Genomic DNA, 41,039 nt, shown 5'->3' on the forward strand with positions numbered 1-41,039 from the left:
GGGGGACTTTGAGAGCTTTTTGCCCCCCCAATTTATCGGGGGGTTGGGGGGATCAAAAGGCTGTGGTGCAACTCTAGAAGACTTGTGTGTACACCGTAGCCCAACATGGGAGAAGGGGTTAGGGGATGAGAGCAATGACCTTCTAAGCCTCGAAGTTGCGCCTTTTATCCTCAATGTTGACTTTCTAAGGCTCAACAATGACCTTCTGAGCCTCGAAGTTGCACCTTTTATCCTCGAAGTTGCGCCTTTTATCCTCGAAGTTGACTTTCTAAGGCTCAACAATGACTTTCTGAGCCTCGAAGTTGCACCTTTTATCCTCGAAGTTGACTTTCTAAGGCTCAACAATGACTTTCTGAGCCTCGAAGTTGCGCTTTTTATCCTCGAAGTTGCACCTTTTATCCTCAACTAACAAATATATCTAACCATTCATGAATGTACAGGGGTGAGGGTGTAGTAAAATTTGCTCACCTCTGTAAAGTGGAACATGGCTTTAGACTTCTCCGGTCAAAATCTTCGAGGACGCAACTTCAAAGGTAGAAAAGACCTTGCGGGTGCAAACTTTAGCTATGCCGACATCCGAGGGGCAAACTTCGCCAACGCTAATTTAACCGATGCAAACTTCAGTCATGCCCAAGCTGGACTGCAACACCTGTGGGCAATTTTCCTAATCCTTGTCTCATGGCTGTTGTTGGTACTGTCAGGATGTTTATGGTCTGTCAATGGTTATTTAGTGTCACTAATATTTGATACTTCCAGCTTACAGAATCAGATTCGCGGCTGGACTGCTCTAATCGTATTAATTGCCTTTTTCTTTGTCACAATTTACCAAGGAGCCGTAGCAGGAGCTGGAGCCGTAGCAGGAGCTGGAGCCTTAGCCGTAGCTGTAGCCGTAGCTGGAGCCTTAGCCTTAGCCGGAAGCAGATTTGGAACTGGAGCTTTAGCCGGAGCCGGAGCCGGAGCTTTAGCTGTTGCTGTAGCCGGAGCCTTAGCCTTAGCCGGAGCCGGAGCCGGAACCGGAACTTTAGCTGTAGCCGGAGCTTTAGTCTTAATCGTAGTCTTAGCTATAGCCTTAGCCAAAATTGGAACTGTAGCCGGAGCTTTAGCCGTAGCTGGAACTTTATTTAGCATTTACATCAGCTGGCGAGCCATGAAAGGAGATCAAAAACACTCCTTAATTCGCAATATTGCGATCGCCTTTGCTGCAACAGGAGGTACAAGTTTTCGTGGCGCTGATTTAACCAATGCTGATTTCACCCAAGCCACACTCAAAAGTACAGATTTCCGAAACACTATTCTTATCTGTAGCCGTTGGCATCAAGCCAAAATGCTTGACCGTGTTCGTCCTGGCTCAACTTACCTGCAAAACTCACAAGTACGCCAACTGCTGGTTACAGGAGAGGGACAGGATACAAAATTTGACCGTGAAAAACTGCGGGGTATCAACTTACAAAAAGCTAACCTAGCAGATACCAGTTTTATCGGCGCTGATCTCAGTGAAGCCAACTTGGAAGATGCCGATTTGTCAAGAGCAAAGCTGAAGCAAACGCAACTAGACGGCACAGATTTAACAGGTGCAACTCTCACAGGCGCATACATTGAAGATTGGGGCATTACAAATACAACTAAATTGCATGGTGTGAGGTGTGAATATGTCTTCATGCGCTTACCCACAAAAGTAGACCCCGACCCTCTCCGCAAACCTGATAATAAACAAGAGGTATTTGCAGACGGCGATTTTGCCGACTTTATCAAGCCAATTTTTGACACCCTCGACCTTTATCATAATCAAGGCGTTGACCCCCGTGCTGTGGCGATCGCTTTCAAAAACCTTGCCGAAAACCATCCCGAAGCCGAATTAGAAATCGTGGCAATGGAGAAACGCGGCAATGATAAACTCTTGCTCAGAGCCAAAACCGCAGCAGATAGTGATAAGTCTCAACTGAGTGCAGAATATTTTGATGACTATAATCAACTCAAAGCTTTATCGCAGAGTCAGCAATTACTGCTGGTAGAAAAAGATAAGCGCATTATTAGTTTAGAAAATATGGTAGATACTGCTCTCAAGCAGCCGAAATTTTATACACAAGGAGATACAAATATGTCAGATATCAGCGGCATCAATATTCAAGGCAGCAGTAATGTTAGCGGTATCGCTGGCAATAATTCTATTGCTAATCTAGGAACTATTAGCGGTAACGTGAGTATTGCCCTCAATGAGTTACCTGATGCAACCGATGCCGAGAAACCAGGAATCAAAGAATTATTGTCGCAGTTGCAAGATGCGATCGTACAATCCACATATTTGTCTGAAGTTGACAAAGCCGAAGCGCTAGAACAGGTGAACACTTTGGCAGAAGCGGGTAAAAATCCTCAAGAATCCACTAAGCAAAAGACGGCAAAAACAGCTATCACGATGTTGAAAGGGATATTTACAAGCTTACCTGCTGTTGCTTCTCTGGTAGAAGCGGGTAATAAATTATTGCCTGCGATTTCTAAACTATTCGGTTTGGGATAATTAAGGGACTGACAAATAAAAAATACTCAATTACTTCTTGTGGGGTGGACATCTTGTCCGCCCATAGCAAAGGGCGGGCGAGACGCCCACCCCACAAGATTGGATAATTTATTTCTTTCCCTCTCCGACTCGGAGAGGGACGGTTTTATGTAGTAATCCCTAAGCCGTTAATATCTGCTGTGCTGTCAATACTAACTCAGGGAAAGTCGGAGAATATATTTGCTGGTTCTCTGTAAATACTGTTTGGTTATAATGTCCTTCATGCAACAAACAGACTGTCAGCTTTGCTTCTAGAGGATCAACAATCCAGTATTCAGGGATAGAAAAGGCTGCATACTCAAGTGGTTTCCTTTGATAATCTCGCTTCACAGACTCAGCACTAACCACTTCTATTGCCAACAGTGGAGGTAACTCAAGTACAGCCGATTTACCCTGAATAGATTGTCGCTGTTCTTCAGTCATCACAATTAAGTCAGGGAGACGGGATTTTTTGACGGAGGTACGAACGCCAGTACCGCTAGGGCGAACTTGCCAGTCTAACCCTAGTCGTTGGATTTCTAGATAGAAGCGGATCAACAAGAAAGTAACGATCGCTTCATGCAAATCTGAGGCTGGAGGCATTTCTAGCAGTACCCCACCCTCAAGTTCATAGCGCTTGTCAGTGCCATCGTCGTAGGTGAGATATTCCTTAAAAGTATACAGACGTTCTACAGGTTTTGTAGTGGACATACTCTTGTAATTCGTAATTCGTAATTCGTAATTCGTAATTAAGAGTTCTAATTACGATTTATCTGGGCATGATCATATCTACTTTCTTCATTCTCAGGTAGTTTTGGAATGTAGAGTTAAGTTTTTCCAAAATGTCTTTAACTGAAGAAATTCTTTCCCAATTACCCGGCGATGTTTTAGGAGGATTGCGCCAAAGCGATCGCATTCTCACATCTGGGCGCGAAAACTCCGCACCAGTACCAACGTTAGTTAAAGAAAGTCAACAGCCTTTAGGCGTCGTAGACTTCGATGTAATTATCTGCGGTGGCACTTTGGGCATTTTAATTGGTTGCGCCTTGGCGGTGAAGGGATTGCGGGTAGTGTTGCTGGAACGGGGAATTTTGCGGGGGAGGGAACAAGAGTGGAATATTTCTCGCAAAGAATTAGATGTATTTGTGGAATTGAACTTGCTGACTGAGGAAGAATTAGCAAGTGCGATCGCCACTCAATATAACCCAGCGCGAGTTAGTTTTGCTGGCGGTACAGAAGTTTGGGTAGAGGATGTCTTGAATATCGGCGTAGATCCAGTTTATCTATTAGCTACCTTGAAAACCCGATTTCTCGCCGCCGGGGGAAAGTTGTTAGAAAACACACCCTTTACCGAAGCAGTAGTTCATCCCGATGGGGTGATGGTAAATAACCAATTCAAAACCCGCTTATTAATCGACGCGATGGGACATTTTTCACCCATCACCCAACAAGCACGCCAAGGCAAAAAACCAGATGCGCTGTGCTTAGTTGTAGGAAGTTGCGCCCAAGGTTTTCCTGAAAATAACTCAGGCGATTTATTATTATCATTCACATCCTTGCAGAATCAATGCCAGTACTTCTGGGAAGCTTTCCCAGCTAGGGATGGCAGAACCACTTACTTGTTTACCTACATGGATGCAGAACCTCAACGTTTGAGTTTAGAAGCTCTATTTGAGGAATATCTGCGTCTTCTTCCAGAATATCAGGGAGTGGAATTGAGCAACCTGAAATTTCAACGAGCGCTATTTGGTTTCTTTCCCACCTATCGCCAAAGTCCCTTAAAAACTCCTTGGAATCGCATTCTACCAGCCGGAGATAGCAGTGGTAGTCAATCTCCCTTGAGTTTTGGTGGTTTTGGGGCGATGGTGCGTCATCTGAAGCGTTTAACTTATGGCATTTCCGAAGCGCTAGAAACAGAACAATTATCTGCAAAAGCCTTAGCAATGCTGCAACCCTATCAGCCGAGTTTGACTGTTACCTGGTTATTTCAAAAGGCGATGAGTGTTGGTGTAAATCAGAAAATTGCCCCAGATCAAATTAACCAATTACTCTCAGCGGTATTTCAGGAAATGCAACAGTTAGGTACACCAGTGTTAAAACCATTTTTACAAGATATCGTGCAGTTTTCGGCACTAACGCAAACACTGTTAAAAACTGGTTTATATCATCCTGGAATAGTTGTCAAGATAATTCCGCAAGTAGGTTTGGCAAGTTTGCTAGATTGGATGTTACATTACAGTAATTTAGGTGTATACACTGCCTTGTTTTCGCTAAGTCCAATGCTAGAAACATGGATTAAGAATCAACCAAAAGAACAACAATATTATTGGCATCGTTTGATTGATGCTTGGAAGTATGGTTCTGGCGGTGATTACTCAGATGAAACTTAGAATAATATCGGTGTGAGGATAACATAATGGAACGGAAATCATCAGGAATCAAATACTTTGCAGTGCTGATTGGATTCCTGCGCGATCGCCAAGGATTTCTAGAGGAAATTCGCCAAGGTACGAGATTACCAAATAAAATCATTTCGCTACTGGTTTGCAGTTCTTTATTTATCGCTGCTTATGGCGGAATCATTGGTGCATACCATAGCTGGATGCAAGCTTTATCTTCTGCCATTAAACTCCCAGCACTTTATTTAATTACACTTTTGATTTGTATCCCGACGTTGTTCTTTGCGAATATTATTTTTGGTTCCAAGCGGAGTTTTGCCCAGCATTTAGCATTAGTCTTAACTGCGGTTTCAGTCACCAGCGTACTTTTATTTAGCTTTGCTCCTATCACGTTGTTTTTCTTAATTACCACCAATAATTACCAATTTTTAATTCTTTTAAATGTCTTTATCTTTGCCATCACTGGATTTATTGGTATTTCGTCTTTATATCAAGCCACAAGTTTAGTTTTAGAACAAGATGATGAAAGTAGTAAAACTCGCCAGAAAATTTTACAATTTTGGCTATTTCTTTACGCTTTCGTAGGCAGTCAGTTAGGATGGACTCTCAGACCGTTTTTTGGCACACCTGGTTCTGTGTTTGAACTATTCCGCGAAAGAGAAGGTAATTTCTATTTAAGCGTCATTAAATCTCTTAGCTATCTCTTTGGATTCCGTTAATTAGTCATTAGTAACTCCACAAAATATACAAACTATAAAATCATGCTGAAAAAGCAAAATCGCGGAATTCAACAATTTGGTGTTTTGGTTAATTTACTGCGCGATCGCCAGTCATTCTTAGAAGAAATTCGTCAGGGAGTGCGATTACAAAATAAAATCAGTTCTCTGTTTGTAACTAGTTCTATATTTTTTGCCCTTTACGGAGCAATTATCGGTGCATCCCACAGTTGGGGACAGGCATTATCTGGTGCTATTAAACTTCCGGTATTCTATTTAATCACACTGATTATTTGTTTCCCGACGTTGTTCTTTTTTAATGTTTTGTTTGGTTCTCGGAGCAGTATTCTACAGCATTTTGTTGTATTACTCACATCTGTATCAGTGATTAGCGTACTTTTATTTAGCTTGGCACCAGTTACGCTATTTTTTCTAATCACTACACCCGATTCTTATCAATTTTTTAAACTGCTGAATGTATTTATTTTTGGCATTACAGGCATATTTGGCGTGAAGTTCCTGTATGAAGGAATGCAACTACTTTCTCAACAAGATGAAGTTGGTAAAAAAACCCGCACCACTATTTTAAGATCCTGGTTATTGCTTTATGCCTTTGTTGGTATGCAGTTAGGATGGTTTCTCAGACCGTTTTTTGGTGCGCCTGACTCTAAATTTGAGTTATTTCGGGCAGTGAAAGGCAACTTTTATTTGGATATTGTAACGGCGATTTCCGAAATTTTAGGTTTGCGTTAATCTCAGAAAAAGATAATTACTCTAGTTCCCAGTGACAACTAGTAGTTAATAAAACCTAGCTTGAACTCTCCTCGTTCCCAGGCGGCAGCCTGGGAATGCATTCATTGAGTCTCTGACTCAATAAACCTCTTGCACAAATGCAAATTTCAAAGTCCCTCTCCCAGACTTGGGAGAGGGATTTAGGGTGAGGGCTTTAGATTCATACAACAAGTCTAATCCCTAAAAGCTTCTTATAGACTGACTTTCAGCTTCAGCTTAAGGGTCAGTTTTCAGATATTCTTGTAATTGTTGAGTACGCAGTTTTGTGGTATCTTCCAAACAACCAGAATAAATGCTAGAAGCAATACTTCCGCCCTCATATCTGCTTCTCTCAAACTCACAATTGGTATCTCGAAACTTGATCCATACTTGTTGTGCAGCAATCAATTTCTGTTTTCTAGGTCTTTCTAATGTAGATATCAATTGTTGATAAACTTGATTCAGCTTTTTATCTGCATTCTGATAAGATAACTTCGTACATTCATTAATTGCTGCTTGAGTTTGAGCATTATTGCAGTTTAACTTTTGAACTAAGTGCATCCCAGATAAATCAGGCGCCGTACCTGCTATTGTCATCGCAGGAGTATTTAAACTACTGAGAGTTAGTATACTGGAAAAAACTAGTAATAATTGACGCATAGCAAAATCTTTGTTGTTAAGTATAGAAATTTGATATTTTTAGTAGCCTCGAACTCAGAATCAGAGTCGGAAGTGGTATGCTCCACAAAGAAGTCTCATGGTTCGTTTTGGCTATCAGTACACTCCAGCGATGGAGTTTTGCTTAAAAGAAGAAGACAGCAACTGCATGAAATCAAAATTGGATAAGCGATCGCTAGTATATATACTTATTGCATCATCCAGAAAAAGGGATGAAATTTTTATTTAAGCAAATAAAATATATATTTTTGTTTGAAGTATGATATCTGTGCCTAAAATATTTTTATTATACAGCCAAATTCCGATAAAACTCTTGCATTGATCGTTAAAATAACTGTATTCTTTATATTGTTGAAAATTGTTTTTCACAAAATCAATAACAAAGCACAATTTCAGCACATCGCAAAAAACATTGACTGGGCAAATCGATAAATATCGATATCAAACCAAAATCTATGTATGCCGTTGTCGCTGGCATGATGAGTAACAGGAGCAACTCCCGAAATGAAAAATCAAATATTTTGTTTATGTGTGTAGTGTAGCAAGGAATTCAAAATTTTTTCTATTCCCTATCTCTTACAGTCCATACCTAATTTGAATAGAGAAGAGTATTGGCTAAATTTTCAATCTTTTCATCTCTCTAATCGGGGCAAGAAATCTATTCTGTGCTGGCTGAGTTTGGGATTTCAAACCCATTTTATCAACGAATCAAGACCAGGAAAATTATGACCTCTTTAGATCCTAATTTTTTTGACATCCCGGACAAAAGCCTAATCATCATCGACCCAGCCGTTGATGACCATAAAAAGCTAAATGGCAACAACTTGGAAGTCATCTTTAAAGACGTAGTAGATACAGAAGTAAGAACGGTAACTTCAAAAGCAGAAAAACTGCTGAAAGCTCCACCAAAGGAATTGTTAGCGCCTCCTGGTGATTTCAATCCTACATTACTACTGTTTTTTGCATCTGTGACAGTACTGGTGTCATCTCATTGTGGTTACTGGCTTTGGCAATGGCCAGACTGGCTGTGTTTTAGTTTTAATATTATTGCTTTGCATTGTGCTGGAACAGTAATTCATGATGCTTGTCACCAATCTGCCCACCGCAATCGAGTCATTAATGCCATATTAGGGCATGGTAGCGCCCTGATGCTAGGGTTCGTTTTCCCAGTGTTTACACGAGTACATTTGCAGCATCATGCTCATGTCAACGATCCCAAAGATGACCCAGATCATTTTGTTTCTACAGGTGGCCCGCTGTGGATGATTGCATTTCGATTCTTGTCCCACGAGGTGTTTTTCTTTCGACGGCGACTGTGGCGCAAATATGAGCTATGGGAATGGTTAATTAGCCGCTCAATTGTTGTTGCAATTGTTTATATCTCAGTTCAGTATCATTTTTTAATGTACGTTCTCAATTTTTGGGTTGTACCTTCTGGTATTGTGGGATTAATACTGGGCTTGTTTTTTGATTATTTGCCCCATCGTCCCTTTGTTGAACGCGATCGCTGGAAAAATGCTCGTGTATATCCTAGCCCAATTCTTAACATCCTGATTTTAGGTCAGAACTACCATTTAATTCATCATTTATGGACTTGTATTCCCTGGTACAAGTATCAGTCTACATACTATTTGATGAAGCCTTTGTTAGATGAAAAAGGCTGTTATCAAACTTCAGGGTTACTACAAAAGAAAGACTTTTTAGAGTTTATTTACGATATCTTTGTAGGAATTCGCTTTTCTCATAAAAAAACTAAAAATCAAGATGAATCACAAAGTCGTAAATAAGCATTAACTCGTGAATTAGTCATTAGTTATTGGTCATTTGTAAATAACCAATATCTCGTTCCCATGCTCTGCATGGAAATGCTCTCGTTGAGGCTCTGCCTCCAGTCTGGAATTGAGTCTCTGACTCAATGAATGCATTCCCAGTCGGAAACTGGGAACGAGGAAAAACGAGGAAAGTCTTATTAAGCTATGTTTTTAAGACTTGTGTGCACACCGTAAGCCAAAGCATCGGGGAGGGGCACAATAATTTTAGGAATTATAACTATTTTATTTTTTGTAAATCAAAAAAACTGAACCAATCGGCCCAAGGTTTTCTACATAAGTTTTCTGGTTGTAATACAATCCTGGAGACATACCTCCATCAAATAAAATCCCTTCTTGAATCTTACCTAAACAGTTATTGCTAGCAATACCCTCTAAGACATTATCAAACATATCTGGTAGTAACTCTTGATTAAGTTGAGATAATTCAATCTCGGAATTAGCTTTCAAGTCATTAACTAATAAGATTACATAGCCTTGATTAGTGATAGCTGCCAGAGAGCGATTAGTTGCATTTTTACAAGCCATTTCTCCCAAATCTTGACAAATATCTTTAAACTTACCTTGACGATAGAATCTGCCATTACCGCCCACTAAGTTGTAATTGAGAATATCGTTTGTTCTTCTGCCAGCTTGGATAGTAGCCTGTCGCTGCTGAGGTGTACCTCCTGATATCCCAAAGGAAGAACGTTTATTTTTAAATGCTCCTGAATACTCTACACCACGAGAAATATTTAAGCCTTGGGGTTTATCATCAGTATCTATATAGTCCGCATTAATTGCGGCAATGGGTAGCTGTCCGTTTAACTTGGCATTATCATCAGCGATGAGTTCATGAAACTGTTTTGCTACATATTCTTTACGCAGTTTACCTCTACTATCTTTGGCGTAGAGTTTATGAGATAGACCAACATTAACTTTGAAATCTAATTCGGCTGATTTGGGATTAAAAATAATTACATTATTAATACCTTTAGGATTTTTTTTACCTTGATTATTGGTTTTAAAAAAATCAATACTGAACTTGGTATCTTTGCCAGGGCAACTTTTAGACGCTTTTGGGACTAAATTTGCTTCCATCTTTTGACAACCTGATAATAAGCTTGCACTGATTATCAAGATAAATAACAAAAATAATTTTTTTGTAGACATAATAATACAAAAAAAACCGCTACAGAATTACTATAGCGGGGAATAATTTAAAATTTCAGTCTGGAGTCAATCTCAGAGCCAAAACTTAAGAGAACCATTCTAAGACAGCTTCTTCTTTGGTGTTAGTATTCCGAGATGGTGTCTCACGATTAAATTTCATCTGAATTGAGCGGGTTTGCTCACCATCAGCAGCTACAGCCAAAATTGGGTAGTCAATTAAACCATCCTGGAAAGACATCTGGAAGCGGAATGTTCCATCTGGATTTAGCTGAATTGGACGGCCGCCAATGGTTACGGTAGCATCGGGTTCGGTTGCACCGTAGACTATCAACTCAGCATCGGCAATTAACCAGAACTTGCGCGGACGCACTGGTACGGCAGAAGCCGAGAAGCCAACACCTGACATTCCTGCACCGGAAGCGGTTAAGCCAGACACGGTAGGAGTTGCCCACAGACCTACACCCGATGGGAAAATGTAGGAGCTAATCGCTTGTTCAGGACGTACTGCACCTTGTTGGGAACCAAAGATAGAACCAGCAACCCGTAACGCTTCGGCAGATTCTGCTAAACCAAATATTTCGTCGTAGATGGGGTTGCCATTCACAGCATTACCAACATTACCGTTGGCGGTAGCTGCAATCTTCTTGGCAGGAGGAACTAGTTCGTACTGAGTTTTGCCACGTAAATCTTCTTCAAAATTTACAGTGATGAAGACATCCTCAATCCAGTCAGAAGGATAGACAGGAGGAATGTGTACTCTACTAGAACGAGCTAGTACTAACCAGCGACCATCAGCAGCACGATAGCCGATATCGATTGTATAATCGCGATCGCTAACTGGAACTGGTAGATACCATTCTCTAGCTAGTTCATCAGCGGGATATTCTTGAATGCTATGTGGGCTTTGGTATTCAATATCGATGTCGGTGACATCATAAATCCGTAGTGCTAGTTGTTGTCCGCCTTGCCGACGCAGTTCCTCTTTGTGTTCATTGGGAACATCCCAGTAAGTGTAAGCCCACTGAGGATCGCGCGGTAAGAGTACAATCCGGCTTTCACCATAGCCAGAGGGCAAATCTGCCAGTCCTTCATCAACATCAGCCAAAGATCCACCAGTACGATCTTCCTGACCTAATTCAAACTTTGCAGCTTCCACGGTTTCTTGTGCCTCCAATGAACGAGATGGACTGAGTAAAGTTCTGCTACGCTGGACTTCTTGTATTGATGCCAGTAGTTGTGATTTACGCATTCGGCTATAGCGAGAGATGCTATATTCGCTAGCAACTTTGCGTAGTTGGCGTAAGGTCATCTCCTCTAGTGGCGGGCGTTCTTTTGCCATTAATTTGGCCTCCAGTAGTTTAAGCGGTAAATGATTTCCCCTGGTTAAAGAATGCTATGTAAAATCTCATCCATTCCAGATGAATTTCTTATCCTGACTCCTGGTTTTGCCCAGTTTTTAAGTTTTTTAATCTGTTTTTAAATTGAGCCAACACCCTTTCAATTCCTTATTGTGCCAAAATTAGCATTTCTTTGGGATCGGAGGATTTTTATTTGTTAAGTCAATATTAACCACTAAGCATATCTAGGGATCAAGGGGTAATAAGTAGGTTTTTTAGCTGTTTCACGAATTTATCAGCCCTTCTGGGATCTAATTGTCATGTTTTCATAACATAATTAGTGATTTATACGTTAAGCAATAGCAAACATATCAAGCTTTCATGACATTGCTCTTTTGGTTAGCCAAAAATCACAATCTACAAAGAAAGGAGTAGGATTCAAAGGGATTGGGCATTGAACCCACCACTAAATCCCTAGTTGGCCAATAGCGATCGCAAACCAAAACGTGGGGCAAACTTAGTTAATCGTTACTTTAGCGATCGCCTTTCTTCCCACCGTTATGTGAAATTAAGTCCCCAGATAGTGTGTACCCGACTATCGAGGAACTTAAGCTTGGCGTATGAGTTTAGGGTTTAGGGAAATAATTATGAATAAGGAAACAGTTCCTAGTCAGGCTGAAAAGTCTAATCCAGAAGGTGATGCGCCACAATTAAGTCCAGAAGTACTGGACAAAATCAAACACCCTGCGAGAATAGACGATGTTATTCGAGAGCAATCACCAGAAGAACGTAAAAGTAACCCAGCTTTAGTACCAGAAATGATTGACGATCCAACTGATGATTAATTGGGTTTGCGAAAGAGGAATCGAAAAGCTCAGATTCCCGACCTTTTAGAGAAGTCGGGAATTTTGATATTTACAGGATGTTTGAAAAGTCCTTTTCTTAGTAGCAAAACGTTTTAGATCCCCCTAAATCCCCCTTAAAAAGGGGGACTTTGATTCCAGTTCCCCCCTTTTTAAGGGGGGTTAGGGGGGATCTAAATCCAGCTTCAAGAAGTGACTTTCTACTCTACATTACTTGCAAATCTAAGATTACTTAGCATCGTCATCTATACTAAGTTAGATTTTACAAAGATTAAATTTTATAACCAGAGTCGTATATACAGGTGCGATCGCAAAGTAATTTAATCATAAAATGTTACCTAATTTCTGAAAGATAATATCCACACCAATTCTGTTTAAGACGCACATAAAATTCTAAATCATCTTCCTAATAGCAGCAAAGTTTCCAAATTTAAAACCCAACAAAACTAATGTCTGGTGATAAATTATTAATCGAAATCAATTCAGGAATTACGCAAAATTATGAAATAACATAGACGCACCGCAAATACGTCTTATTGGTGCAGTCTCGTCTAATAAATAGAAGTAATTTGCCACAAAGTTCTTGCGTAAGTCCTGATATTGTGAAACCATAAATTGTAACTTGCTGATACAACTAACTAATTTGTCTCTAGCCTCACTCCAGAAAAATTACTGGTAGTAGTAACAATCATGACGCGATCGCCAAATTCAGAAAACAATCAGGAACCATCTAATCGTCGTCTGTGGCTCCTGCTTTTAGGACGTACCAGTTTGGCTCTGGGTGGGGTTTTACTAGTTGGAATTATAGTTGGTGCTTGGTGGGCTAGAAACTATGTATACAAAGATTTAGCACCGTTAGTACAGCAAAATCTTGAGCAATTACTGGGGCGTCCCGTAAAAGTTGGGGAAGTTGAACGTTTTTCCCTCACTAGTCTGAGATTTAGCTCTCTGTCGATACCAGCAACTGCCAGCGATCGAGATCGGGTGATAGTAAAAGCTTTAGAGGTGCAGTTCTCGCCTTTGCAACTTCTCCTCACGCGAAAACTGGGATTAGAAGTCAACTTAGTTCAACCCAATGTCTACATTCAACAGGATAAAGATGGTCGTTGGGTAACAACCCAAGTTAAGTCCGGGGGAGAACCAGGCTTTGTTCAAATCGAGTTGCAGTCACTTCAAATTCAAGATGGCAATATAGAGTTGATGCCATTCGCTGCACCGACTAAACCCAAAGGCTCAGTAATATTAGATCGAGTTGGTGGTATTGCCCGATTTTCCGATCGCAATCAAAGGATCGGTTATGACTTCAATACTCAACTCACTAGGGGAGGCGCTGTTAAAATTGTTGGCGAAACCCAACTCAAAGCTCAACAAACTAACCTCCAGCTTTCAACACAAAATTTACAAGCATCTGATATTACTCGATTAATTCAGTTACCGATCGCTCTGCAAGCAGGATATTTAAATGCTGATTTAGGGGTTCAGATTCCACCCAAACTTTCAGACATCGCAATTACCGGAACAGCTACAGCTAATCAAGTCACCGCTAAAATTCAAAATCTTCCTCAGCCGATTTCTAATTTTAATGGGAAATTTCTATTTCAGGGTCAGACAGTTACTTTAGATAATCTGAGTACGAACTTTGGCAAAGTTCCTATTGTGGCGAATGGAACAATTAATACTCAAACAGGTTTTAATGTTTCTGCTCAGATCAAACCTGTTACTGCGAAAAATATCTTAGACACATTGAAAGTGAATTCGTCAGTCCCGGCTAGTGGCGAAATTCAAGCAAATATTAAAATACTAGGCGCACTTCAACAACCAATCGTCAATGGTACGGTAAGTAACACCAAACCGATCCAAGTCGATCGCCTTCAATTTAAAACCATCAACACTGATTTCCGCTTGAATGCATCTCAAACTGCGTCTCAACTTACTGTCTCCAATCTAAGAATAGTCCCCGCAGCTGGCGGTCAAATTATCGGCGGCGGTCAAGCTAATCTGGGAACCAAAGATGGGGTAATATTTAATGCTCAAGCTGATGGAATATCAGGGGATATACTAGCACGCAGCTATGGCGTTACTCTACCGATCGCAGTGGGGAACGTTTCAGCAAAAGCCCAAATTTCTGGCTCACTTCGCAAACAGCCTTTAAAACTTGATGTTTCTAATATTCAATTAACGCCGCCAGCCGGGGGACAAATCACAGCTAATGGTCAAATTCAACTGGCTCCCCAAGGTCAGGTAGGCGTAGATATTCAAGCTCAAGGTATCCCAGGAAATGCGATCGCTCAAGGTTACGGTATTTCAACTCCCATTAATGTTGGTGGTATATCTGCGAACGCGAAAATTTCTGGTTCTCTGGGTACACCGTTAAACGTCAATATTTCTCGCGTTCAAGCCAATCCAGAGGTGGGAGGGCAAGTCACAGCTAGCGGACGAGTTCAGCTTGCACCCCAAGGTAGGGTGGCGTTGAATGTGCAAGCAAAAAATATACCAGGGGATGCGATCGCCAAAGCCTATAATTCCTCACCATCTATTACCATTGGGAATGTCTCGGCAAATGCTGATATTTCCGGCACTCTGAGCAATCTGCAAACAGTAGCGCGGGTACAAGCGCCTAGTGCTACCTATCCCGCCACCGGGCGAGTTGTTGTTACCAAACAGGGAGAAAATATCGTCTTTCCCGATGCGGTTGTGAACGTGGCAGGTGGAACAATCAGAGCCACAGGTCAACTTGCACAAGAACGCTGGCAAGGATCTGTCAAAACTTCTCAAATTCAACTCAGCCGTTTCTCACCACAACTGCGAGGACGGCTGAATAGCAATATTCAGTTAGCTGGCACAACACAATCTTTCCAGCTTGCGGATATTCGCGCCGCCGGACAAATCAGCCTTCCCCAAGGAGTCGCGCAACTGGCAAAACCGTTGACTGCAAGATTTCAGTGGAATGGACAGCAGATTATAGTTGAAAACGCAAGTACCGCAGGATTTAGTGCTAATGGTGCGATCGCTATTCAGTCTCCCCCAACTGGCGCACCCCAAATTGCCGGATTTAATTTAAATGTACTGGCGCGAAATTTCAACTTACAAAATACTGGCTTTAAAGTTCCTGGGGACGTAGCAATAGCAGGGCGACTTGATTTTAATGGGAAAGTTACAGGAACTCCAGATGTACCCCAAGCGAATGGCAATATTCGGCTGCGGAATTTCAATGTAAGTAACTTGGCATTTGACCCACTTTTAACCGGAAATGTGAATTTTCAAGGGGGACAAGGAGGAAGTCTGCGATTAGCTGGGAAACAAGATCGGATTGCGCTTAACTTAGGTGCAGATTATCGTCCCACTTCATTTTTAGTTAAACGCGATGAGGCAGTTACTACGGGTAGAACTGAGGGAGATAACTTGATAATCAACGCCCAACAGTTTCCCATCGCTCTTGTTGGCGGCTTTTTACCTAACAATCAATTGAAACCACTGGGGGGGCAATTATCGGGTAATTTAGTTGTCAATCTGAATAATTATGCCATTGCGGGAGACGTTGCGATCGCAGGGCCTCGCGTTGCCAGAGTTGCAGCCGATGAATTTCGCGGCAACATCAATTATGCCGATGGTACAGCTAGCTTGGCTAATGGTCTATTGCGGATTGGCGATAGCAACATCGCTCTCAGTGGTAATGTGCAAGCAGGGAATGACCCGCAATTTCAATTCCAAGCTAATTTTGCCGAAGCCAAAATCCAGAGACTTTTACAAGCGTTTAATATCTTCGACTTTCAAGACCTCAGTACCGGGTTGCAGCCTCCGACCTTAGCAGGAGCAGAAGCACTTCCAACTGAATCTATCAGTTTGCCCGATGCAGATTTGAAAACACAGTTAGCATATTTCTCAAATATTACAGCAGCGATCGCTAAAGAACAGCAAGCTCAAACCAAACAAACCCCATCTTTACCCAGCCTTGCAGAATTAACAGGTGCTTTAAACGGAGCAATTACAGCCAATGGCTCGTTAAAATCTGGGTTGAATGTCGGCTTTAATTTTCAAGGTGCTAACTGGCAATGGGGTAATTATTCTATCAATCAAGTTGTTGCTCAAGGCACTTTCGCCGATGGTATCGTCACGCTTTCGCCCTTGAGTGTGGGGATTAATCAAGGACTAGTGGCGTTTTCGGGACAGTTAGGAACTGAGCAAGTATCTGGAAAGTTGAATGTAGCCAGTCTACCTCTATCACTTTTAGAGCCTTTTATCGAAAAATACCCCGTAGATATCACTGGTAATGTAAATGCCGATGCCACTTTAGCAGGTAGTTTGCAAGACCCCAGAGTTCAAGGGAAAGTGGCGCTAGCGAATGCGACTCTTAACAAACAACCCGTACAAACAGGACAGGTGAACTTTGATTACAACAAAGCTCGCTTGAATTTTGATAGTACCTTACTCGTGACAGGAACGCAGCCAGTTGCAATTACAGGTAGCGTGCCTGCTCCCTTACCTTTTGCCAAAGTGCAACCGGATAGCAATCAAATCAGCATTAACGCCAATGTGCAAAATGAAGGATTGGCACTGTTAAATCTGCTTACCAACAATCAAGTCGCTTGGGTAAACGGTCAAGGAAAAGTAGATTTAAATGTTCAAGGTACTTTAAACGAACCAATTATCAACGGCAACGCCACACTTAATAATGCTACCTTTCGCGCTGAAGCTTTATCTGAACCTTTAACGAATGTCACAGGAACAGCGCTATTTAATGGTACTACCGTAAGCGTTGAAAATATCCAAGGTAATTACAATCAAGGGCAAGTAACTGCATCAGGTATCTTGCCAATTTTTGATGCTCAACAAGCCGCAGCGAATCCCCTGACAATATCAATAGCAGACAAACTCAATTTTAAGCTTGCAGGATTGTATGAAGGTGGCGTAGGCGGTGATGTCGTGATTCGCGGCACAGCGTTAAAACCTGTAATTGGTGGAGAGATTAAACTGAGTGATGGTCAGGTAATTATTGGTAACTCGCCTGCTACTGCTAAAAAATCAGCAGCGACAGCAGAGGCTAATACTAAGGTCATAAATCTAGATAGACAAGAGGTTAATCCTAACGTCACACCGACAGCAGAGAATAACGCTAACCCTGTAACGACAGTAGATGGAAGCACTAACCCAGTAGCGACAGCAGACGCAAGCACTAGTGCCGCAACTCCACCCAATTTACCTGTAAAGTTTGCAGATTTAAAGTTGATTTTAGGCAAAGATATTCGGGTTGCAACTCAGTCCCTACTGAGCTTTGTACCAGGAGGAGCGGCATTAAGTCAGCCCCTATTGAGGTTTGACGCAACAGGCGACTTGACTATCAATGGTACATTAGCCAAACCGCTTCCTGAAGGAGTCATTCGTTTGACAGGAGGACGACTGAGTTTATTTTCCACTGAGTTTACCTTGGCGCGGGGCTATGAACAAACTGCGCGGTTTACTCCTAGTCAAGGACTTGACCCGACTTTGGATGTCCGACTGACGGCAATTGTACCGGAAGCATCGGCAAGAAACACTCAAACTTTGGAATCACCTTTGTCTTCTGAAGTCAGTGATGTTTCTGTAAACAACTTTGGGACTTTACGTAGCGTTACCGTTCAAGCTAGGGTGAACGGGCCAGCTAGTAAATTGGGCGACAATCTAGAACTGACGAGCGAACCTAGCCGTAGTAAGGGAGAAATAGTTGCTCTGTTGGGTGGCTCAATTCTGGGTTCTTTCGGTCAAGCAGATGCAGGCCAAGGGCTAACTAATTTTGCTAGTTCTACCATTTTAGGTAGTTTACAAGGAACTATCACTGCGATCGGACAGGCTGTTGGTTTCAGTGAATTTCGGATATTTCCGACTCCATCTATTGATAATGAAGAATCAAAAGCATCAAGAGCTTCAATTCTGAATTTATCGGCGGAAGGTGTGTTTGATATTAATAAAAATTTCTCTGCCTCTTTATCACGCGCTCTTTCTAGCGATGACTCTTTCCGTTACAATGTCCTCTATCGAGTCAATGACGAAATTCTGATGCGAGGCTCAACTGATTTGGGGGATGAAAATCAACTGCAAGTTGAGTATGAAACCCGATTTTAGATTACTGCATTGGCATTGTTAGTCGGCACAATCGCATTGCTGGCCAATAAACTAACTAATTACCGGGACAGGATATCATTCAATACTGTTTGGTTAAGGCAAGAGACGCTATGAATCGCCGTCTCTACAAAGGACTGATTATTGTAGAGACGGCGATTTATCGCGTCTTTGACGAGCAATAATTTTCATCAAAAAACCTTAACCGAACCGTATTGGGATATCACTGATGATTAAGTTGTTGGTTTGGATGTTCTTGATTTTTTACCACAGGTGATACTGCTGTCTCCACACTTTCTTCTTGGGATTGCATTTCTAGTAGTTGAGGAATTGTCACAAATTTATAGCCTTCAGCTTTTAAACCTGCGATCATTTCTGGTAAAGCCTTGACAGATTTGGAACGGTTGCCGCCCCCATCGTGCAGCAGTACAATTGCACCGGGTTTTGCATATTTCAGCACATTTTTGACCAGCCCTGGAACTTGAGGCGAACGACGTTCAGCATCTCCCGATTGTTCTGACCACATCATGACAGCGTATTTCTCGTTTTTGGCATATTCGGCTAGTCCATTATTCAGAAAGCCTCCAGGAGGACGAAACAAAGTAGTTTTTACTCCAGTAGTCTTGTAGATGATTTCTGCTGTACGATCGATTTCACTAGCCGCAGTAGCTAAATCCATGTGGCGATACCAATGATGCCATGTGTGATTACCAATTACGTGACCATCAGCAGCCACTTGCTTGGCAACTTCGGGAAAATATTTCACCATTTGCCCGATCATGAAGAATGTGGCTTTTATATCATTTTTCTTCAAGATTTCTAAAATCTGTGCCGTATTTTTGGGGCCGGGGCCATCATCAAAAGTTAGAGCGATAACTTTCTCATTCGGTTTTAGTTTCCCTTGATAAACGATTGTTCCCTGAAATGCCTTTGGCAGTTCATTCATCTGGTCTGTGACTGGACTTATATTCTCTGCATCTGCACTCATCAGTTTGTTATGACTCGCTTTAGCACTCTCGCTTTTTGGCTTAATAATTCCCAATAAATGCTCAAATCCACTTGTGGTTAAAAGCAAGCTGATACCTAAACTACTAGCACCAGTAACCAATGTAATAATTATTAGTTTTAGTAACAAAGATAATTTACGACTAGACACATTAAATCTCCTCAAATATTAGTTATTGGGGATTAGTTTCTCCCTGATGTTCCCATACCTTTACCCAGACTTGATATTACTCGTAGCCTGTTGTAATTAATATATCTATTGCTGAAAGAAAAAAGAAAACAATAAAATACCTTGAAACATTCCAGCTAAAGGATGTCTCAATTTAATCTGTACTAATTTGCTACCATTATTAAACTGAATAAAATAATACTCAGTAAATTTAGCTGACCAGTAGAGCCAGCAATGATAGCAGTATAACCGTAACTTCGAGAAATGCTAGGTAGTCGTTATTCGCTATTTGCTTGCGATCGCTTCCAGCGGGCGGTTACGCCATCGCAGTTTTTGCTTATCCTTGTAGAGAGGCAGAAGGTAACAACCTACTACCTCATGTCCTCTTCAATCTTCGTCAAGGGCTGGGAAAGCTTCTTCAAGCTGCCACAACCGATCTTTATTTTCAACAAACCAAATACGAGTTTCTGGAGTTAATTTACTCCAAATGTCTTCAACAGGGATGTGAGGAGATGCATACTGGTACTGCTGACCAAGTGATTTGAGATTGTCCGCTACATCACGGGGAATTCCAAATTGTTCCCAGTCAACTGTTATGTGTCTTCCCGAAACTCCGGCTGTGGGGTCGAAAACCAATTGTGCCGATCTGACTAAATCAGCAAAGTGTTTCGGTTTGAGTTTGGTGATTTCCTGAATTTGGAGTGATTCGTTATACTCTTGAGACATGATCGCCGCAGTGGTAAAGATTAGTGGTCTATTGAACTTACTGCCAGAGATTTCTATCCCAATATTTTTTAGTTTAGCGCAGACCCACTAACTCGATCGTGACTTAACCACACAAGGGGTTTGAGCAAATCGTTTAAGGTGAGCAAATCTACCACACATCTATCAAGCTAGTAATGAAAAGTTTGTAGTAAGCACTTTAGTGCTTAGAAAATAAGGACTAAAGTCTTTACTACGAACTGTTCCCAGTACCTATTTTAGTGACGAGTGTAGGAATGCTCAAAGTGAGTTTTGAGTGTATGAGCCATAACAGAGATGATAATTGCTGCTATGGAAACCGATATTGCTGCTATTTTGATTCTAGAATCATCTGCAAGTATTGCTACAGCAGCTAGAGCGATCGCTACCCCAATACAACCTTGTTTGACCCGATTTGTCACCTGATAAGCCCGATTGCAAGAACTACAAATAAGTGTGTGTCGTGAAAATCTGTCTAGCAAAATTGGCTTTGAATCCAACTCGTCATTCTCAACATTTTTAAATGTAGAATAGCCTTGATAAAAAGGCAAAGATGACCCAAATTTATCTAGCCACTTGCGGTACTCAATCACTAATGTGTCAGATGTCTTCAGGGGCAAATATAATTCTTTGAGACTTCTTCCTAAGCGCTCAATTTCTGCTTGTTGTCCCGCAATCAGAGGCAAATCCTGCTCTAATATTTTGTTCGTATTCAAGTGATCGAGCCAGCGCGGCCTCAGCTTAACTCCCCAAGTCATGAAATTACGATAACCTCTAGCTAGAAGACGGCATCGCCCTTTACCTAAAGGAATTGAATACAAAGCTAGTCCAAATGTCCAATCTTTTTTTTCAATATAAGCAGTGTTTAGCACAAGACTTGGAGCAACAAAATTAACATACTTCCAGGCTTCATTTGATTTGTTAGCTCCCCGCCACCTGCCTTGAACCCCCTGAACCGAATTCTCTAGCACTTCCATTTCTAGCGGTTGGGCATTTTTCCGATTACCACCCCCTCTAGTGCCGTTATGGCTAATAGCAACATGAGCCGGATCGATGACATTTTCGACTAGATATGTTTGGTCATAAGGCAGATCCAATATAAAGTCTGTACACACAAATTCTGACTTATCTAAATCTGGCAAAATTGGAATAATTTCATCAACAGCAGTTTCTTTTTCGCCAGCCCATACCCAAATCATCCCTTGGCGTTCCACAACTTTAAAGGATGGCACGCAAGCATTGACTGGAATTTTTGCATCTGTTGCTAATTGGGGAATGTGCAGACATTGACCATCACTGCCAAACTGCCAACCGTGATATAAGCACTCAATTTTGCCGTCAATAATTTGTCCTTCAGAAAGTTTCGCTGTACGGTGAGGACAACGATCTGCTAAACAGATAAATTGTCCATCTTTGTCTTTGAACAAAACCAAAGGTTCATCGTACAGGGAAAAGCTATGAGGGCAGTTGGCAGGTAAGTCTTTGACGAATGTGACGGGATACCAGCATTGCCTCCAGTTAAATTCTTGCTTTTCCTCTAGTTTCTCAAAGGTAGAAGTTGGTGGTGTCGCCTGTAGTGTTTCTATTTCTAATGACATATTTTTCTCCAGGTTTCTATTATTTTAGACTTTTGGATTAGCAAATTTTTAGTCCTATAGATAGAACATTTATAGAGTGAAACTTCAAAAATTAACCATGAGAAAGCATTCAAGCCTTTTGAGTAATAGGACTTACGCAAGAGCTTTCTGAAACTCTTATTTCTCCGTGTCCTCTGCGCCCTCTGTGGTTCGTTTTTTCATGATTTTGCTAAGTCCTGAGTAAGTCAAAGATCGTTTTGCTTGCGGAAAATACCCAAATTAGTAAGCAAACTGGGGTTTGAGTAAGTCAAAGGTCATTTTACTTGCGGAAAACACCAAAATGAGTAAGCAAACACAGCTTTTGAGTAAGTCAAACCTCATTTTGCTTGCGGAAAACACCAAAATGAGTAAGCAAACACAGCTTTTGAGTAAGTCAAACCTCATTTTACTTGCGGAAAACACCAAAATGAGAAAGCAAACACAGCTTTTGAGTAAGTCAAACGTCATTTTGAGAAAGCATTTAAGTATTTGGAGCAAGTAAACGGGTATTTTTATAAAGCAATGACGCTTTTTGATAAAGTAATCAGCAAATATACTTGACAATTAAAAATAGCGTCTGCACAAATAAAGTAGGCGCTCAAATCACTTAATAACTTTTCTATAACTTTCTGTTTCTAGAGGAATTGCCTCAGCTACTCATCTTCGATGAGAACTGTAACAGCAGCGATCGCAATCAACATTTCGTCATTTTTATCATTGAGTTCGGGAATTGCCCGCCCTTGAACTATCATCCCCCCAGATTCTACGGTGAGGGTTTTTCGCCCAAATGGTAATACAGCGAGAACTTCTTCTTCTCTAACTTGTTCGGGGTATGGCACTGCCACCTGAACCTCTATAATCATTTCATTGGGGTGACTTAAACCTGCAACTTCCCAAACACCAGGTAAGGCATTGTGAGCGATCGCATTCCGTACTGCCCTAGATGCTGCTACTGTTGGTTCTTGTCCGTGTTGATCGATTCCCATCCCCATCTCGATAATCAAGCGTTTACGCGCCATTGCTAACTCCGGTAAATCTTGCATCTTGACACTAAAAAAGGCAGAAGTTAGAGAAGCTACTTGGAAAAAGACCTTGCTACTTACTGCATTCTCCTGCCTCTTGCCCCCTGCCTCACACCATACGTTGCAAGCGACTCAGACGCTCTGAGTAACTTTTCATCACCTGTAGAGCAAACACGGGTGTTTCCTGAACGGCAAAGAGAAAGCCTTGCTCATCAAGGAAACCCAGCTTGGTATCCACCTTGGCAATAGCTGCGTAAGTTCTACTTTTTACTCCTACAAGTACCCCTGCACCAAAAATTTCGCCTGTTTCAATGGTTTCTACAACTTTGCCATTGACTAATATATCTACCTCTCCTTCGAGAATTCCATACATTTCATCACCAGACTGTCCTTCTTCAAAGATGACTTGTCCTGCTGAAAATGTTTTAGGGTCGGGTTGTTTTTGAAATATACTGACTGTGACTACAGGACTTAGCATTAGAGCAACCCCAAAATTATTGGTTTTTAGACGAAACTTTTTGATAGCTTTAGGCGAACCCAGAAAAGTATACTACTTTCTGTTGGTTAACTCTCAATCTCCGCAAAATTCCTGATTAGTTGCCTGATTGACCTTTATTAGGATCGGACAAGGGGAAATGAAAACACGCCACAGCACAGCACGGCGGAAATAAACATAGCATTTCAAATTGCGCAAGAGCTTAAAACACAATTCTTTTGATTTTTGACTTCTGCCTTGCGGTACTAGCCTTGTAAAGGTAAATAAAATAGCGAATTTTGGATTTCAGGCTATCTTCTATAATTAGTAAAACCTGCACACATAATTCTAGGCATGAGACTGTGACCGAACCAGGAAGTTACAAAGATACTGTAAACCTACCCAAGACTAATTTTGATATGCGGGCAAACGCCATCAAGCGCGAGCCTGAAATCCAAAAATTTTGGGAAGAAAATAAAATTTACGATCGCCTCTTTGAAAGTAACCCCGGCGAATTATTTATACTGCACGATGGGCCTCCCTACGCTAATGGCTCACTCCATATTGGTCATGCCTTAAATAAAATTCTCAAAGATATTATTAACCGCTACCAAATGTTACAAGGGCGTAAAGTTCGCTACGTTCCTGGTTGGGATTGTCACGGATTGCCAATTGAGTTAAAAGTTTTGCAGAACATGAAGTCAGCAGAACGGCAAAATTTAACGTCTTTACAACTGCGGCAAAAAGCGAAAGAATTTGGTCTAGCGACGGTAAACGACCAGCGCAATAATTTTAAACGCTACGGTATTTGGGGTGATTGGGAAAACCCTTATCTAACTCTAAAGCCGGAATATGAAGCGGCTCAAATTGGCGTGTTTGGTCAGATGTTCTTAAAAGGCTACATCTATCGCGGTTTAAAGCCAGTTCACTGGAGTCCCAGTTCTAAAACCGCTTTGGCTGAAGCTGAGTTGGAATATCCAGAAGGTCACGTTTCCCGCAGTATCTATGCAGCTTTTGCAATCACAAGTTTGGCTGAAACTGTAAAACCACTGTTGGCGGAATATCAGTCAGACTTGGGTGTGGCTATCTGGACGACTACACCTTGGACGATTCCAGGGAATTTGGCTGTGGCGGTAAATGCAGATTTGAATTATGTAGTGGTGGAAGTGGAACCCCACCCCCCAACCCCCTCCCCGCAAGCAGGGAGGGGGAGTGAAGAAGTAGCTTCCCCCTCTTTGTTAACGGAGACGGGGGTGAGGTTCCGCTATCTCATTGTTGCTGCTGATTTAGTGGAACGTTTATCTTCAACCTTGGGAGTTGAGTTAACCGTAAAAGCCACATTCAAAGGGAATGATTTAGAACATACTACTTACCGTCATCCTCTATATGACCGCGAAAGTCCGATTGTTGTCGGCGGTGATTACATCACTACTGAATCGGGTACTGGGTTAGTACATACTGCCCCCGGTCATGGTCAAGAAGACTACATTGTTGGTCAGCGTTACGGTTTGCCCATCCTTGCACCAGTAGATGACAACGGCAATTTTACCGAAGAAGCGGGACAATTTGCGGGGTTGAATGTGCTGGGTGATGGGAATCAAGCAGTAATTGATGCACTGGCTGCGGCTGGTTCTTTGTTGAAGGAAGAACCATATCCCCACAAATATCCTTATGATTGGCGGACGAAGAAGCCGACAATTTTCCGCGCCACTGAACAATGGTTTGCTTCGGTGGAAGGATTTAGAGAAGAAGCATTGAAGGCGATCGCCACGGTAAAATGGATTCCAGCCCAAGGTGAAAATCGCATCACGCCAATGGTAGCGGAACGTTCCGATTGGTGTATCTCTCGTCAACGTGCTTGGGGTGTACCCATTCCCGTTTTCTACGACGAAGCCACGGGAGAACCACTACTGAACGAAGAAATTATCAACCACGTCCAAGGAATTATTGCCGAAAAAGGTTCCGATGCTTGGTGGGAATTATCAGTTGAGGAGTTATTACCCGAATCCTATCGCCAGAATGGCAAGTCTTACCGCAAGGGTACAGACACAATGGATGTATGGTTTGATTCTGGCTCATCTTGGGCGGCTGTCGTTCAACAGCGTCCAGAGTTACGCTACCCTGCTGACATATATTTGGAAGGTTCCGACCAACATCGCGGTTGGTTTCAATCAAGTTTGCTCACCAGCGTAGCAGTAAATGACATTGCGCCTTATAAAACTGTACTAACTCACGGCTTCGCTTTAGACGAACAAGGCCGAAAGATGAGTAAGTCAGAAGGAAATGTGGTCGATCCAAATACAATCATTGAAGGTGGGAAAAATCAAAAAGTAGAACCGCCTTACGGTGCAGATGTATTGCGATTGTGGGTATCATCGGTTGACTACTCCGGCGATGTTCGCATTGGCAAAAACATCATCAAGCAAATGAATGATGTTAGAGGCAAAATTCGCAATACGGCGCGGTTTTTGTTGGGTAGCTTGGATGATTTTGACCCGGAAAAAGATGCAGTTCCCTTTGAGGAATTGCCAGAACTTGACCGTTATATGCTGCACCGGATCGCCGAAGTGTTTGAGGAAGTAACGGAAGCCTTTGAAAGTTTCCAATTCTTCCGCTTTTTCCAAACAGTACAGAATTTCTGCGTGGTGGATTTATCCAACTTTTATTTGGATGTTGCCAAAGATAGGCTGTACATCAGTGCAAAAAATGCTTTCCGCCGTCGCAGTTGTCAAACAGTGCTGAAAATAGCTTTAGATAATTTAGCACGAGCGATCGCACCAGTGTTATCTCACACTGCCGAAGATATCTGGCAATATCTCCCTTACAAAACACCTTACAAATCGGTGTTTGAAGCTGGTTGGGTACTAGTTGAGGAAAAATGGCGTAATCCAGATTTAGCGGAATTTTGGGAAACGCTGCGACAACTCCGTACCGATGTGAATAAGGTGTTGGAACAAGCCAGAATAGAAAAACTCATTGGTTCTTCCCTGGAGGCGAAAGCTTTGATTTATATCCCTCACAAACAATTAGGTGATGCTATCAAAGCCTTTAACCCGGTTAAGGGTAACGGTATCGACGAACTGCGGTATTTATTGCTGACTTCCCAGGTGGAATTATTAGATTCTGCCGAGGGGTTGCAAGGATTAGAATATACAGCGCAGACAGAAGACTGGACAATTGCTGTAGTAAAAGCAGATGGGCAAAAGTGCGATCGCTGTTGGAACTACTCTACTCATGTGGGAGAATCAGCAGAACATCCTCTAATTTGCGAACGGTGTGTTGCAGCCTTAGCTGGAGAGTTTTAAAAGCAAAAATCCCACGGTGCTAAGAAGATGTCTGAGAAGTATCAAATATTTCTTGATCCCCCCTAACCCCCCTTAAAAAGGGGGGAATAAGAGTCTTAAAGTCCCCCTTTTTAAGAAAGCAAAAATCCCACGGTGCTAAGAAGATGTCTGAGAAGTATCAAATATTTCTTGATCCCCCCTAACCCCCCTTAAAAAAGGGGGGAATAAGAGTCTTAAAGTCCCCCTTTTTAAGGGGGATTTAGGGGGATCTCCAAGGGTTAGATGTATACAAAAAAACTTTTCAGACATCCTCTAGCAGACTAGAAATCACTAACCTAAAAATGGCTAAATGCACTTAGGGATTTCCAATAAATAAATTATCCAATCTTGTGGGGCGGGCAAGATGCCCGCCTCTGGCTATAGGCGGTTAATTACGAATTACACTTCGGTTGGTTGATATTCTTGTTGTCTTTCTACAAACGACTGAACACGGGTGCGGTAGTTTCTCACAGTCTCATCTACCCATTCGCGATCGTTGCTATTTGCATACAAATGCACCAGTGGTTCGCTGGCATCTGGTAAAACTAACAGCCAACTGTCATCGTAGGGTTGACAAATTTTTACTCCATCAATTAATTCTAGATTTTGGGCTGGGTGAGTTTCTACCAAGTAACGCATCAAAGCACCCTTAGCTGTCCACGGGCAACGGACTGTATAAGTTTTGTGAATTACACGGGGCAATTCTGACCGCGCAGCAGCAAGCGATCGCTCTTGTATAGTCAACATCTCAATTATCTTCGCAATGCAGAACATGGAATCAAATCCCGGATGCAGTTGCGGGAAAATAAAACCAGTCTCTCCACTACCTCCTAGCACCACATTCGGGTTTTTCTGACAAGCTTCCATTAAAGCTGTCGGGTTGGCTTTAGTGCGAATCACTCTACCATCATGGCGACGGGCAACTTGTTCAATAGCACTGGAAGCATGAACTGGTACAACTACTGTCCCTCTGGGGTTAGCGGTTAATATCATGTCTACCATCAGTGCTGTTAACATTTCCCCACGAATTGGGTAGCCTGATTCATCAACTAAAATTAGCTGTTCTCCATTAGCGGATACTTGCACTCCAAAGTTAGCTTTCAATGCCTCCACTACATGACCTAACTGAGTCAGCAATCCTTCGCGATCGGTGATTGACATCGCACTTTTATTGACACTGGCATTCAGTACGACTGCATCAGCGCCAAATTTATCCAACATTTGGGGTAAAACTGCCCCTGATACCGCATAAACATAATCAATCACCACTTTGGCGCGACTGTTGCGGAGTGTATGAACGTGCAATAGTTTCTCAAAAGCAGTGCAGTAGCGCTCCATGACTTGGCTGGGATAAGACACATCGCCAATTTCATGAATTAGCGCCCGCCGCATATCCTCCTTAAAATAAGCCCCTTCGATTTTCTTTTCCAGGGCTTTGGAGATATTAATGCCTTTTGCATCCATGAATTCAATCAGAATGTAGTCAGGGCGATCGGGATGTACCCGGACGTGGATACCACCAGCTACCGACATTGTGGGTATAACTGTGCGGGCAATGGGGATAGCTGTGGCATCGAGATTTTGAATATCAATACCTACAGACATTAAACCAGCAATGAGCGATCGCGTCACCATCCGAGAAACATTACGCTGGTCGCGGGAAACCGTTACTTTAGAACCAGGTTTCAAAGTTGAACCATAAGCAGATCCCAATTTCACAGCGAATTCTGGGGTAATGTCGATATTCGCTAATCCTTGGACACCACGTTGCCCAAATAAATTCCGTTGGGCGGTGTTTCCCCAAATCAAGTTAATGTTTAAAACTGCCCCTGACTCAATCTTTTTACTGGGCCAAACACGTACACCAGGGCTAATTTGGGCTTCTTCTCCCACCGTGGAAAGCGAACCGACCACAGCAGCTTCTAATACATGGGCGCGGCGGTCTACACGAGTGCCACGAGAAATTACACAGGCAGAAAGATGTGCTTCATCCCCAATAAATGCCCCATTCCACACGATGGGACGTTTGAGACTAGCATCAGCACCAATAGTGACATTATCCCCAATTACGGTTCCTGCCTCAATTTGGACTCTTGCGCCGATGCGGCAATTGTCACCAATCACTGCTGGGGTTTCAATCACAGCCGTGCGATCGATGTAAGTATTTTGGCCTACCCATAACTCATGGGAAATTTCTTTGTAGGCAAAATCTAATTGCACTTTCCGATCTAAGGCGTCATACTGAGCCTCACGATAAGCATCTAAGTGACCGACATCACACCAGTAACCTTGAGCAATGTAACCATACATTGGCTCATCTTTTGCTAGTAGTAAAGGGAATAAGTCTTTGGAAAAGTCGCATTCAATGTTTGCTGGCAGATATTCCAAAACTTCTGGTTCGAGAATGTAAGTACCAGTGTTAACGGTATCAGAAAAAATTTCACTACTAGAGGGTTTTTCTAAAAATCGCCGAATCCGGGCTTCTTCATCGGTAATTACCACCCCAAATTCAATCGGGTTGGGAACCCTGGTTAAAATCAAAGTAGCTTTTGACTTATTTTGTTTGTGAAATGCGATCGCTGCCGTCAGGTCAAAATCTGTTATGCTATCGCCGCTAATGACTAAAAAAGTTTCATCAAGAAGTTCGGCAATGTTTTTCACACAGCCTGCTGTACCTAAAGGCTGATCTTCTTCGACAGCATAAGTCATCTGCACGCCAAAATCGCTGCCATCTTGAAAATAGTCTCGCAAGACATCAGGTAAATAATGCAATGTTGCAATAACTTCTGTAATTTGATGTCGTTTGAGGAGATTAATAATATGTTCGGCAATTGGTCGATTTAGAATCGGCACCATCGGTTTCGGCAGATCGCAAGTTAACGGGCGAAGCCGCGTTCCCGAACCCCCTGCCATCAGTACTGCACGCATAAATCCTCCTTAACTAGTTACAGCTTTTGCTGCTTGAAAACGTATCAGATAGATTTTGTTATTCTTTCTCTAGTCTCCTATGGATATTGATATTTGAGGAACTTCCACAAGATGCATATACATTGGGGATTGGGCATTGGGAATGGGCAAAGGGAAAGGGGTAAGGGGGAAAGATTAAATTTATCCCTTTACCCTTTACCCTTTACCCTTTACCCTTTACCCCTGCCCCTCACCTCCCCCAGTCCCCACCTTATTGGCAATGATAAAGTTCATATTCGTAGCCGTCTACGGGTGGCAAAGATTGAGTATCAGACGCAACACATGTTTTCACGGTTTCTGCTACGGGTGCGTGAAAGTTTACCAGCCACAAGTCAAAAGGTCGTGGTAATTGTTTTAAAGTATTTTCCAGAGCAATGGTGGAAGTATTCGGATCTCGATCTTGATGAGCTAGGAGAAACAGAGGATTTTGGAGTGAATTTGCAAGTTTAATCTCCCTCGCAACTCCCATCATTTCCCCAGTGTGTACATAAGTTTTGTGGGTGGTGGCAATCAGTACTGGTGTTGGGGATGTTTGTTGAATTAGTTGCACAAACAGGTCAGGACGATAATATTTTTGATAGCCGAGATTGCAGATTACTGTAACTGCGCTGAAAAATCCCATTAGCCAAATTAACATTACGGCTTTTTTCCCGTTTATTCCCCATTTACCTATACTTGTTATCCCATTTTTCCCTTGCTCTGTTTCCATCCATTCCTGCGGAGGATGCCAACAAACTGCGAGACTTGCGCCTAGTAAAACCACGATCGCGGGAAAGTAAACAAAGTTATATCTAGCACCTCTGGTGAGGTCAATACCCAAAAAGTACGTAAAGATAAAGAATATTGCGATCGCACTGATAACTACTCCAGCAACTACCTGAATCATCATCCGGTTTTCTGGGTGCTGTAGTTGAATTTTAATCCCACGCAGCAAAATTGGGACTGCCCAAATAAAGAAAGTCAGCATTACCACTCCAGAAGGAATCACAACCAAAGCTTGAGAAGATTCAACTGGCAATAGGGAAATCATTGCAATCAATGTTCCTAAAGCTTGAAAAATGGGGCTTAACCAATCTAGTCCAACGCGCGAACCTCGAATCCACTCGGTCAAAGCACCACGATTTTCATTCTCTAACAAGGTTGGTATCCAAATTAAACCCGCTACACAAGTACCTACAGCAACGGCATAGATGCGCCGCCAGGGAGGAGAGAAGAGGAGAGAAAATTTGCTGCTAGTAGTCTGCCAACCCAAAAATGCTGGATGAGGGCTGGGGAAAGGGGAAAGGGGAAAGGGTAAGGGATTTAAAACCTTTCCCCCTTCCCCCTTACCCTTTACCCTGCCAAGTTCACTTGGCGAACTACTAGTTTGCAATTGAAGCCAAGCCAGAAAAATCAAAACTACGACTTCTGTGCAAAGGGTAAGGGTGAAAAAATAATGAGTAGCAATACCTAAAGCATTAATTCCGATCCAGAAAAGTGCTACCCATATAGGTAAAGGTGTGCGGTTTTGAATATGACGTGTGGCAATTACTAAGCAGGTGAGGGAACCAATTACCCATAAGATTGCCAAAGTGTAATGACGCGCTTCTTGTGCTAAAAATACGCCATAAGGTGATACTGCCATCATGGCAGCAGTCAAGTTTCCCACTAATGACGAACGAAAAGCTACTCTACCTAATACGTAAACACACGGAATGGAGGCAGCGCCGATTATCGCTGGTAGCAATCGCGCACCAAACAGCGATACCAATCCTCCATCGCTAGGAAATAATTTCATCCACAGGTAAGCCAGCACAAAATACAGTGGTGGATGACTATCTTGTGTAGCTAAGTTATGAATGACATCACCAATAGTTGCAGCCGGGTTTAGTTGCAGTGGTTGTAATAGAATATCAGGTGCGATCGCTCGATCGAGGGGAACTGATAAAAAAGTATTCCCCAAGCTAAATACCAAGGTGGCAAACTCGTCAGTCCAAGGAGGCTTTGCAGTCAAGTTGGTGAGGCGCAAGCTGATGCCGACGATCAACCAGATTAAGATCGGCAAGAGATTAACCCAAAAAGGAGGAAGGCGATGCCAATTATGCCAATGCTTGCGTTGTGAGCCAGAGTTTTTATCGGCCAGAGGCAGAAAATGGGTAGCAGATGTAGATAGCAACGAGATAATTTGTTTGTAAAAATAAAATGCACCTTGAAAAAAAACTCTCATTGCCGGGCCTCACAGTCATGGATTTGTAGATTTGACGTTTGAGATTTAAGTTCGTTCTAAAATCTAAAAACAAAAATCTAAAGCTCAAATCCCTCGTTGTGATTATTTCACGTCTGTGACGCGCCAGCTAAGTTTCAAATTAACCCAGAAATTCCAGATGGTAGCAACTGCGATCGCAATAAAGTTGGCAATATAACGGTTAGGAATCAGAAAATTGAATATCAAATTTAATATCAGTACGTTCAATACCAGTCCAGCAAGGCAAATGGCGTTGAATTTCATAAACCGCTTCAGGCGTTGCTGCCATTCTTGCTGTCTGGCGCTGACATCAGCAAATGTCCAAGCGTCATTCCAGAAGAAATTATTTAAAATCGCAATTTCACCCGCAATAATTTTGCTGCGCGTCAGCGGCCAAGCCAATGTAGTCGGATCGCTGAGTAAGTAAAGTATTGCCATATCCACAAATACCCCACTAAAACCAACCAACCCAAACCGGAGGAATCGACCAACGGGGAAATTCACTTTTCTACTCAATCGTCCTACTTTCCCTGTGGAAAGCCGCAATCTCACTAAGTGATGGATGTAATCTATATATTGCTTCCATGTCACCTTACTCTCGCCCTCTTTGCGTTCGCAAAATACATACCCAACCTCGGCAACTTGGTCTACTTTTCCCCGGCCAATTACTTCTAGGAGAATTTTATATCCAACTGGATTGAGTGTTGTACCTGCGATCGCACTCCGGCGCACCATAAAATAACCACTCATCGGGTCAGAAACTCTGCCCAATACCCCCGGTAAGATCAGCAAGCCTAACAACTGGGCACCACGAGACAAGAAACGCCTAACAACACTCCAGCTACTAACACCGCCTCCTTCTACATGACGGCTAGCTACTGCCAAATCTGCTCCCTGCTCAATATTACACAACAGTTGTATTAGTACCTCTGGTGGATGCTGCAAATCTCCATCAATCACCCCCAGCACACTCCCCGTAGCTGCTTGCCACCCACGAATCACTGCTGAGGACAGCCCCCGTTCTTGTTGGCGTCGCATCACTCGCAACTGGGGATATTCTGTCGTCAAAGATTGCGCTATCTCCCAGGTTCGGTCTGGGCTATCATCATCTACTACTATTAGTTCATAGTTTCCTGCAATAGATTCATCTAGTAATTGACTCAATATACTGACTACATTCTTGATGTTGTCACGCTCTTTATAAGTAGGAATTACTAGAGAAAGATGAATAGAATTATCATCTGTACCCACGGGGTTGGGGGGCAACTCTGAAATCTTTAGCGGGCCAGTTGATACTGTTAACAACGAGTTAGATGAGTTTGTTTTCATATTCCAAATTGCAAAACGAGGGTGTGTAAAGTCTGTGGAAAATAGAATCAAACATCTGCTGACTTTATTGACTAAACCTAGTTGCTCAAAAGTTGAGGAATCCTTTTGTTACAGTTAGTTGCCCTGAAAGTTTAGTAATTCCCGTACTTCGATTCCCACTATTTTCCTAAATTTCATCTAAATTTTACATCTTACCCCTTGTTTTTATGATATTATACGAAAAATTACGTATTTTTTAGCAAAACATCCTGTACTTTTAAGTAAACTAAGTCAGCAAATATACAGTTTATTCAGCATATCTTTATAATTTTTTAATGATACACGGGGAATATTATTTTAATATGGAGTATCGGAAATTTTGGTAATATGCTTATACATTACTGTTTTTACAGCAAGGTAAGAAGAAAGTACAAATGCTGATTACATAAGCTTGTTACACCCATAAAAACTTATTTGTTGATGCAATAAGTATTGAATTAATTAAACACTACAAAACAAAGAACAATCGAAAGACTTGTTTGACAAACTGTTATAGATATTTATTAACCATAGAAACAGTTATAAATTTCTATTTTATTTTTGAAAAAACGAACTACTCCATAAGGTAAGGGGCAGTTAATGTTTCGTTCTTACCAGTTTTTAGGAGTAATTTGATGAACCAAATGAGAGTAGATATGTACAGTCTCGTTTTGGAAGATTTGTCAAGGTTTAGCAATATAAAAAATAAGCTTAACAAAAATTAATATGCTACTAAATAAGTATACTATTTAGTAGGCACTGGATTGAAAATATGTCAAAAGTAACACTATAAAATCCCCCAAGAGGGCATTGCAAAAAACAGAAAAGTTTTGTTTGTTATTAAATTAGATGGCGTAGTTTTATTGCTTGTTTTGAGTAAATGAACCACTAAGAATACAGGGTAGATCATGCATATTCCTGATGGATTTGTTTCTATTCCGGTGGCAGGGGCTACTGGTTTAGCGAGTGCGGCAGCGCTGTTTGTTGCCTTCGGGCGATCGCAAGAAGCTTTTGGTATTCGTCGTGCCCCGATATTGGGACTAACCACCGCCTTCATTTTTGCTGCCCAGATGATCAATTTTCCAGTAGCAGGAGGTACTAGTGGTCACTTGTTAGGGGGAACCTTAGCTGCGATCGTTTTAGGCAGTCCTTGGGCAGGAACATTGTGTCTCGCCACAGTTTTAATTATTCAAGCCGTGCTATTTGCTGATGGTGGCATTACAGCCTTGGGAGCAAATATTTTTAACATGGCAGTAGTTGGGGTTTGGGTTGGCTGGGTTTTAACCGAAACCTTACAACGGTTGTTTGGTGGGTCTAAAGGGCGCTTACCCTTGGCTGCTGGGATCGCAGCTAGTGTGAGTGTAGTGGTAGCTGCGATCGCTTGTGCCATTGAATTAGCCCTTTCTGGAACTGCACCAGTAGCGATAGTTTTACCAGCCATGACTGGCGTGCATATTTTGATTGGGATTGGCGAAGGAATGATTACCGGGGGTGTGCTGACTTATCTGGCCAGAGCCAGACCAGATTTGTTACCAGGCGAACAGCATGAGTTTCGCGGCTGGTCACTGCCTATTGTTACCATTTTCTTGATAGCGGGAGTGCTGTCACTCTTTGCCTCAGCTTGGCCCGATGGTTTGGAGAAAGTTGCTGAAAATACGGGCTTCATCCACTTAGCCAGTAAAGTACGGATAATTGTGCCGACTCCCTTAGCTGACTATGGAATTCAGGGTTTAGGGACAATTGGCACTAGTATCGCTGGACTGGTGGGAGCTGCGGTTTGCTTTGCTGTTGCCTTTGGAATTGCCAAGGTAGTGAAACCGAAGAATGCTTAAACTTTCCTTACCGCTACGCTTACAACTGTCTCTAGCGATCGTGGTGGGAGCAGCTTTATTAAAGCATCATGCCTGGTATGGACTAAGTGTATATGGCGCGATCGCACTTTTCTGGGCTTGCTTCTTGCGCGTACCAATTCGCCAATTGGGAGGATTACTCGGCACAGAATTGATTTTTTTGTCATTGCTAGCATTACCTTTGGGATGGGAACGAGCGAGTTTTTTGCTAGTTCGTTCGCTGGTTTGTCTGGTGACGATGAATAGTTTTTTGCTAACTTTACCCCCCCACAGTTTCGGCATTGCCCTGAAAACATTACCAGTACCAGCACCTTTAAAGGAAAACTTGTTGTTAGCTGGGCAATATATGGAAATTTTGCTCTCAGAAGTAACGCGGATGCGGCGCAGCGCCCAACTACGCGGTCTGAATGGAACTACGGGATGGTTGCGCTATGCCAGTGCTGCGATGATTGGAGCTTTATATCTCCGCAGTCTAGATCGAGCAGAGCGAGTCTATGCAGCAATGGTAGCTCGTGGTTACAACGGACAATTACCCATAGATTCTACCCTCAGACCAAAAGAACGTTTTGCCCTATTAATAGCTTGGGCGATCGCTTCTAGCGTAACCCTAACTTCTTACAAAATTTAACCCACTCCCCAGTAGAGACACGATTAATCGTGTCTCAATTCCCTTACATATTGAGTTTGTAAATTTTGAAATCATTAACTTCTAATCCCCAATTATCAACCAATAATCCCCATGCAGCTGTAGTCGAGGTTGAGAACCTGGTGTATGCATATTCCCACCAGAAGCCAGTATTACAGGAAATATCTTTTACCTTGAACAAAGGCGATCGCGTCGCATTGATGGGAGCAACTGGTTCTGGAAAAAGCACCTTATTGGAGAACTTAATCGGCTTAAAACAACCGCAAGCAGGGAAAATTACCATTAATGGCATCCCCGTAGAACTGCAAACTTTACCCCAAGTGCGTCGTCAAATTGGTTTTAGCTTCCAAGACGCCAACGACCAACTATTTATGCCGACTATCTTGGAAGATATTACCTTTGGCCCGCGTAACTATGGGATCAAAGCAGCAGAAGCTAGCGATCGCGCCCGCCAGTTATTAGCTGATTTTGGTCTAGAAGCCTACGCCAATCGTTCCGCCCACGAACTTTCTGGTGGACAAAGACGCCTAGCCGCCTTAGCCTCGATTTTAGCCCTAGAACCAACAATTCTAATTTTGGATGAGCCGACTAACGGTCTCGATCCAGCATGGCGGCGTCATTTGGCGCAAGTATTATTAAAGTTACCTGTGCAAGCGATCTTAATTGCCTCCCATGACCTACATTGGTTAGGCAGAGTTACTCAACGCGCTTTGGTGCTGTCTGGTGGTCGTATTCAAATAGACAGCGATATTCAACCACTTTTGCAAGATGGTGCTACTTTAGACCAGTTGGGTTTGCCGATAGATTGGTGATTTCGGATGAGGGGGAGTGAAGAAGGGAATAGGTTATAGGTAATAGGGTACAGATTATTACCTGTTATCTGTCACCTGTCACCTGTCACCTCTCCCCTCTCCCCTAAATCCCAATACCCAAATACCTCTTTACCTGTTACCTGTTACCTGTCACCTCTCCCCTAAATCCCAATACCCAAATACCTCTTTTACTCGTAATATTGGATACTATATTGTGGGTTTGATTGCTGTTGGGGTGTTAATGTCTGTTTTACATAAATATACTGTTCTTGCTCCTGTGAGCCTAAGCATTGCTTTGTTAGTTACTAGTTGCAGTGACAATAAAGTTTCCCAGTGCCAGCGACTAATTCGAGTTGTGAATGCTGGAACTTCTCTAATTGATAAAAATAAAGGAACGCAAGTGATAACTAGCATACAGTTATCTAAAGATTTAGACTTTGTGACTAAATCCATTGGAGAACTGAAGCTAACAGATCCGAAGCTGAAAGAATTTCAAAGCGGTTTTGTGAAGATTTTTCAAAATCTTAGTCAAGCGATCGCCAAGGCAGGTAGGGCGCTTGGTGCAACCAAGACAGCACAAGCCTCAGAATCTGGAAGAGCAAAAATCCAAAAGGCTAGAGCCGAAATTGATTCAGCACTGACAACAGCTACAACTCTTGGCAAACAGTCAGATACATTAGTGAATCAGATGAATAAGTATTGTAGCGAGCCAGAATAATCTATCTGGGGCAGAGGGGCAGCACTTCGGCTCCTTTCGACTTCTCTACGAGACGCTACGCGTTAGCGGAGCTTTCGCTGTAGCGATACGCTCAAGGCACGTCGCTCAGTGACCGACGGGCAGAGGTGACAGGTGATAGGGAATAATCTGTACCCTGTAACCTGTAACCTATTCCCTTCTTCACTGACACGGTGATGCCTCTCGGATATACAGTAACTTTTATCACTTTTTTTTCAAAAAATTTCCTGATATACACCAACTTTATCTGTCAAAAGAAGTATTGGTGCAAGTCAAATGAAATACCAGGAGTGATATGAGTCTACTGATGGTGAGTGTGCTGGCAACAGCGCCAATATCTGCGCTCAATTTACCAGAAAAGTCCGTAATTCTGCCAGAAAATCCGGTGCAGCAGTCAACACAGGATAATTTATCTCAAGTTGTCTCACCTGCTGAAATTACACCACCTGAATTCGTGCAACCAGATATAACCACCTCGTCAACTATAAAAAATAAGTACGAGAATATACTTAGAAAAAGTAGAGAAAAAATTCAATTTATCAGTTCCCCTAACTTACCTGAATTAAAAGATACTCAATCTGTAACAGAAGTTGTACAGAACCAGGAAAGTACAGAAGAATTTTCCCAATCTCCTCATCCTCCAGACTCAGACAACCCAATGTCTGAAGTCACCTCAGTATCGCAACTCCAGGATGTGCAACCCTCCGACTGGTCTTTTGGTGCTTTGCAGTCTTTAGTAGAACGCTATGGCTGTATTGCGGGATACCCTGATGGGACTTATCTGGGGAATCGCAGCATCAGCCGTTATGAATTTGCGGCTGGTTTAAATGCTTGTTTAGAGAAGATTAACGATGCGATGCCTGCGGCGGGCTACGCCTACGCTAACAATAAAATTAATACTGTTAATAATGAAGATTTAATCTCGCTGCAAAGGTTGCAAGGCGAATTCAAAGCAGAGTTGCAGCAATTACAGCAGCGCGTCGAAGTTGTGGAAAAGCAGACTAGTGAATTACAAGGAAATCGGTTTTCCACAACTACTAGATTATTTGGTCAAGCCATTTTTAGCGTGCAGGGAACCAATAGCCCCGATGTCGATTTGTTTCCGAGAGATGGAGTACCTGAACGCCAGGGAAAAACCAATCTGACTTTTACAAGTAGCGCCCAACTAACCTTAGCAACTTCATTTACAGGGCGAGATTTGCTGTTAACTGGGCTGTCTGCGGGTAATTTGGGTTCTAATGCATCGTTTTTATCTACCAATATGGGGCGGTTGGGATTTGAGTCAAATACAGACAACAATCTAGTTGTTAGTGACTTATCTTATCGATTTCTCGCCTCGAATAACTTGGGAATTGTCGTCGGTACGGCGGGAGTCAACCCCATCAACACCTTTCGCGGTATTAGCCCTTTAGAAGGTTCTAGCGATGGTGCAATTTCTCTATTTGGTCAGCGCAACCCGATTTTAAGTATTGGTAACGGCACTGGTGGTATAGGCTTTGACTGGCAGATTAGCGATCGCATTAGTTTGCAAGGCGTTTATAGTGCCGAAATACCCAATTTTCCTGGCGACACCAAGCAGGGCGGACTATTTGGCGGTAGATATACTGCTGGCGCTCAGTTAAGTTTAGCACCCACAAATAACATCGATATCGGCGTACATTATCTCTATTCCCACTCCCCAGATGGCTTACTGGGAGGTGGTATTGGCGATTCTCAACTGATTTCACCTTTTGCAAATCCTACAGCTTTCGATACCCAAGCCATTGGCGCTACCGTTGCTTGGCGAATTAACCCTAATTTGCATTTGGGCGGTTGGGGTGGCTTTACTTCCTCGAAGCCATCTAACCTTTCGGGAAGTGTAGAAACTACTAACTGGATGGTATTCGCAGCTTTTCCTAATTTGCTGCGTTCTGGGAATTTAGGGGGCGTTCTCGTTGGACAACCGCCCAAAATTACTTCCAGTACTTTACCCGACGGCTTCAATTTTCCCAACTTTTCTGATGGCGGGACAGCAGGTGGACGTAGTGACACATCAATTCACGTAGAAGTTTTTTACCGCGCCCAACTGAGCGACAATATCGCCTTGACTCCAGGCTTATTCGTGATTTTCAATCCCGATCACAACGCCGCTAACGATGCATTAATCGTTGGGACATTAAGAGCAAGTTTCCGGTTTTAATTTTGTACTGATGTAAAGGTTATAAAATACGCTATTTAAATACTGACTATTTCAGTATTAGATACTTTCACGATCCATCAGGAGCAAGGAAAAGTCATGCGTAAGCATACGCGTATTTTTTTTGTATGTGATTAAAGGAGCAAATTTTTCATGAAATTAAATTCATCAGTTCAGTTGGGTTGTCTTCTTGTTAGCAGCAGCAGTTTAGCCGCAGTCTTCATCGGTTTAGGTGGAACAAGTGCTTCTGCTCAAATCACAATTCAAAGTACTGGTACATTATCGGGTACTATCCAACTCCCCAGAAATAATCCCAATTTCAATCAAAGCATTACTCGTGTTGATACAGACGATGCAGGAACTTACTCTCGGAACTTAGGTACTAACAATAATCCTAATTACGTTCCTATATACAAGTCAGACTATGTGCAGGTAAGAACGCGTAGTGATGGTAGTCTGCATTATTTTGTTGACTTTAAAGGCATTCCGATTGTCTCCTTTAATGGCGTTCTCACTTCGCCGATTCTCTCTGGCGGTGAGCTAACGCCCTATAAATACCAGGGGCAATTGGCAGGAACCACATTTCAAGGAGTAGTTCAGGATGAATTTAATCTCACCAAAGCCTTATACACTGGTATTGTCACCGATCCAAACACTGGAAACCAGTATCAGGGTACTTTTGAAGTGAGTGGATATGGAGTCAGATATAGCGATCGCAATGGTAGCGCCACCCCCACAGTCTTTGATTTCAAATCCGATCTCCCAGGTTCGCCAAAGGTGACATCTTTGGAAATGACTAACGCATCCCTAGCAAGAATACAAATCAAAGTACCTGCAACTGCAACTCTTATAACTCCTACACCAACTACTGGTGGTGGTAGTACACCCATTCCCCCACCAGTAATTAGCGGTGGTAGTACACCCACTCCCCCGCCAGTAATTGATGGTAGTGCGATCGCTCCTGCACCCGTAGTTAGTGGTGGAGACACATTCACTGTTACGCCAATAGTTGATGGTGGAGACACATCCACTGTTACGGCAATAGTTGATGGCGGTAACACATTCACTGTTACACCAATAGTTGATAGTGGCGCTTCCTCGACACCTACAACGTACACATCTGGGTCTAATTCTCCATCAATTTCTACTACACCTAATATGGAATTTAGTAGCGGTAATTCCCTAGAGGTAAATCAAGTAGTTGTCAACCCTGCAACCCTTGCTCAAGCTGCTTGTTCACAGGATTCTGCCAAGAGTTGTACAATGCCCACTTCACCCAAACAAGCGATCGGCCCCCGTAGTCGAGTGCTACTGCGTTAGTTAGGGACTTTCAAATAAAAAATATCCAATTATTTATTGTGGGGTGGGCGTCTCGCCATAGGTGTCAACTTAAGCCGAAAACTATATCAGACAGGCGTTTTGCAAATTCCTCCCGCCCTCATCCCCTAACCCCTTCTCCCAAGGGAGAAGGGTAATTGAATGTCTAACTCCCCTCTCCCTTGGGGCTACGGTGTACACACATCTTTCTAGAAAACCAAAATCGTCGTAGATCCCCC

Annotated in this window: 27 protein-coding genes; 15 read left to right on the forward strand and 12 right to left on the reverse strand. The window is 42.5% G+C overall.

Features of this window, described 5'->3' with window-relative positions; genetic code table 11:
* Nucleotides 1-409, forward strand: a 409-nt coding sequence (locus ACM0OX_RS23885) for a hypothetical protein (protein WP_414517459.1), incomplete at its 5' end; no start/stop codon positions are given.
* A 75-nt stretch (nt 410-484) separates the two neighbouring features.
* The gene (locus ACM0OX_RS23890; protein ID WP_414517460.1) at nt 485-2,515 is read left to right on the forward strand and encodes a pentapeptide repeat-containing protein; all 2,031 of its coding nucleotides are present in this window, start codon (nt 485-487) and stop codon (nt 2,513-2,515) included.
* A 159-nt stretch (nt 2,516-2,674) separates the two neighbouring features.
* On the opposite strand, the gene ACM0OX_RS23895 is transcribed toward ACM0OX_RS23890, so the two are convergent.
* On the reverse strand, nt 2,675-3,244 hold the full coding sequence (locus ACM0OX_RS23895) for a Uma2 family endonuclease (protein ID WP_414517461.1): 570 nt from the start codon (nt 3,242-3,244) through the stop codon (nt 2,675-2,677).
* A gap of 131 nt (nt 3,245-3,375) precedes the next feature.
* Between ACM0OX_RS23895 and ACM0OX_RS23900 the strand changes: the two genes are divergently transcribed.
* Genes ACM0OX_RS23900 through ACM0OX_RS23910 form a run of 3 tightly spaced genes read left to right on the forward strand, consistent with a single transcriptional unit; the run spans nt 3,376 to nt 6,401 of the window.
* Nucleotides 3,376-4,923: an FAD-binding oxidoreductase gene (locus tag ACM0OX_RS23900; protein ID WP_414517462.1), complete on the forward strand. Its 1,548-nt coding sequence runs from the start codon at nt 3,376-3,378 to the stop codon at nt 4,921-4,923.
* A 23-nt stretch (nt 4,924-4,946) separates the two neighbouring features.
* Nucleotides 4,947-5,651 (forward strand): actin-binding WH2 domain-containing protein, encoded by a 705-nt coding sequence (locus ACM0OX_RS23905; protein ID WP_335054287.1) that lies wholly within the window; start codon nt 4,947-4,949, stop codon nt 5,649-5,651.
* A gap of 42 nt (nt 5,652-5,693) precedes the next feature.
* Nucleotides 5,694-6,401, forward strand: coding sequence for an actin-binding WH2 domain-containing protein (locus ACM0OX_RS23910; protein ID WP_334937321.1), 708 nt, complete (start codon nt 5,694-5,696; stop codon nt 6,399-6,401).
* 255 nt (nt 6,402-6,656) lie between these two features.
* Here ACM0OX_RS23910 and ACM0OX_RS23915 read toward each other — a convergent pair whose 3' ends face one another.
* Entirely contained in the window at nt 6,657-7,079 is a 423-nt protein-coding gene (locus tag ACM0OX_RS23915; RefSeq protein WP_414517463.1) for a lysozyme inhibitor LprI family protein, read from the reverse strand.
* A 743-nt stretch (nt 7,080-7,822) separates the two neighbouring features.
* Here ACM0OX_RS23915 and crtR point away from each other — a divergent pair.
* Entirely contained in the window at nt 7,823-8,884 is a 1,062-nt protein-coding gene (gene crtR / locus ACM0OX_RS23920; protein WP_414517464.1) for a beta-carotene hydroxylase, read from the forward strand.
* A 267-nt stretch (nt 8,885-9,151) separates the two neighbouring features.
* Here the strand turns inward: crtR and ACM0OX_RS23925 are convergent, their stop codons facing one another.
* Together ACM0OX_RS23925 and ACM0OX_RS23930 are read right to left on the reverse strand one after the other, a co-directional pair.
* Nucleotides 9,152-10,078 carry a phosphodiester glycosidase family protein gene (locus ACM0OX_RS23925; protein WP_414517465.1) on the reverse strand — a complete coding sequence of 309 codons (927 nt, stop codon included), beginning with the start codon at nt 10,076-10,078 and terminating at the stop codon, nt 9,152-9,154.
* A gap of 85 nt (nt 10,079-10,163) precedes the next feature.
* Entirely contained in the window at nt 10,164-11,417 is a 1,254-nt protein-coding gene (locus tag ACM0OX_RS23930; RefSeq protein WP_414517466.1) for a DUF4912 domain-containing protein, read from the reverse strand.
* Nucleotides 11,418-12,062: 645 nt separating this feature from the next.
* Between ACM0OX_RS23930 and ACM0OX_RS23935 the strand changes: the two genes are divergently transcribed.
* Both ACM0OX_RS23935 and ACM0OX_RS23940 read left to right on the forward strand, forming a co-directional pair.
* Nucleotides 12,063-12,260 carry a hypothetical protein gene (locus ACM0OX_RS23935; protein WP_289797157.1) on the forward strand — a complete coding sequence of 66 codons (198 nt, stop codon included), beginning with the start codon at nt 12,063-12,065 and terminating at the stop codon, nt 12,258-12,260.
* Between the two features lie 708 nt (nt 12,261-12,968).
* The gene (locus ACM0OX_RS23940; RefSeq protein ID WP_414517467.1) at nt 12,969-18,377 is read left to right on the forward strand and encodes a translocation/assembly module TamB domain-containing protein; all 5,409 of its coding nucleotides are present in this window, start codon (nt 12,969-12,971) and stop codon (nt 18,375-18,377) included.
* Between the two features lie 220 nt (nt 18,378-18,597).
* Here the strand turns inward: ACM0OX_RS23940 and ACM0OX_RS23945 are convergent, their stop codons facing one another.
* The 5 genes from ACM0OX_RS23945 to ACM0OX_RS23965 all read right to left on the reverse strand — a co-directional run bounded on the left by ACM0OX_RS23945 (nt 18,598) and on the right by ACM0OX_RS23965 (nt 23,405).
* Nucleotides 18,598-19,530: a polysaccharide deacetylase family protein gene (locus ACM0OX_RS23945; protein ID WP_414517468.1), complete on the reverse strand. Its 933-nt coding sequence runs from the start codon at nt 19,528-19,530 to the stop codon at nt 18,598-18,600.
* 405 nt (nt 19,531-19,935) lie between these two features.
* A complete protein-coding gene (locus tag ACM0OX_RS23950) occupies nt 19,936-20,274 on the reverse strand; it encodes a hypothetical protein (protein ID WP_414517469.1) in 339 nt (112 codons plus the stop codon).
* A 254-nt stretch (nt 20,275-20,528) separates the two neighbouring features.
* Complete coding sequence (locus ACM0OX_RS23955; protein ID WP_414517470.1) at nt 20,529-21,887, reverse strand: Rieske 2Fe-2S domain-containing protein; 1,359 nt, start codon at nt 21,885-21,887, stop codon at nt 20,529-20,531.
* A 671-nt stretch (nt 21,888-22,558) separates the two neighbouring features.
* On the reverse strand, nt 22,559-22,924 hold the full coding sequence (locus ACM0OX_RS23960) for a Lin0512 family protein (RefSeq protein WP_292753792.1): 366 nt from the start codon (nt 22,922-22,924) through the stop codon (nt 22,559-22,561).
* Nucleotides 22,925-23,036: 112 nt separating this feature from the next.
* A complete protein-coding gene (locus tag ACM0OX_RS23965; protein WP_414517471.1) occupies nt 23,037-23,405 on the reverse strand; it encodes a Crp/Fnr family transcriptional regulator in 369 nt (122 codons plus the stop codon).
* 359 nt (nt 23,406-23,764) lie between these two features.
* Between ACM0OX_RS23965 and ileS the strand changes: the two genes are divergently transcribed.
* The gene (gene ileS, locus ACM0OX_RS23970; RefSeq protein WP_414517472.1) at nt 23,765-26,707 is read left to right on the forward strand and encodes an isoleucine--tRNA ligase; all 2,943 of its coding nucleotides are present in this window, start codon (nt 23,765-23,767) and stop codon (nt 26,705-26,707) included.
* Between the two features lie 417 nt (nt 26,708-27,124).
* Here ileS and ACM0OX_RS23975 read toward each other — a convergent pair whose 3' ends face one another.
* The 3 genes from ACM0OX_RS23975 to ACM0OX_RS23985 form a co-directional block, all read right to left on the reverse strand.
* Nucleotides 27,125-29,653 (reverse strand): sugar phosphate nucleotidyltransferase, encoded by a 2,529-nt coding sequence (locus tag ACM0OX_RS23975; RefSeq protein ID WP_414517473.1) that lies wholly within the window; start codon nt 29,651-29,653, stop codon nt 27,125-27,127.
* 250 nt (nt 29,654-29,903) lie between these two features.
* Complete coding sequence (locus ACM0OX_RS23980) at nt 29,904-31,898, reverse strand: glycosyltransferase (protein ID WP_414517474.1); 1,995 nt, start codon at nt 31,896-31,898, stop codon at nt 29,904-29,906.
* A gap of 102 nt (nt 31,899-32,000) precedes the next feature.
* Nucleotides 32,001-33,245, reverse strand: a complete 1,245-nt coding sequence (locus ACM0OX_RS23985) for a glycosyltransferase (RefSeq protein WP_414517475.1) — start codon at nt 33,243-33,245, stop codon at nt 32,001-32,003.
* A gap of 926 nt (nt 33,246-34,171) precedes the next feature.
* Between ACM0OX_RS23985 and ACM0OX_RS23990 the strand changes: the two genes are divergently transcribed.
* The 6 genes from ACM0OX_RS23990 to ACM0OX_RS24015 all read left to right on the forward strand — a co-directional run bounded on the left by ACM0OX_RS23990 (nt 34,172) and on the right by ACM0OX_RS24015 (nt 40,803).
* The gene (locus tag ACM0OX_RS23990) at nt 34,172-35,095 is read left to right on the forward strand and encodes an energy-coupling factor ABC transporter permease (protein ID WP_414517476.1); all 924 of its coding nucleotides are present in this window, start codon (nt 34,172-34,174) and stop codon (nt 35,093-35,095) included.
* A complete protein-coding gene (locus tag ACM0OX_RS23995) occupies nt 35,088-35,741 on the forward strand; it encodes an energy-coupling factor transporter transmembrane component T family protein (protein ID WP_414517477.1) in 654 nt (217 codons plus the stop codon). The genes ACM0OX_RS23990 and ACM0OX_RS23995 overlap by 8 nt, the downstream gene beginning before the upstream one ends.
* A gap of 65 nt (nt 35,742-35,806) precedes the next feature.
* A complete protein-coding gene (locus tag ACM0OX_RS24000) occupies nt 35,807-36,571 on the forward strand; it encodes an ABC transporter ATP-binding protein (RefSeq protein WP_334835242.1) in 765 nt (254 codons plus the stop codon).
* A 241-nt stretch (nt 36,572-36,812) separates the two neighbouring features.
* Nucleotides 36,813-37,289, forward strand: coding sequence for a hypothetical protein (locus ACM0OX_RS24005; protein ID WP_414517480.1), 477 nt, complete (start codon nt 36,813-36,815; stop codon nt 37,287-37,289).
* 313 nt (nt 37,290-37,602) lie between these two features.
* On the forward strand, nt 37,603-39,486 hold the full coding sequence (locus tag ACM0OX_RS24010; protein WP_414517478.1) for an iron uptake porin: 1,884 nt from the start codon (nt 37,603-37,605) through the stop codon (nt 39,484-39,486).
* Nucleotides 39,487-39,636: 150 nt separating this feature from the next.
* Nucleotides 39,637-40,803, forward strand: coding sequence for a hypothetical protein (locus ACM0OX_RS24015; RefSeq protein ID WP_414517479.1), 1,167 nt, complete (start codon nt 39,637-39,639; stop codon nt 40,801-40,803).
* Nucleotides 40,804-41,039: the final 236 nt, after the last annotated feature.

The sequence above is a fragment of the Nostoc sp. PCC 9305 genome (genome assembly GCF_963920915.1).
In the GTDB taxonomy this organism is placed as follows: Bacteria; Cyanobacteriota; Cyanobacteriia; order Cyanobacteriales; family Nostocaceae; genus Nostoc.

What these genes read in the sequence shown, in the direction of transcription:
- ACM0OX_RS23955 (WP_414517470.1), bottom strand. Translation starts at nt 21,887, where the DNA reads ATGTCATTAGAAATAGAAACACTACAGGCGACACCACCAACTTCTACC.
- crtR (WP_414517464.1), top strand. Translation starts at nt 7,823, where the DNA reads ATGACCTCTTTAGATCCTAATTTTTTTGACATCCCGGACAAAAGCCTA.
- ACM0OX_RS23925 (WP_414517465.1), bottom strand. Translation starts at nt 10,078, where the DNA reads ATGTCTACAAAAAAATTATTTTTGTTATTTATCTTGATAATCAGTGCA.
- ACM0OX_RS23995 (WP_414517477.1), top strand. Translation starts at nt 35,088, where the DNA reads ATGCTTAAACTTTCCTTACCGCTACGCTTACAACTGTCTCTAGCGATC.
- ACM0OX_RS23940 (WP_414517467.1), top strand. Translation starts at nt 12,969, where the DNA reads ATGACGCGATCGCCAAATTCAGAAAACAATCAGGAACCATCTAATCGT.
- ACM0OX_RS23960 (WP_292753792.1), bottom strand. Translation starts at nt 22,924, where the DNA reads ATGGCGCGTAAACGCTTGATTATCGAGATGGGGATGGGAATCGATCAA.
- ACM0OX_RS23895 (WP_414517461.1), bottom strand. Translation starts at nt 3,244, where the DNA reads ATGTCCACTACAAAACCTGTAGAACGTCTGTATACTTTTAAGGAATAT.
- ACM0OX_RS23985 (WP_414517475.1), bottom strand. Translation starts at nt 33,245, where the DNA reads ATGAAAACAAACTCATCTAACTCGTTGTTAACAGTATCAACTGGCCCG.
- ACM0OX_RS23980 (WP_414517474.1), bottom strand. Translation starts at nt 31,898, where the DNA reads ATGAGAGTTTTTTTTCAAGGTGCATTTTATTTTTACAAACAAATTATC.
- ACM0OX_RS24015 (WP_414517479.1), top strand. Translation starts at nt 39,637, where the DNA reads ATGAAATTAAATTCATCAGTTCAGTTGGGTTGTCTTCTTGTTAGCAGC.
- ACM0OX_RS24005 (WP_414517480.1), top strand. Translation starts at nt 36,813, where the DNA reads ATGTCTGTTTTACATAAATATACTGTTCTTGCTCCTGTGAGCCTAAGC.
- ACM0OX_RS23910 (WP_334937321.1), top strand. Translation starts at nt 5,694, where the DNA reads ATGCTGAAAAAGCAAAATCGCGGAATTCAACAATTTGGTGTTTTGGTT.
- ACM0OX_RS23890 (WP_414517460.1), top strand. Translation starts at nt 485, where the DNA reads ATGGCTTTAGACTTCTCCGGTCAAAATCTTCGAGGACGCAACTTCAAA.
- ACM0OX_RS23935 (WP_289797157.1), top strand. Translation starts at nt 12,063, where the DNA reads ATGAATAAGGAAACAGTTCCTAGTCAGGCTGAAAAGTCTAATCCAGAA.
- ACM0OX_RS23975 (WP_414517473.1), bottom strand. Translation starts at nt 29,653, where the DNA reads ATGCGTGCAGTACTGATGGCAGGGGGTTCGGGAACGCGGCTTCGCCCG.
- ACM0OX_RS23900 (WP_414517462.1), top strand. Translation starts at nt 3,376, where the DNA reads ATGTCTTTAACTGAAGAAATTCTTTCCCAATTACCCGGCGATGTTTTA.
- ACM0OX_RS23930 (WP_414517466.1), bottom strand. Translation starts at nt 11,417, where the DNA reads ATGGCAAAAGAACGCCCGCCACTAGAGGAGATGACCTTACGCCAACTA.
- ACM0OX_RS23915 (WP_414517463.1), bottom strand. Translation starts at nt 7,079, where the DNA reads ATGCGTCAATTATTACTAGTTTTTTCCAGTATACTAACTCTCAGTAGT.
- ACM0OX_RS23990 (WP_414517476.1), top strand. Translation starts at nt 34,172, where the DNA reads ATGCATATTCCTGATGGATTTGTTTCTATTCCGGTGGCAGGGGCTACT.
- ACM0OX_RS23965 (WP_414517471.1), bottom strand. Translation starts at nt 23,405, where the DNA reads ATGCTAAGTCCTGTAGTCACAGTCAGTATATTTCAAAAACAACCCGAC.
- ACM0OX_RS23950 (WP_414517469.1), bottom strand. Translation starts at nt 20,274, where the DNA reads ATGTCTCAAGAGTATAACGAATCACTCCAAATTCAGGAAATCACCAAA.
- ACM0OX_RS24010 (WP_414517478.1), top strand. Translation starts at nt 37,603, where the DNA reads ATGAGTCTACTGATGGTGAGTGTGCTGGCAACAGCGCCAATATCTGCG.